Consider the following 45,799-nt stretch of genomic DNA (forward strand, 5'->3'; position numbering starts at 1 on the left):
CGCTGCGCGGTCTATACGCGAAAGTCGTCGGAGGAGGGGCTCGACATGGAGTTCAACTCGCTCGATGCCCAGCGCGAGGCTTGCGAGGCCTATGTGGCCAGTCAGCGTTCTGAGGGAGGGGTGCTGGTGCCTGACCACTACGACGATGGCGGCATCTCCGGCGCCACACTGGAGCGGCCCGGCCTGAAGCGGCTGCTGCGTGATGTAGATGCCGGTTTGGTCGATGTTGTTGTCGTCTACAAGATTGACCGGCTCTCGCGGGCGCTCACCGACTTTTCCCGGCTGGTCGAGCTGTTCGAGGCGAACAGCGTCACCTTCGTATCCATCACCCAGAGCTTCAACACGACGACCTCCATGGGCCGGCTGACGCTGAACATCCTGCTTTCCTTCGCCCAGTTCGAGCGCGAGGTCATCGGTGAGCGCATCAGGGACAAGTTCGCTGCATCGCGCAGGAAGGGCATGTGGATGGGTGGCAACGTGCCATTCGGCTACCGGGTCGAGAATCGGAAGCTCCTTATCCAAGATGAAGAGGCTGCCACTGTCCGCTCGATCTTCGAACGATTCCTGCAGGTAGGCTCCGCGACCATTTTGGCACGAACCCTCAATGCGGAGGGCCTCAGGCGCAAGAATGGGAAGGCCTTCGACAAAGGTGTGCTCTACAAGCTACTCAGCAACCGGGTGTATATCGGCGACGCCGTCCACAAGGGCACAAGCTATCCCGGCGAGCACCAGCCGATCGTCTCACAAGATCTCTGGGACAATGTCCGCTCGATCATCGCCGAGCCACTGCGCAAGCGGGCAGGGCACTGCCGCAGGCAGACGCCGGCATTGCTCAGAGGCCTGATCTACGCACCCAACGGTTATGCCATGACCCCGGCACACACGCGCAAGAAGGGCCGGCTGTACAGGTACTACGTCACGACGAGCGTGCAAAAGCTCGGGCCGGAGACATGCTCGGTACGGCGCTTGCCTGCCGGCGAGATCGAGGATGCAGTCATCGATCAGGTCCGCGCCCTGCTGCGCTCCCCAGAAATGATTGTGAAGACTTGGGCGGCCGCGCGCGACACCAGCGACGAGATCAGCGAGACCGAGGTGCGCGACGCACTGGTTCAGTTCGATAGCCTTTGGGAGGAACTCTTTCCCGCCGAGCAGGCGCGCATCATCCAGCTGCTGGTCGAGCGCATCGACGTCGATGTAGACGGCATCACCATCCGCCTTCGCACCGAGGGCATAGCCAGTGTCATCGCCGAGCTTCGGCAACGACCCAATATGCAGAAGGCAGCATGATGAACAACGGCGAAATCAGCCGCGAAGGCAGTTTGCTGACGGTCTCCATCCCGATGGCCATTCGCAAGCGTGGCGGTCGCAAAGTTGTCGTGTCCCCGGCTGGAGCAGAGGCTTGGGCACCGTCGCGACCGCGCATCGACAACACGCTGCTGAGAGCCCTCGTCCAGGCGTTCCACTGGCAGCATAAGCTGGAATCAGGGCAACACGCGACGATCAGCGAACTCGCTGAGGCATTGAAACTCGACCGATCGTTCGTCTCCCACATGCTTCGATTGACGCTCTTGGCGCCGGACCTGGTCGAGGCGGTCCTCGACGGGCGACAGCCTCCGACGATGCAATTGCAGCTGGTGCGCGGGTTTCCCGTTGAGTGGGAGCGCCAACGAAATACCTGCTGGTTGGGAAGGTCCGGCTTTGGGGACCTTCATGGTCCATGATGTGAATGGCAGCAACGCGCCTCAACGCGGCCATTGCGCTGACGGCGCTCCAGATCCTGTAAGCAGTCATTGTTCATTGCCGCCCTTGGAGGCCGCTCCGCGAACTGACGCAAACGGGGCACCTAGAGGGTGGTCCCCGCACAGGAGTGCAGCCTGACAAGGCTTCCCCCAGCCCGAAGTTCACGTATGCCCCGCTTTCTTGCCGTCTACACCATGAAGCCCGAAGACCTTGCCCGCTTTCGCAGCGACCATGAGTAGGAACGGCTCAGCCCATACCAAGACGCAAGAATTTAGGTTACCTTTCTGGGACTGAGCTGTCGCGACTTATGGTCGGGTCGCATCATGTGGGAGACCTTTCTCCAATCTCAAAGCCGCTTCCATGCGTCGATCGCTATTTCAGAAGTATTTTCTAGTCTTGTTCGCGGCGGCCATTTTTCCAATGGCTGCCGGTGGCATCAGCAACACGTGGTTCAGCTATGTCGACCAGCGTGCGATCCTCAGTGCCCTGCTGCGGTCCGAGGCAACATCGGCGGCCGACAAAATTGAGAGCTTTCTTGACGGCATCAAGGTTCCGCTCGGCTCCGCGATCCCCCAGGGCGGGTCGACCAAGGCCAGCGTGAATCATCTTCGGCTCCTTGTCGTACGAGCGATGCACCAGGTCCCGGGAATTCTCAGCATCAGTCTTGTTGACGGTACCGGCGCGGAGCGGCTGCACATCTCTCGCATTGGCTCAAACAGGACGGAAGGCGGGGCGGATCGCTCAGGCGATCCCGCTGTTGTGGGCGCCAGGACGGCGAAGGTCTGGTACGGCCCAGTCATTTATCGCCAGGGTTCCGAACCATCCATAACCATGGCGATGGCCAATTACGACGGTACAGGCGTCGTCAACTCGGTCATCGCCGAAATCAGTCTGAAGCCTATCTGGCTCATCGTTTCCGAAATCGGCGTGGGCCGCAGCGGCCGGGCATTTGTCGTCGACCAGACCGGCCGCCTCATCGCTCACCCCTCGATCAGCAAAGTGATGCAGGGCGCCGACGAGAAAGCAGCGTTGGCCCTGCGCGGATTGCGGGATGCGATCGCCGCCGCGGGCGGCACTGCGATTGCAAGCCGCAACGCCGAGAATGAACGCGTTGTGACCGCTGACGCGCCGGTTACCGCGGCCGGCTGGACGGTATTTGTCGAGCAGTCGCAGGCAGAGGCTTTTGCACCCCTATACGCTTCATTGTGGCGGACCGGCGGGTTGTTGCTCCCCGCCACAGTCCTTGCGGCGGTACTCGCATATTGGCTTGCCAGACGGATGAGCGGGCCCATCCGATTGCTGGAAGAAGGCGCCCTCAAGATTGGTGCCGGACAGTTCGATTACCGTATCAACATCGCTACTGGAGACGAACTTGAGCGACTGGCTGCGCGGTTCAACCAAATGGCGCAGGAACTCGCCACATTGCGGGACCGAGCAGAGCGAATGACGCGGTTGAAGCGCTTTCTTGCACCACAGGTGGCTGAACTCGTGGAAGAGGCTGGCGACGAGAGAATGCTCGCCGGACAGCGCGCAGAAGTGGTCGCCGTTTTTTGCGACTTGCGTGGCTTTACCTCATTTTCGGCACACGCTGAGCCTGAGAACCTCATGCAGCTCTTGCGTGAGTACTATGAGGCGCTTGGCGTGATCATTACCCGATATGAGGTAACGCTGACTAGTTTTTCGGCGGATGGATTGATGATCCTCGTCAACGCCCCGGTTCCACGTGAAGAGCCGGCGCTTCATGCCGTAAAAATGGCTGTCGACATGCAGGATTCCACACAAGAGCTCATATCTGGGTGGCGGCAGCGTGGTTATGAGATTGGCTTCGGCATGGGGCTCGCTATGGGGTGGGCAACGGTGGGTCGAATTGGCTATGAGGCCCGCGCTGACTACACCGCAATTGGCAATGTCGTGAACTTGGCATCGAGGCTGTGTTCGTCCGCTGAAGATGGACAAATCCTTATCGATTATTCCGCGGCGCGCCATTTGCCTAGCAACATGCCGATCGTTGACCTCGGTACTCGCCAGTTCAAAGGCCTCGAAGGGCACGTTCGCGTCTACAATGTTGAAACGCAAGGGATCGAGCGGCCGAATTTAGATCCTGCTGCGTATGACGCCACGGCAAAGAGCTAGGCTCCTCTGACATCGACGTCCGCTAACGTTCTTCCCTGCACCACAAGCGGACCTACTGCTCCCGGCCAAAACGCGACGTCCGAGTAGTGGCTTGGCGATGTCCGTAGTCGGCGCAAGCCGGACCTTAGCGCTCAGTTGTGGTCTTTTTTGACAGGCGAGCGAACCGCAAAACTGCCCGCAGCAATCTGGGGGAACCTCCATCCTCCACCTTAGCACCGCGGTCATACCTGCGTCGGCATGATCGCTATGCGATGGACTTCCATCATTTGGCCGATGCCCCTGAGGTTCTCGTAGTTGCGCGACACCGGACGTGATTGGACGATGTCAGCGACGCCCGGCACCTCCATCACCGCTGCACTGATGCAAACTTCGTTCACGTCGGCTAGGCCTTGCACTCGTGCCGCGATATTCACGTCGTGTCCGAAATAGTCGATGCGGTCGTTTAGCGTCACTGCAATCGCCCGCCCCCTGTGGACACCAACCTTGAGGCCGAGTGGACGCGAAGCGGTCCGGTTGAATTGCGACAGTTCTTCGATCATCTCGATGGAGGCGCGGACGGCGTCCTGGGGGCGCTCGAAACCGGCCATGACCGCGTCGCCGATCGTCTTGACGATGGTGCCGGATCGTTCCCGAATGATTTTGTTCAGTATCTCGAAGTGCTGGCGAACAAGGAAATATGCGTTCACGTCGCCCGCGGCTTCATACAAGGGAGTCGACTGCTTTAGATCGGTGAAAAGAAAAGTCACGTCGGAGACTTGAAGGCTCTCGCCTTCGTCCACAAGCTGCGCCTTGTAGAGTTCACTGAAGCTCGGGGTGAGCAGCAACCGCTTGCCGGTGAGAAGCGGTTCATACTCGACCAGATGAGGCTCGAAACCGAAGGGATACTGGACGAACCAGAAGCGACCGCGATCATCGGTCCGGTTCTCGATCTGGATCGTGTGCTTACCTGGACTGAGATCGGCTGTCTGCCGAAACGAGAATCTTCCGTCACCGAGAATCATGTCTCTTGGTGCTGTGGGCCGGTCAGGCAGGAGGAAGCGGCCCGACTCGAGCTGGACCGTTGTCCGTTGCGGATCCGCCGGCTCCCCGTCTGCGAAGAAGACCAGAAGGAGTTTGTGGCTCAGATCCAGTACCTCGAAACGGCCTGCTGTGACGTCGAAGTCGAAGCTTCGGTCCTCGTGGGGCTCTATATCGGCGAAACCCCGCGAGAGCACGGCGACCAATTGCTGGTGCGTCATCCCATGCGGCGCGATGAAGCCCTTGGAAAAGTTGTAGCGGAGGTAAAAATCCTCGACAGACAGCACTTCGGGATGTCGGAACCTGATGTCCCGCACGCCGCTCGAGATCGTAAAGGTGACCTGAATGTAGTCGTCCAGCGCGACATCGTTGATCGCGTTGCAAAACGCGCACTGAAAGCGCGGATGGACCTGGTCAAGTTCGCGAAAGCTCCCGGCGACTTGTGGGCAATATGCGCAGATGAGGAGCCAGTCCATCTCGAACAGGCCCACCTTGGCGGCACGCACGAACAACTCTATTGCGTCCGCCTCGGAAAGGTCGACAGCGCTGCCGTATTGGATTGGGTTGACGCGAAAGAGATCATAATCATCGGCAGTGCGGATGAAGCGTTCGAGCTCCGGTAGAACGTTTGGTACCCAGTCTCTTGCCGATCTGAGTGCGCCGAGGCGCTCGCTCAGGACACTATCGTTCACCGGAGACAGGACACTCATCTCATGCACCCTACCTGACGGACTGACTACGCTATCGGCCCCCGGCCGAAATCCGCGGCGGACGGTACCATCGCCTCGTCCGGGTCGATGGCCCCCAGGCTCTCGACGATCTCGAAACGGCCGTTCTGCGCCTGGGCGATATACATGTTCATACGGACGTGGTGCTGGCCAGGAACCATTTCTGCGGGACCGCCCGGCCCTTCGACGATCCTTGCGTGATCGAGGGCTGCGATGACGTCCTCCTGGCGGAGCGAGTTGGCCTCGTTCACGGCCGCCGCCCAAAGCTTCATCCCTCTGTAGAGGCCCGAGCAAGCGCTGCCGCCCGTGAACTGCTCGTTGCCGCGATAGCGCTCGTCGTACGCGCGAAGCAGCGTCTTGCTGAAGGGATCGCTGACGTTCTGGTAGTAGTCGAGGCAGCCGTAGAGGCCTTCCACATGCGGCGGCGGCAGCAGGCCGAGCAGATTCTCGTCGAAATACGTGCAGATTAGCCGCCCGCCGCGGTTCTGGAAGCCAGCGTCATGGAGTTGCGCGAAAAATGGCACGACCCCAGGCGGAACGATGGTATTGAACACCACCTCCGCTCCGCTGGACATGATCCTCTCAACCGTTTCGCCGTATTCCATGTGATCGAGCGGATAGTATTCCTCGCCGACGATGCTGCCACCTTCGGCGTTGACGAGCTGGCGGACCCTCTCGTTCATCACGTGCGGCCAGATGTAGTCTGCGGACGGGAGGTAGAATGTCTTGGCCCCGGTCTTGCGCATCAGCCAGGGAATGAGCGGGTCGAGCTGCTGCGCCGGCACTGGGCCGGTGCAGAAAATCAGTGGGTCGCATTCCTGGCCTTCGTATTGCTCGGGGTAGATGTAAAGCGTCCTGCCCTTCACGACGGCTGGGCCTTTGATGGCCTGCCGCGTGGAGCTGTAGATGCCGCCGAAGATCACATCCACCTTGTCCTGCGCCACAAGCTTGGCCGCCTTGGCCTCCGCGACAGTGTCGGTCGTTGCGCCGTCCTCGAGATAGAGCTCGATCTTCCGCCCCAGCAGTCCGCCGTCGGTGTTGATCTCGTCAACCACCATCCTTGCCACGTTGGCGTTGGCGCGGCCCATGAACGAAAGTGCTCCTGTCTCTTCCGCGATCATGCCGACTTTGATGGACGCTTGCGCCATAGCAGATACCTCTCATCCGCCCACATCGAAACTCATGAGCCGGCTGTAGCCGACCACACCGGCAGCGAGGATGGCGGTCAAACGACGCTGCACTGCCTCCTCCGTCATTTCGGGTGACCCCCTCTGATGGGTAACGGCCCTGTCTGGAGTCGAACTCGCACACAATAGCAGGGTCGGAGTTTGGAGCAATCGAGGGCTGGACATGGTTCATGCTGCCTTCGTCCGCGCCAACGGAGTTACGATGCGTATCCGGAAAACCGCTTTGGGTTCAGCATTTGCCCGTGCTCAGGCCCTAAGGAAGTCGGCAGGGTCGAGACGCGACATGCGCGGACATGACATAATTGGCAAGGTCCGGTCCTGGCGCAAGCCGGACCTAGGGAGCGATGGCATAGTTGTGGTCTTGTTTGGCAGGCGAGCGAACCGCAAAACTGCCCGCAGCATGGCCGGCGCTAAAGCATTGATATTGCTGTTGTCCAAAACCTGGGGATTTTTGGAGCCACTCCCCAGCTTCGGAGAATGATGGACATTCGGAGAGCAGTTTGGGGGAGAACGGTGTTTCCGCTCTCCCCGGCTTTTGGCCGTACATCCGGCAAACGTTGGGCTTCAGGGAAGCCATGAGGGGACCGGAGAATTGTTCGGAATTTGAGGGTGGTAGCGGGAGAGGGACTTGAACCCCCGACCCCAGGATTATGATTCCCGTGCTCTAACCAACTGAGCTACCCCGCCAGGGCGGCGAAAGGCTCGAAATCCGCCTTAAATTGCAAGGCATGTCGAGGCGTTCACCAAGGTCGCGCGGATATAAGGTTGGGAGGGCAAGCCTGTCAAGCTTCGAAGCGGCCTGCGTGCCGGCATAATCTCGCCATCGAAAAGCTTTGCCGGGCAGGCAATCGAAAAGGGGTGCGGGGTTGAGTTCGACCCGGCACGTCGCTATGTCTCGGCCACGATTTTTAGAGTTCGAAAACAATGAAGCCGCGCATTGCAGTCCTTGGTTGCGGATACTGGGGCAGCAACCACATCCGCACCCTCAAGGCGCTTGGCGCCTTGCACGCGGTTTCGGACGACAACCGCGCCCGCGCGGAAGGCTTTGCCAGCGAGCAGGATTGCCTGGCGATCGAGCCGGAGCAGTTGTTCGTTCGCGACGACATCGACGCCATCGTCATGGCGCTGCCGCCGCAGTTCCACGCCGACATGGCGGTGCGCGCCGTCGAGGGCGGCAAGGACGTGCTGGTGGAGAAGCCGATCGCGCTGACGGTGGACGATGCCGAGCGCGCGGTGCAGGCGGCCAAGGACAATGGCCGCGTCTTCATGGTCGGCCATGTGCTGCGTTTCCACCCGGCTTTCGAGACGCTGAAGGCGCTGATCGACAAGGGCGAACTCGGTGAAGTCCGCTACATCCACTCGCATCGCCTCGGGCTCGGTAAGTTCCATACCGAGAACGACGCGCTGTGGGATCTGGCGCCGCATGATCTGTCGATGATCCTGGCGATCACCGGCACCGAGCCGATCGAGGTCAGGGGCGAGGGTGCCGCACTCCTCGACAATCTCAGCGACTTCGCGCATCTGCACATGCGCTTCCCCAACGGCCTGCGCGGCCATCTCTTCGCCTCGCGGCTCAATCCCTATCGCGAGCGGCGGCTGACCGTGGTCGGCACCAAGGCGATGGCGGTGTTCGACGATGTCGAGCCATGGGAGCGCAAGCTTGCCGTCTATCGGCACGCGGTGTGGCAGGACAGCGGCCAGTGGGCCTTCACCGCCAACGAGCCGTCCTATGTGGCGGTCGGCGAAGGCATGCCGCTGACCCGGGAACTGGCGCATTTCATCCAGTGCATCGAGACGCGGGCCGAACCGCGCACCAGCGGCGAGGAAGCGATCAGGGTGCTGCGCATCCTGACGGCGGGCACCATCACCCACAGCAAATCCAGTTCCTGAGAGACCGTTTGGAAACTCTACTCTGGCGGTCACCGGATGGCGTTTTCTGCACTTCCGGTGCCCACGGACCCAAATGTCCGCTGCGCTCCGGTTCTCGAAACCACCTCCGTATGACGCGCCAGAGCGAGTTTCGAAACAGTCTCTGAAAAGCCGCCCTTATTCGGCGGGGATATGTGCCGGGCGGGCGGCAAGCCGGCTCAGCATGGCCTCGGCCTCGGCGCCGCGCTCGGAGCGCTCGATGAAGCCGCCGCCGAACACGCGGGCCTCGTTGCCGTCGTCAGAATAGAGCACGCAGGCCTGGCCGGGCGCGATGCCGGACTCGCCGTCGACCAGCTCCACCGAGGTAACGCCGTCGCGGTGATGCAGCACGGCCGGGCGCGGCGGACGCGTTGAGCGGACCTTGGCGAACAGCTCGAGGCCGCTGGCGGGCACGTCGGACAGCGGCCCATCGCCCAGCCAGTTCATGTTGCGCAGATAGATCTTGTGCGTCTCCAGCGCCTCGCGCGGGCCGACGACGACGCGCGCCCGGTCGGCATCGAGATGCACGACATAGAGCGGCTCGCCCGAGGCGATGCCGATGCCGCGGCGCTGGCCGATCGTGTAGCGCAAGATGCCTTCATGGCGGCCGAGCACGCGGCCGTCGATATGGACGATGTCGCCAGGGTTGGCGGCAGCCGGCTTCAACTTGGCGATGATGTCGGAATATTTGCCTTGCGGCACGAAGCAGATGTCCTGGCTGTCCTGCTTGGCGGCGACCGTCAGCCCCATCTCCTCGGCAATGGTGCGAACCTCGGGCTTGGAAAGCCCGCCGAGCGGGAAGCGCAGATAGTCGATCTGCGCCTGCGTGGTGGCGAACAGGAAGTAGCTCTGGTCGCGGTCGGCGTCGACGGGCCTGTAGAGCGCGCGGTGCGCGCCGTTGGTGCCGGAGCGGATGTAGTGGCCGGTGGCCAGCGCGTCGGCGCCAAGCTCCTTGGCGGTCGCCAAAAGGTCGGCGAACTTCACCGTCTGATTGCAGGAAACGCAAGGGATCGGAGTCTCGCCGGCGACATACGAGTCGGCGAAGGGGTCGATGACCGCCTTGCGGAAGCGCTCCTCGTAGTCGAGCACGTAGTGGGGAATGCCGAGCGTCTCGGAGACGCGGCGGGCATCGTCGATATCCTGGCCGGCGCAGCAGGAACCGGCCCGGTGTGTCGCGGCGCCATGGTCGTAGAGCTGCAGTGTGACGCCGACGACGTCATAGCCTTCGCGTTTCAACAGGCCGGCAACGACCGATGAATCGACGCCGCCCGACATGGCGACAACGACACGGGTGGCTTCGGGACGTCCTGGAAGGTCGAGGCTGTTCATGGTTCTTTCGTTCTGCGTGGCGCCTGAATGCCAATGGCCGGAATATAGGTCAAGCACCTGCGCGGCGCCAGCATCTCGCGCCCAAGCGATTTTTGCCTGCGAATCCAGCGTCCGATGGCCGATACCTCAAATGCCGACGAAAAGACTAACGCGGCGTTCATGATCCTTACCTAGCTATTAGGGTTCGCTTAGGCAATTTTTAAAGCTGTGGCGGTACTGTGGCGGGGATTGGGTCTTTGAGTTTTTTGTAGAGAGTACGATGACCGATCTAGTTAGACCGCGAGTCAAATATGTTATCGGGCCTGACGGCAGCCCTCTCACGATTGCCGATCTGCCGCCGACGAACACACGGCGCTGGGTTATTCGGCGCAAGGCGGAAGTGGTGGCTGCGGTACGCGGCGGCCTTTTGAGTCTTGAAGAGGCATGTCAGCGCTACAAGCTCACCACCGAGGAATTCCTGTCCTGGCAGGCGTCGATCGATGAATACGGCCTTGCCGGGCTGCGCACGACGCGCATCCAGCAATACCGGCACTAGACAAGGCCGGGTCAAGGATAGAGGGCGCGGCAATGCCGCGCCCTTTTGTTGCTGGAACGATCCCTGTACCTCAGACCGTCAGCACCACCTTGCCGATCGGCCTGGTGGCGAGAAAGGCATGGGCGGCACCGGCTTCTTCCAGCGGTCCCGTGGTGTAGTCGATGACCTCATCGGCGCCGAGCGAGCGGACGAAGTCGAGCTTTTCCGGGCTGGCCGTGGCGATGACATAGGCGCCGCGCGCCTTGGCGATCTGCACCGCCAGATGACCGACACCGCCGGCCGCCGCGTGGATCAGCACACGCTGGCCCTGTTTCAGGCGGCCATGGCGAATGAGGCCCTGCCATGCCGTCAGGCCGGCCAGCGGCAGCGCAGCGGCTTGAACGTGGTCGATGCCTTCAGGCTTCGGCGCGATTTCGTCCACTGGCGCGACCGCCAGTTCGGCACAGGCGGCCGCTTGCCTGGGAAAGCGCGGCATGCCGAACACCGCGTCGCCGATCTTGAGGCCGGTCACGTCAGGGCCTAGTGCCTCGATGGTTCCCGAGATGTCCCAGCCGAGGATGAAGGGCGGTTCGCCAAGCAGCGGGTAATAGCCGGCACGAACGGCGCCATCGACGGGGTTGATGCCTGCCGCCTTGACGCGGACAAGCACCTCGCCGGCCTTTGGCGAGGGGTCGGGCCGATCGGCGATGACGAGGACGTCGGGTCCGCCGACGGAGTTCTGGATAATGGCACGCATGGAAATCTCCTGCTGGTTGGTGCGCCACTATCATTTGGATAGTAATATTCTCTTGTATAGTATATACATTTTCTATATATAGGTACCTCATGGATAGTGAAGATAACTCTTCGTTCGGTTACGACGCCTTCCGGCGGACGTGCCCATCGCACACCGTGCTCGAGACGCTGGCCAACAAATGGGTGTATCTGGTCGTTTGCGCCTTGCGCCGTGGCCGGCTGCGCAATGGCGAACTGGCGCGCAAGCTCGAAGGCGTCACGCCGAAGATGCTGACGCAGACGCTGCGCATCCTCGAACGCGACGGCATCGTGCGGCGCGAGATCTTTCCAGTCATTCCGCCGCGGGTCGAATACGAGCTGACCGAACTCGGCCAGAACCTGGCGGGACTGCTCAATCAGATACGGTCCTGGTCGGAGCAGCATGTGCCTGACATCAAGGATGCCCGCGCGCGGGCATCGATGGAATCTCAAGAGGATTCTGTGGCGCGGGGCTGAGGCCGGCATCAGCCTGGTCAGGTTCCGGCTGCGGCAGCGTCGACGGCGTTCCGGGTACGCCGATTGACCAGTTTTCAGCCGATCATGGCGCTGCGGCCACCCAGTTCAGCATCGCGGATCTTGGTGTCGCGCGATTCGAGCATCTCCGCCTTGGAAAGCTCCGCTTCAGCTTCGCCGAGTAATGATTCGGCGATGCTTCGCTGCTGGGCGAGGTCGCTTTGAGAATTTCTGAGGTTGTCGCGGCGCAAGCGTGCCGCCTTGGCGAAGGTCGGATAGGCAAAATGGTTGATGTCGGTGATGCCGGCCTTCTTCTCTTCAGCGGTGATCTGAAGCTCCAGTTCGACAGCCATGCGTTCGAACTCGGCGATCATCATGTCGAGCTGCAGCAGCTGCCGCCGCTTCTCATTCACCTGAAACTGCTTCAGCCGAACGAGGTTTTCACGTGACTTCATGATTCGGTACTCCCGGAAACGCACACCCGCACATATCGTCCAAACCGCCTGGAAAGGCCCAGGCGTCACCCGTTTCCCCCGGCTTTCCCCGAACTATGGGAAACAAACTCCTAAAGTTTTTTGCCGGCGGTAACCATTCGTTTACGGGCATTGTTAATCATACGGGCGAGGACTTAAGGCCGGGTAAAAATTCCGGTTTTCGGCGGAAAGCCAACCGGCGAGTCCCTGGAGTCACTTAGGCTGACTTATTAATGTGGTGCATTAGCGGTTTTGGTCTGTGATTCGTTATTAGATTCAAGAGGGTGTAGAAAGGGGTTAAAAAATCTGGTATCGTCCTCGGCACGAAATTAGGTTTTGTTAACCATTCGGTGGCACCTTCTGTTCAGGCAATCACTGCTCCGGTCCGGGACGGGTCGTGACATGGACCGGCAGCAGAAAAGGGGAATGAAATGCGTGTTCTGCTGATTGAAGATGACAGTGCAACCGCACAAAGCATCGAATTGATGCTGAAATCCGAAAGTTTTAATGTTTACACGACCGATCTCGGCGAAGAGGGCGTCGATCTCGGAAAGCTCTACGACTACGACATCATCCTTCTCGATCTCAATCTACCCGACATGTCGGGTTACGAAGTCTTGAGAACACTTCGCCTCTCCAAGGTGAAGACACCGATCCTGATCCTGTCCGGCATGGCCGGCATCGAGGACAAGGTGCGCGGCCTCGGCTTCGGTGCCGACGACTATATGACCAAGCCTTTCCACAAGGACGAGCTGGTGGCGCGCATCCATGCCATCGTGCGGCGCTCCAAGGGCCATGCCCAGTCTGTCATCACCACAGGCGACCTGGTGGTCAATCTCGACGCGAAGACCGTCGAAGTCGGCGGCCAGCGCGTTCACCTGACCGGCAAGGAATATCAGATGCTGGAGCTGCTCTCGCTGCGCAAGGGCACCACGCTGACCAAGGAAATGTTCCTCAACCACCTCTATGGCGGCATGGACGAACCGGAACTGAAGATCATCGACGTCTTCATCTGCAAGCTGCGCAAGAAGCTTGACGCCGCGTCCGGTGGCCAAAATTACATCGAGACGGTCTGGGGCCGCGGCTATGTGCTGCGCGAACCGGAAGACATTCGCGTCAGCGCCTGAGCAAAGACCTTCGTTTGATTTCCAACAAAAAACCCGGCTTCGGCCGGGTTTTTGCATGCTGGGCGTTGAAGTCGCCCGCTATCCGATGCTGGCGAATCAGGCGGCGATTTTCAGGGCACGGAAACGCTCGAGCAATTGCGGCCGGTTGAACGGCTTCAGCAGATAACCCTGAGCGCCGGCGCGCTTTGCCTTCATGATCGAGGCGACGTCGACCTCGACCAGCGAAACCAGGATCTGCGGCTTGACCACGCTCTCCATGGCGCGGATGCGGCGGATGAGGTCCACGGCCTGCACATCCGGCAAGGCGCCGTCGATGACGATGACGTCGGGCATGTCGGCGGCGCACATCTCGATCGCGTCGAGCCCCGTGGCCGCTTCGATCACGGTCAAATCGGAGCCGCCAAGGATGCGCTTTGCAACCTTCCGGATGACGCTCGAATCGTCGACGAACAGGCAGCGTTTCATTTCCGGGTCCTCTCAGCCATCTGGCGAACCGGCAATCTGCGGGCAACCACGAGGCATACTAGAGCAATCTGGTAAAGAAGCCGAAAAGCCGTTAGGTAAAGTTTTTGCAAAGATACGCCGCGCGAGTCTTTTTCGTCGCGAATGCCGCGAGACCAAGCCGGCAAAACTTGCTCTGCCTGAATTATCGCCGAATCAACAAATATTAGCAGAAATAAATACTTTGGCTGTTCTTGCCGACTGGGCGAAGGGTTCAGGCCGCCGACAGCACGATCTCCTCGGCGGTCGCGTGGATCGAGATCGTCATGTTGGCCTCCCGCGCCAGCAGCAGCGTGTAATATGGCTGCACCGAATGGGCGTCGATCGGCTCCTCGGGCTTGTGGCCGGAATGAAGCTCCAGGAATTTCGGCGGCACGCGCAGCATCGGGCCGGCGGCCGACAGCGCAAAACGCGGCTCGGTGTCGAGATTCTCCAGCGTGACCACAAGCTTGCCGCCGCGCGGGATGGCAGCGTTGGCGACGAGAAGGAGGTTGAGCAGCAGTTTGACCTTGTTCTTGGGCAGCAGCGCGCGGGGCCCGTTCCAGGAGAGTTCCGGCTTTTCGTTCTTGAGGAAGGCGATGGCGACTGCTTCGGCATCTCCGGTATCGATCATCATGCCGGCCGAGCCTGCTGCGCCGAAGGCGATGCGGGCAAATTGCAGGCGGGCCGAAGCGTTCCTGGCGCTCTGGCGGATCAGCTTCATGGCGTCTTCGTCGGCGCCGCCCTCGTCGAGCAGTTCGAGGCCGTTGTTGATCGCGCCGACCGGCGAGATGATGTCATGACAGACCCGGCTGCATAGAAGCGCTGCAAGATCCGGTGCTGAAAGGGTGAACAGTTCGGCCATGGGCGAAGTCCCTGATAAAATCCACGTACTCATGGCCGAGCGATCATTGTCGCGCCTGCCCACACGAATCACGCTCTCTCCCCAGGTCATCTGAATACACAGCGCCCGTGCGTGCGGCAACAAATCCAAAATTGTCGTTTAGCGAAAATGGTGCGTTCACGCAGGATTCCCGGCCTGCGCAGGCGGTTCGAAGCCGGTGTGTGAGGAACTTCAGCCTTCGAACTGCCATCTTCATGTGGAAGCTTAATGGTTGAAAAAGGATTACGGCATAGTTTGCCTGTGACAGTTACCCCTAGCGGCCGCCAAGAGCCGCATGGGTGCGAGGCGTCGGCGAAAGTGCTCCCTGACGGAGATTGGAAGCATGTTTTCCCGATTCTACGACCGGAGTTTTTTCCGAGTCATCTCAATGACGATTGCCCTGATGGGCGTTCTCGTCTTTTCGACCTCCGCGCTGCGGGCCCAGGAATACACCGCTCAGGAGATCGTCGATTCCGGCCATAAATTCTTCGGCGCTACGTCGGGCGGCCTTGCCACCGTCGTCGAGAAGATTTTCGCTTCCTATGGCCTGCCCAACGGCTATCTGCTTGGCGAAGAGGGCTCCGGTGCGCTGATCGGCGGCCTGACCTATGGCGAGGGAACGCTCTACACCAAGAATGCCGGCGACCATAAGATGTTCTGGCAAGGTCCGTCGCTCGGCTGGGATTTTGGCGGCGAAGGCTCGCGCGTGATGATGCTGGTCTACAATCTCGACGATGTGAACAGCCTCTATAACCGCTTCGGCGGCGTCGCCGGTTCCGCCTATGTGGTGGCGGGCGTCGGCTTCAACGTGCTGCAGAACAACAGGGTGCTGCTGGTGCCGATCCGCACCGGCGTCGGCGCCAGGCTTGGCGTCAATCTCGGCTATCTAAAGCTCACGCAGCGGCCGACCTGGAACCCGTTCTGAGCGGGCATACTGATATTCAGGTGAGGCCGGCCTGGCCTGAATCTCAACATGCGTTCCGCTCGCGATCGTGCCATCGGGGGATTTTGTGAGGTCGCAGGCTGAACGTGGCCTGCGGCACACTCTTGCCGCGGCGCTGGATTTCCGTCATGCGAAGATGGCAAAGTCGAGCTTTGGCGGTTGTTGCCATCATAGCGGATAGTCACCTTGATCCAGTCGATCCTGTTTTTCGTCCTCGGCTTTCTCTGCGCCGGCTTTCTGGCGCTGCTGGTCGCTCCGGCCATCTGGCGGCGGGCCGTTGCGCTGACGCGCAAGCGGTTCGAGGCGTCCATGCCGTTGACGCCGGTCGAAATCCAGGCCGACAAGGACCGGATCAGGGCCGAGTTCGCGATGTCGGCGCGCCGGCTGGAGATGAGCGTCAAGGCATTGCGGGAGAAGGCGGCCGAACAGCTGGTCGAGATCGGTCGCGGGCGCGAGGCCCTGAAGGGGCTGGCGGTCGAGCGGAAGGACAAGCAGCAGGCGCTTTCCGAACTGGAGGCCAGGACCCAAGAGCTTCATCAGCGCGAGGAGCAGTTGCAGCACCTTTCGGACAAGCTCGCGCAGAGCGAGCGCATGTTGGAGAAGCGGGCGCTCGAGCTCGAAAAGCTGGAGCATATGTATGACGACGCCAGCTTCTCCTCCAGCAACCGCCAGATCGAACTGGTGGCGCGCGAATCCGAATTGGAGAGCCTTGCCAACGACATCGCCGTGCTGCGCAGCCAGCGCAAGGAGGCGGACAGGCGCAATCAGGAAACCGCGGCCGAAAGCAAGGCCGCGCGGGAGGCCTTGAAGGTGGAGAAGAAGAGAACCGTCGAGCTCGACAAGAAGGTCGAGCGCCTGCTCGCCACGCTCGCCGATCGTGAGGAGAAGCTCGACCGCCGCGAGAAGGAAATGGCGCGGCTGCGCGAACGATCGAAGGGCGAGGCCGAGGCAAACGCTCCGGCGGCGCTGCTTGCGGGCGGAGGCGACAGCCTGACTGCCGTCAGGAGCGACGACATCGAAAAGGCGATCGCCAAGCTCGATGGCGACCGTGAGCGGCTGGAGGCGCGGCTGACGACGCTGGCCCGCGAGAACAAGCGGTTGAAGGCGGATCTCGGCGCGCTGGCTGCGTCCAGCCCTACGAATGGCAGCGCCGCATTGCGCGAGCAGATGAATGAACTGGCGGCGGAGGTCGTCCACCTGACGGCCAAGCTCGAAGGGCCCGATTCGCCGATCGCCAAGGCATTGGCGGCACCCTCGGATACCAGATCCGGCCACCGCAGTCTTGCAGACCGCGTGCGGGCGCTGCAGAAGGCGGATTCACCGACCTGAAAGTTGGGGGCCGCGCGCCGAGCGAGACCGGCACGACGCGCGTTGTCGATGACGGGTTTATGCGATCAGCAACGCGAAAAATGATGCAGGGCGATGGCTGAGGCGGCGGCGACGTTCAGGCTGTCGAAGCCTTGCGCCATATCGATCCGCACCGTTTTCAGGCGGGTGAGCAGGCTTTCGGGCAAGCCTTCGCCTTCGGTGCCGAGATAGAGCGCCAGCCTGTCCGGCCTCCTTGCATCACGAATGTCGGCATCGCCGCGAGGAGACAGCGCGACCTGGCTGAAGCCCAGCCGGTCGAGCATGGCGATGAAGCCGCTGGTATCGTCGAAGGAGGCGAAGGGAACCTTCAGCGCCGCGCCGACCGAGACGCGGATTGCCTTGCGGTACAGCGGATCGCAACAGGTCGCATCGAGCAGCACTGCATCGGCGCCAAAGGCGGCGGCGTTGCGGAAGATCGAACCCATATTGTCGTGATTGGCGATGCCGACCAGGACGACGACCAGCGCATTGGCAGGCAGGGCCTCCAGCAAGGCCTCGGCCGGCTGCGAGGCGCCCCTGCTGCCGATCGCCAATATGCCGCGGTGCATGTGAAATCCGGCGATCCGGTCGATGATCTCGCCGCTGGCGACATAGACCGGGAGGTCCGCCGGCGCCTTGCGCAAGGTCTCGTCGAGACCGGCCAGCCGGTTCTCGAGAACCAGAACCGATTCGGCGGCAAAGCGGCCGGCCGACAGCAGGATTTCGAGCACCACCTTGCCTTCGGCAGCGAAACGGCCGTGCCGGCCAACAAGGTCGCGCTCGCGTATGTCGAGATAGGCAGCGACACGCGGGTCTTGCGGATCATCAATGTGTATCAGGTCCATGCATTGCCTCGGCCTGCTCGCATCGATCCGAATGTGGATTTTCGGAAAGCGATGCGCGGATATGACATGGAGAGCGGCGTGCGCCCAGATGGACGCACGCCGCTCGAAAAGTCGTCAGCGAGATAAGGAACGATCGGACCTGCCGGTCAAGCTCCGGCGCGGCGCAGGCGATGGGCCATCTGCGACAAGTCGCCGTCGCCGAAAATGCCGTCCAGCATGCGAAGCAACTCGCGCGCGGCTTCGGACTTGCAGGCATAGTAGATCATCTGCCGGTCGCGGCGGGTCTCGACAAGATCGAGCGCCCGAAGCTTGGCCAGATGCTGCGACAGGGCGGATTGGCTCAACTGGATCTTGTCGGCGATGGCGCCGACCGACATTTCACCGTCCATCAGGTAGCTCATGATCAGCAACCGTTTCTCGTTGCCCATAAGCGTGAGGAACGTGGCTGCTGATTCGGCGTTGGCGAGTAGCTTGCTCGAGATCATCGATGCCCCATGTTTTTGAGCTCATCCTGACGCTATGGGGGCAATAGCGTCAGATTCCATAAATTCACGTGTGGATGCACGCTGCTGAATCAGCGTCATGTGCGAGGGTAGAACATTTCTTCCAAATCTCAAGACTTGCTTTTGATTCAAGGCAATTAACTATCGATCTTGTGAATAGCCGGCTGCGCGTCCGGCCTTGGCCATATCGACCAGGACCGGCCGCAAATCGCGGGCCGTCTTCAGCGGTTCGGGGAAGAAGACCCGGCATATAGTGTCGCCCGAGGCCAGGTCCATGCCGTCGGCGTCGAAGCCGGTGGCAATCCAGCCATCGCCATCGGCCTTGGCATAGTGATGCGCATAGATGGCGATTGCGTCGAGGCGATCGGCATTCATGTGGTCGAGAGCCGATTGTTCGCCGGCAGCCAGTTCGTCGACGACCGGCCCGGTGGTGACCAGGTCGCTACGATCGAGCAGATAGGCCTTGCCGAAGCCGCCATTGAGGCTGGCGCGCTCGGGCTCGAGCCGGAAGATCGAGAAGTCACCAAGCCCGGCATAGAGCCGTGCCTTCGGATTGCGGTTGAGATAGCGCCGCTCTGCGCGGGCATGCTCGTCCGATCCACGCTCGAGCCGTCGTGCCTTGCAGATCAGGGTGACACGCGGATGCGCCAGCGGATCGCCCTTGCCGGGCTCGCCGACAAGCAGCGAGCAGCGCGGGTCGGCGAGGACGGCGCCGGTATGCGCCGACAGCATCGACACCAGGATTAGCGGCGCGCCGTCAACATCGGTGGCGACGCCAACCCTGCTCGCCAATGGCGATCCGGTCGCGGGTTCGATAACGGCCAGCGCGCCGAAACGGGCGCCGCGGATCAGCGTCCTTGCCAGCCGGATCGCTTCGGCGTCGGTCTCGCGGATGACGTCCTTGTTCCGATCAACCAAAAGTGTTCACCGTCATAAGTCGATTTTCCTTCTCCACTTATCAACCGATCACGCCTGATTTGACAAGGGCTTCGACCTCGCCTTGCGCAAAACCGAAACGCCTCAGCACCATCACCGGCTGGAGATCGTGTTCGTCCGGCATGGTGGCAAGCGTTGACGGCGTTTGCGAGAAGCGCGGCGCCGGGGCAGGGCGATCGAGCCTGCCTGCCTTCACAAAAGCGCTGCGGGCACGATTGTGCGGATGGTTTTTGGCTTCCTGCAGCGATAGCACCGGCGCGACGCAGGCGTCGGTATCCGCAAACAGGGCGGCCCAGTCGTCGCGCGTCTTCCGCTTGACCCGAGCGGCGATGGTGGCACGCATCTCCGGCCATAACGACTTGTCGAACTGGCCGCGCACAAAGTGCTCGTCGAGTGGCAGCAGCCTGGCGAATTCGGCGAAGAAGCGGGGTTCAAGGCAGCCAACGGCGACATGGCGTCCGTCTGCCGTCTCGTAAGTGTCGTAGAAGGGCGCGCCGGAATCGAGCAGGTTTACGCCGCGTGCATCCCGCCAAAGGCCGGCCGCCATCAGGGCATGGACTGGCGCCGCCAGCATCGAGGCGCCCTCGACCATGGCCGCGTCGATGACCTGGCCCTTGCCGGAGCGCGAGCGCTGGAACAGCGCGGCCAGCACGCCGGCAATCAGCATCATGGCACCGCCGCCATAGTCGGCGACGAGGTTGAGCGGCGGCACCGGTTGCCGCCCTCGCTGCCGATGGCGTGCAGCACGCCGGAATAGGCAAGATAGGTGATGTCGTGGCCGGCGCGACCGGCGAACGGCCCATCCTGGCCGAAACCGGTCATGCGGCCGTAGATCAGCGCCGGGTTGCGTGCCAGCACCGGATCAGGCCCGAGGCCGAGCCGTTCCATGACGCCGGGACGAAACCCTTCGATCAGCATGTCGGCCTTTTCGACAAGGCTGAGCAACAGTCCTGCACCTTCGGGGCGCTTCAGGTCGATGCGCAGGATGGACCGGCCATGGCGGTCGAGGTCGTAGTCTTCCGGCCGCGCCATCAGAGGCTGGCCGGAGCCCGCCCGTTCGATGCGCAGCACCTCGGTGCCCATCTCGGACAGCATCAGTCCAGCCAGCGGTACCGGGCCGAGGCCGGCCATCTCGATCACGACCAGACCGCTGAGCGGGCCGCTCCTGGCCGGGACGGGAGTGCTCATGGCTGGCTATTTCGGCGCCATGCGGATGGCGCCGTCGAGACGGATGGTCTCGCCGTTCAGCATCTGGTTCTCGACGATATGGAGCGCGAGTGCTGCATATTCGGAAGGCTCGCCCAGACGAGACGGGAAGGGCACGGCGGCACCCAGCGAATCCTGCACCTCCTGCGGCATGCCGGCCATCATCGGCGTCCTGAAGATGCCGGGTGCAATCGTGCTGACGCGGATGCCGGAACGCGCGAGGTCGCGGGCCACGGGCAGCGTCATGCCGACGACGCCGCCCTTGGATGCGGAATAGGCCGCCTGGCCGATCTGACCGTCATAGGCCGCGACGGAAGCGGTGTTGACGATGACGCCGCGCTCGCCGCCTGCCAGCGGCTCGAGCTTCGCCGCCCGGTCGGCGAACAGACGGATCATGTTGAAGGTGCCGATCAGGTTGATCTCGATCACCTTGCGGTATTGCTCGAGCGGATGCGGACCATCCTTGCCGATCGTCTTCACGCCGATGGCGATGCCGGCGCAATTGACCAGGATGCGCGGTTCACCGAGCCGCTCCGCCACTTCGGCGAAGGCGGCCACTCCGCTCTCGCTGCTGCTGACGTCGCACTGGACGGCAATGCCGCCAATATCGGCCGCCACCATCTTCGCACGGTCGATGCCGACATCGAGGATGGCGACGCGCGCGCCCTTGGCGGCAAGTGCTCGGGCTGTCGCCTCGCCGAGGCCGGAGCCGCCGCCGGTGACGATCGCAATTTGGCCATTGGGGTTCATGCCGGCGTCCTCCACAGATTTTGGATGATGCTACGAAGCTCGCAGCGCAGGCGCAACCGGCAGGATAGCCTCAAGCCATGACCGGGACGGGATCGGAAACCCGCGCCACGTCCGCATGGCAGACCTCGCCCGACAGCCGGGCCACGGCGCCTGGTACGATCTCGTGCGACAAAAGCCGGTCGAGGTCGACCGGGCGCGGCATGGAGATCTGCCCGCGCGGGATCCTCTTGAAGCCGAGCGGGCCGTAATAGGGCTCGTCGCCAACCAGCATCACCGCCGGCATACCGGCCTTGGTGGCGGCCTCCAGTGCGATTGCCACCAGCCGGCGGCCGATGCCGAGATTCTTGAAGGCAGGCCGCACCGCGAGCGGCCCGAGCATCAGCGCGCGGCCGACGCCGGCCGCGATGCGCGTCATCCGCACCGAGGCGACGACAATATCGCCATCGACGGCGACGAAGGACAAAGCGCGCTCATGCCCTCCGGATTCGCGGATCTTGTAGGCAGCGAGCACGAAACGGCCCGGCCCGAAGGCTTCGTCGTTGATGGCTTCGATTTCGGGATCGTGCGCCGGGGTTTCCGGCAGGTATTTCACGTCGGCAAGGCTCATGGTCTTTGCGTTCCGGTAGAGGAGGAAAGGTTTGCTGCAAGCGGCAGCGTTCGCCAGTCAGCGCTTCATCAAGCGCGGGCGCCCTTTCGTCGTCGGTCAAACCGGATCGTGGCAAAGTCGAACATGCGGATTGTCCGCTAGCATCAAATTCCGGCCGCTGCAATCGGCCGTTTTCGTCCGCCGTTTCGGCCGAGTGACGGTCTGTTCAGCACATGACGACTTCGGCAGGGCAACCTTGCGCCTACATGCACCATTAACACGCAAGGAGTTTTGCATGGGATTGCTGATCGAAGGCAGGTGGCAGGACCGCTGGTATGATACGGCGGACAACGGCGGCAGGTTCGTGCGGGCGCTGGCGCAATGGCGCGACTGGATCACCGTTGACGGGTCGCCGGCGGAGGGGCGAAGGCGCGGCTTCAGGGCCGAGCCCGGACGCTACCACCTCTACGTCTCGCTTGCCTGCCCGTGGGCACACCGGACGCTGATCCTGCGCGTGCTGAAGAAGCTGGAAGGCATCATCTCCGTCTCGGTCGTGCATCATTTCATGGGTGCGGACGGCTGGACGTTCCTGGCCGAGGACGGCGCCACCGGCGATACGCTTTACGGTCTCGATTTCCTGCACCAGATCTATGCCAAGGCCGATCCTGCCTATTCCGGCCGGGTGACGGTGCCGGTGCTGTGGGACAAAAAGGAACAGACGATCGTCTCCAACGAGTCCTCCGAGATTATCCGCATGCTCAATTCGGCATTCGACGAATGGGGCGATGCGAGCCTCGACTTCTATCCCGAGGACCTGCGCGGCGAGATCGACCGCATCAATGCGCTGGTCTATCCCGCAATCAACAACGGCGTCTACCGGGCCGGCTTCGCCACCACGCAACGCGCCTATGAAGAGGCGTTCGGCGAATTGTTCGCCGCGCTCGATACGCTGGAGCAGCGGCTGTCAAAGCGGCGCTATCTCGCCGGCGACCGCATCACCGAGGCCGACTGGCGGCTGTTCACCACGCTGGTGCGCTTCGACCCGGTCTATGTCGGCCATTTCAAGTGCAATCTGCGCCGCATCGCCGACTATCCGAACCTGTCGAACTATCTGCGCGATCTCTACCAGGTGCCCGGCGTCGCCGGCACGGTCAACCTGCACCACATCAAGGCGCACTATTACGGCAGCCACCGGACGATCAACCCGACCGGGATCGTGCCGGTCGGGCCGGAGCTGGATTATGCCGCGCCGCACGATCGCGGGCGGTTCGGGAAGGCTGCATGATCTACCAGTAGGGCGAGGGCTTCTCGCCGTGAAAAACCTCGGCGATCCGGCGCAGCGTCGCCGGGGTGGTTGCTTCCGGCAAGTTATCGAGCGGGAAGAAGGCGGCTTCGGCGATCTCGTGGTCCGGCAGCTTCGGCGCCGTCTGGCTAAAGCCTTCGATCAGATAGAGGCCGACATGGTCGCGCTTGCTGGACCGGCTGTTGAAATGCATCGACCTCAGCACCGGCGGAGCGATCAGCGCGATGTTGCCCTCCTCGGCAAGCTCGCGCGCCAACGCCTCGACCAGTGTCTCGCCGGTTTCGACGCCGCCGCCCGGCAGTTGCCAGCCCGGAACATAGGTGTGGCGGATCAGAAAGACGCTGTCGGAACCGCGGTCGTGAATGAGGCCGCGCACGCCGAGCGTCATCGGCCGCCGCAGCAGGAAATATAGATGGAACAGCCTTGATCTCAGGCCCGGCCAGCCGGTCTGGCGCAAGGCCAATTCCGGGTCTGACGTTGTCGTCATCCGTGAAACCATGAGTGGTAAGCGGGGGCCGCGTCGCTTATGAATGAGGGATGTTCAGGCTCGCGCATATTTCCGATATCCATCTGGGACCGCTCCCCGGTGTAACCTATCGCGAACTCGCCTCCAAGCGCGTGGTCGGCTACGTCAACTGGCAACGCAACCGCCGCCGCCATATGCACGACGCGGTCATCGACACGCTGCTTGCCGATATGAAGGCCAGCGCCCCCGATCACCTCGCGGTGACGGGGGATCTGGTCAATCTGGCGCTCGACGGCGAGATCGAAATGGCCAGGCACTGGCTGGAGACGCTGGGTTCGCCGCATGACGTGTCGGTCGTTCCGGGCAACCATGACGCCTATGTGCCGGGCGCTTTCGACAAGTCCTGCCGTTCCTGGGCGGCGTGGATGACCGGCGACGACGTCAACACACCGGTCGACCGCCATTCTTTTCCCTATTTGCGGGTACGCGACAACATCGCGCTGATCGGCGTTTCGACGGCGCGCGCCACCGCCCCATTCATGGCCAATGGCTTCTTCAGGGAGGGCCAAGCGCAGAGGCTCGGCCGAATGCTCGACGCGACGGCCGAGCGCGGCCTGTTCCGGGTCATCATGATCCACCATCCGCCGGTGCGCGGCGCCGTTTCGCAGTACAAGCGGCTGTTCGGCATTGCGCTCTTCCAGAAGATCGTTCGCCGGCATGGGGCCGAACTTATCCTGCACGGCCATTCGCACGATCCGAGCCTGTTCTTCATCGGTGGCCGTGGCGCCAAGATCCCGGCCGTCGGTGTCGCAGCCGCCGGACAGGGGCTTGGCGGCAGGCACCCGGCCGCGCAGTACAATCTGATCGATGTCGACGGCGACAAGGGCAACTGGCGGATCCGCTTGACGCGACGCGGCCTGACCGGGCCAGCTCTTCCGCCTTCGGAGCTGCAGGTGCTGGAACTTGGCGCCGATGCGGAAGCATCGCGCCAGCTGGTCAGAAGCTGATCTTCATCGCCACAAGGCGGTCCCAGAACAGCACGATCGACACAGCCAGCCCAACCAAAGCGCCGGCAAGGATCAGGCCGAGGCCGGACAGGAAGGCCGACCCGGCCTTGCCGCGCTGAGCAGCCCGCAATGGCGGCTCGGCTTCGGCCACCGCGACACGCGTCATGCCAGAGGCGGCGTGCTCGACCCCGCCCTCCATCATCCTTTGACGTTCGACGACACGCTCGGCAACATAGCGCGTCACCTGGTCGGCGACGATTTTCATGTCGGTCGATTCGGCGAGAACCACGCGGCCGATGCGGGTATCCCTGAGAAACCGGTAGGTGCGGCGATCCCGCCCCATGGCGACATGGCTGACCGCATCGATCCACAGACGCGGCTGCAGGCCGGACGATACCGCGAAGTCGAAATTGTCCATATCGGCGGGCACATCGGCAAAGACGGGAGCGAGCTCGGCGGCAAGCAATTCGAGCCGCATGCGGTGCGCTTCGCGCAAGTCGACGACCACATCGTCGCGGTCGGCAAAGGCGTTCTTCACGTCGCGAATGGCGTCGGACAGGTTTCGCGACGGATCGATCGGGGTGATTTTCTCGCCTGTGTCCTTCATCGGCGTTGCTTCGCGGTTGGTTAACAGCGAGTTAACATAGTCGTCGGCAAAATGCACCCGCGAGATGATGACTGCGGATCAGCTCGCCGCCGCGTCAAGACTCGGCTGAAGGCGTCTGCTGCCGCGGCGGTTCATGTTGCGACGCACCGCCGTGGCGACAAGGTCAGGCGCTTCCTCGGCCAGCATGTGGCCGGCCCCCAGAACATGGTGCAGATGAAAATGCACGGGCATATCGTCGGCCTGGCAAACCGGCAGCACGGCATCGTCCGTTCCCCAGACCACCATCACCGGCATTTTCAGCGTTTCGAGCTGTTCGCGCGGGATGGCACCCTGCCGGTCATCCCTGGTCATGGACGCGGCAAACTCGACAAGCTTTTGCAACTGACCCGGGCGTCGACGCATCTCGTCAAGCACATCCACGACGTGCTCCGGGGGTTGGCTCAGCGGCCCGGACATGGCGGCGAGACAGGTACGGATCTCACTTTTGCCGGTGGCGGCCGCATAGCGGCGCAAAAGAGGGCCGTTGATTTCCGGGCCAAAGCCGCCCGGTGCCAAAAGTGTCAGTGAGGCAACCCTTTCGGGCTCGGCCAATGCCATCAGCACAGCCACCGCGCCGCCCATCGAATGGCCGACCAGGTGCACCCTTTTCATGCCACGCGCGGCAAGGTCCGTCAGAGCGGCCCGAGCGGCCGTCCTGGCCGAACCACTGCCAGGGAAATCGAGAGAAAGCCCATGCCCGGGAAGGTCGTAGGCCAGCGTCCGCATGTCGGGCAAAAGCATCGACGTCACGTCGCGCCAGACCTCATGGCAGCCACCGAAGCCGTGCAGGAAGGCGACAGTCTTCGGACCGATACCGCGTTCGGCAGCGTGGAGGGATGAACTCATGAAAATTGATGATTGTTGCTGAACCGGACGGATAGCGAATTCCAGATTGTGGCTGGATTGCTCCCAGACCAGATCGATGGCCAGTAAAATTTTCGCGATCCAGCGCGCGCTTGGCGCACGTCAGCTGGCGTTGCCGAGCCCTGCCGCGCGCAACGCCCCGACCAGCCGGTCGGTCAGATCGGTGGGGTATTTCCTGTCGACGAAGGTCGAGCGCGGATTGGCGGCGAACTTCGGAAATTTGGCGACCAGCTCGTTGGTCAGCTGGCTCGCCAGCTGATCGCGGCCGGCTATCTTGGCGCCGATCAGGCGCGCCGCCAGATAGTGCGATTTGGTTGCCGTCGTGCGCAACGACTCGCTGGCGATGGCGGCCCTATTCGTGTCGCCCAGCATGAATGCGCCGACAAAAAGCCCGTAGTCCCACCAAGTCGGGTGGCCGCTGAAGGTTTCGACGGCGTGGGCCAGGATCGGGGTTCCTTCGCTGTATTTGCCGGCGAAAATCAGTCCATAGCCGTAAGCCGCCGCCATGCCGAGGTCGTAAGGGTTGAGCTCATGGGCCTTGCGCATCCAGCGGATTGATTCATCCATATTGCCGAGGCGCGAATTGAGATAGCCATAAGCGCGATGTGCGTAGGGGCTGGTCGGCCCCATCTGAACAGCGCGATGGGCAAACGACATCGCCTGTTCGATCGTCGCGCCGGGCGGATAGGAATAGTGATCGGTGACAGCCTCGAGATGCAGGGAGGCGAGTTCCGAATAGACCAGCGATGATTTCGCGCCCTGGCTGGCGAGATTTTCCAGGCAGCGATAGGCAGCTTCGTGAGTCTTGGCGCTCTGGTCGAGATAGTAGCTGTCATTGAGCACAAGACACCCCATCAGGCCGGTCTCGATGCCGCTCTGTTCAATGTAGGTGTAGATCGGTCCGTAGGCAGGGATGGTCGAGGTCAGTATGTTGGCGATACTGTCTTCGATCGCGCCCGGCGCGCTGTCGACGGCCGACAGGTTGCGTGACAACAGCACCCGGCCGGTCGCGACATTCTGCAGTTCGAGCGTCACGTCGCTCGCCGCGGGTCCCGGCAGGATATCGAATACGAAGCTGGTGGCGTCGCCGGCCGGATCGCGGGTGCCGTCGGCATCACGTCCGATGAAGTCTATCGTGTCGAACCCGGCGAGGCCGGCGCGCAGCGAAGCAGCCACACGGGCAGCCTCCGGGCCATTGGCCTTCACGGCGATGTAGACCAGCGGCAAGGTTTCCACCGGAGGTGACGCTACGCTGCTCGTCGCCACCGCGGTCTCTACGGCCGAGGCTGAACCACTGCTGCCGAGCAGGACATCGCTGCCCTGGCGAAGGATCAGCACCCCGAGCATGGCGATGACCACGACAATCGCGCCCCAGAAGAACTTCAGGTGCCGGGTGAGCGACGGCCCAGGTTCGGGCGCGGCAGCGGGCGACATCAGCGGGGCGGCGTGGACGATGTCGAGGTCGGGCAGTTCCGTGGGGGCGATCGTCGGCGCAGTGCCTTCCGCCGGCTCCAACTCGGCCGGCAGGCGAATTGCATTCAGTTCATAGGAAGGAACGTAGCCGCCGCGCGGAATGGCGATGCGCACCGGCTCGCCAACGCCTTCATTGGCGAAGTAGTTCTGCAGAAGCTCGCGCAGCCTGCCAGCCTGAACCCGAACGACGGCATCGGTAGACGGATCGAAATCGCCGTCCTTGCCGAAGACGTCCATGGCGATGGAAAAGCCCTTGAGCCGGTCAGCCTCGCCGGCCTGTTCGCGTTCGACCAGATAGCGCAGCAGTTTTCGCGCACGCTCGGACCGTCCGAACGTTTCGCTGGCTAGCAGTCGCTCCAATGTCTCGCGCACTGCGGGGGCGGCAGGCGTGGCATGCTGCAAGTGTCGATCCTCTCGAAGTCGGCACAGGTTGAGGCGCGATCATATAGCGCTGGCACTGCCGCACAAGCATGGTTGTATTATGCTATCGCGTAAGCCACCGGATAATTGCCCATGGTTAACGCGAGAGCCGGCTTGCAGGCAGGGCCCTGGAGCACCGCCGATGCGGCGCGCCAGGGGTTTGGAAAGATCAGCCGGCCTTGCGGCCGACGATGCGGTTGGCGGCCGAAACCACGGCTTCCAGCGAGGCGGCGACGATGTTGGTGTTGATGCCGGCGCCGAACAGCTTGCCGGCGGGATATTCCATCTCGACATAGGAAATCGCCGAGGCGTTCGAGCCACGCTGCATGGAATGCTCGGAATAGTCGAGCACCGACATCTCCACGCCGACATGGCGCGACAGCGCGTCGACAAAACCGTCGATCGGACCGGTGCCCGATCCGGTAATGGTCATTTCCTTGCCGTTGTCGAGGATGACGGCCTCGACAACGCGGCGGCCCTTGGTCTCGGTGTCCGGATAGGTGTGGTGGTCGAGGAACGTCAGCCGCGCGCCGGGCTGGTCGACATAGGTTTCGAGGAATTCCTCGTGGATGCGCCTGGCGGCCACTTCCTTGCCTTCGGCGTCGGTGATCGCCTGGATGTGCTGGCTGAACTCGATCTGCAGATTGCGCGGCAAATTGAGTCCGTAGTCGGCCTGCAGCACATAGGCGATGCCACCCTTGCCGGACTGCGAGTTGATGCGGATGATCGCCTCGTAGTTGCGGCCGACATCGGCCGGGTCGATCGGCAGATAGGGCACTTCCCAGTGCGGCGTGTTGGCCTTGCGCAGCGCCTTCATGCCCTTGTTGATGGCGTCCTGGTGCGAGCCGGAAAAGGCGGTGTAGACGAGTTCGCCGACGTAAGGGTGGCGTTCCGGGATCTTCAGCTGGTTCGAGTACTCGTAGACGTCCTTCATCCGGTTGATGTCGGAGCAGTCGAGTTCGGGATCGACGCCTTGCGTGTACATGTTGAGCGCCAGCGTGACGATGTCGACATTGCCGGTGCGCTCGCCATTGCCGAACAGCGTGCCTTCGACACGGTCCGCACCGGCCATCAGGCCGAGTTCGGTGGTGGCGATGCCGGTGCCGCGATCATTGTGCGGATGCAGCGAAATCAACAGGTTCTCGCGGTTGTCGAGGTTGCGGCACATCCATTCGATACGGTCGGCATAGATGTTGGGCGTCGACATCTCGACCGTCGACGGCAGGTTGATGATCAGCTTGTTGTTCGGCGTCGGCTTGACGATCTCGGTGACCGCGTTGCAGATCTCCAGCGCCACTTCGAGTTCGGTGCCGGTGAAGCTTTCCGGCGAATATTCGAAGCGATAGCCGCCGCCCGCATTGGCCGCCATGTCGGTGATCATCTTGGCCGCGTCGGTGGCGATGCGCTTGATGCCGGCGACGTCCTTCTCGAAGACGACGCGGCGCTGCAGTTCGCTGGTCGAGTTGTAGAAGTGCACGATCGGATTGGTGGCGCCCTTCAGCGCCTCGAAGGTGCGGGTGATGAGTTCGGGACGGCACTGCACCAGCACCTGCAGCGAGACATCGGCGGGCACATTGCCGTCCTCGATGCACCAGCGAGCGAAATCGAAATCCGTCTGCGAGGCCGACGGGAAACCGATCTCGATCTCCTTGAAGCCCATGTCCAGCAGCAGGCCGAACATGCGCGCCTTGCGCTCATGGCCCATCGGGTCGATCAGCGCCTGATTGCCGTCACGCAGGTCGACCGAGCACCAGATCGGCGCCTTGTCGATGATTTTCGAGGGCCAGGTGCGGTCGGTGAGGCCGACGGTCGGATAGGGTTGATATTTGCGAGGGGCGTCCGGCATGCCCCGGGCTGACTCTGTCATGCCCCTTACTGCGTTGCCGTCATTTGGACGGATGTCTTCTCGTGCGTTCATCGTCGTATCTCCCGGCGGCTCGCGGGTCCACCTGCAGGCGGATTTGGTGCCGAGCGGCGCCTTTACCAAAGTTTCGTTCGCTTGATGTGACTTGCCAATTTGGCCAAGGAGCGTGCGCGTAAGCGGCGGTTCGACCGCCGGGCGCTCCTTCAGCGAACCCGGCGATCGCCGATAAGGCCGAGAAGAAGCAGGGTCGAAGCAAGCGCGCGCACGGTCTCGCCGGAGAAGCCGGTCGGACGGGAAGCGACGGAAGAGGCGCGCGTGTTCATGGCGGTTCTCATACAGGAGCAGGCTGTGGGAGGCAAGTGGGACCGCCTCCCTGGCAAGATGCGCAAGCTCTTCCCCATAGGGAGCAAATACGCCAAACTCGCCTCGACTTGACAGCGACGCCGGGGGAGGCCGTCCATGAATTTCGTTTTCTTCTCGCCGCATTTTCCGGCCAACGGCGCCGATTTCTGCGACCGGCTGAAGAAGGCCGGCGCCACGGTGCTCGGCATCGGCGATGCGCCCTATGAGGCGCTGAACGGAAAACTGAAGACGGCCCTGTCGGAGTATTACCGCGTCGCCGACATGGAGGACTACGAGCCGGTGTTCCGGGCGATGGGCCATTTCATCCACAAATGGGGCCGCATCGACCGTTTCGAGTCGCTCAACGAACATTGGCTGGAACTCGAGGCCAACATCCGCACCGACTTCAACATCTTCGGCACCAAGCTCGATTTCGTGAAGAATCTGAAGCGCAAGAGCCGCATGCGCGCCTTCTTCCGCAAGAGTGGCGTCGAGACCATTCCGCAGCGCAAATGCTCCGACCGCGCCGGCGCCATGACATTCATCCGCCGCGTCGGCTATCCGGTGGTGGTGAAACCGGATTCCGGCTCCGGCGCCTCGAACACCTTCAAGATCTCCAACTCGAAGGAGCTCGACCAGTTCTTCAGGGACAAGCCCGAAGATGTCAGCTTTGTCATGGAGCAGTTCATCGAAGGGCTGGTGGTGACCTTCGACGGGCTGGTCAACCGCGACGGCGAGGTGGTGCTGGCGGCCAGTCACCGCTACGACCAGAGCGTCATGGAGGTGGTCAACCGCGATCGCCACATGAGCTACACCTGCTTTCCCGAGATCAGCCCGGCGGTAGCGGAGGCGGGCCGAAAAATCCTGAAGGCGTTCGACGTGCGCGAGCGCTTCTTCCACATCGAATTGTTCGAGACCAAGGACAACCGCGTCATCGCGCTCGAGGTCAACATGCGCCCGCCCGGCGCCTGGATGACCGATGCGATCAACTACACGTTCGACATCGACGTCTATGCGGCCTGGGCCGAGATGGTGGTCAAGGACGCCGCCGGCGGGCCTTATGAAGGCAAGTACTTCACCGCCTATGCCAGCCGCAAACGCCACCTCGCCTATTTGCACAGCCATGCGGACGTGCTAGCCGCCCACGGCGACAAGATCGTCCACCATCAGGCCATCGAAGAGGTTTTCAGCCGCGCCATGGGACATTACGCCTATCAGATGCGCTCGAGGGATCCGAAGGCGCTGCGCCAGGCGGTCGACTACATCCACGCGGAAAAGGTGTGAGGCGATGGACGTTTCCTATCACAAGGGTTTCGCCCGCAATCTCGGCCGCGACATGGAATACAAGCGCTACGGCCACGCCGGCCGGCCGGTGGTGGTGTTCCCGACCTCGCAGGGACGGTTTTACCAGTTCGAGGATTCCGGCGGGGTCGGCGCGCTTTCGGAATTCATTGACACCGGCCGCATCCAGCTGTTCACGCTCGACGGCATCGATTCGGAATCCTTCTTCGACAAGCATGCCGACCCGGCCGACCGTATCGGCCGCCACGAAGCCTATTTCCGCTATGTGCGCGAAGAGGCGCTGCCGGAACTGCTGGCGACCGCGGCAAAAGCCAATGGCGGGCGCGAACTGAGGCCGCTGTTTTCAGGCTGTTCGATGGGCGGCTACCACGCGTCGAATTTCGTCTTCCGCTTTCCGGAACTGGCCAGCGGCGTCATCGCGCTGTCGGGCGTCTACTCGACCCGCGATTTCTTCGGCGGCGCGCTCGACGGCAATATCTTCTTCAACTCGCCGCTCGACTATCTGCCTGGGATCGTCGACCAGAAACTGCTTGGTCGGCTGAAGGCGCTCAGGCTGATCTTCTGCTGCGGTCAGGGCGCCTGGGAAGAGCGGATGCTCACCGAGACGCGGGCGCTGGAGCAGGTGCTGCGCGACAAATCCATCCCCGCCTGGGTCGACTATTGGGGCGGCGACGTCAGTCATGACTGGCCGTGGTGGCACAAGCAGCTGGTCTACTTCTTCGGCCGCTGGCTGGATGACGATTTGATGCACCGGCTGGACTGATGGTTGCCAGTTTCCGGTTACTGGTGATCGTCTAGGAACCGCGTTGCATTCTTGAGGTTCAATCGCTCAAGAAAATATGACCTCTTTCATCATGTTTCTATGGAAACGGCGCCGCCGCTGTGGCATGCCGGTGATGGCTGCGCCTTGGGCGGCGTCGCTTCAACCGGTATTCGAAAGGCTGCACCCATGGAGCAACTGAGCGCGCAAACCCGGATCGTCGATGGTGCCATCCGGCCCGTCATGGACAGGCTGCGCGCCGAGCACGGCGAAACCGAGATCGACACCGGCATTGCCGACCAGTGGGAATTCCGCATGCATTACGGCTCGTTGAACGCCACGCTCGACGACGGCAGCGTGCTGATCCGGGTCGCGGCGGAGGACGAGACCTGCCTGTCCTACATGAAGATGACGGTCGCCGGCCATTTTTCGGAACATCTTGGCACGACGAACGGTATTCGCTGGCAAGGCGATGGCAGCGATGCAGGCACGCCGGTCTTTTTTCGCGAGATCAGGGTTGTGTCGGCAACGCGGATTTCTCCGCATATGCAGCGCGTTCGTTTCTCAGGCAGCGATCTCGGCCGGTTTGCGCATGGCGGCCTGCATGTGCGGCTCTTGCTGCCGCCGCGCGGCCGGCAGCCGGTCTGGCCGTCGATGGGCGCCGACGGCCTGCTGGTGTGGCCCTCGGGCGAGGATGCGCTGGTCGTTCGGGTCTACACGATCCGGGCGCTTGATGCCGCCGGCGGCTGGCTCGATGTCGACTTCGTGCTGCATCCCGGCCAGGACACGCCGGCCGCCACCTTCGCCGAGAACGCGCAAGCCGGCGATATTATCGGCATGATCGGACCTGGCGGAGGCGGAACGCCCGATGCGGAGACGCTGCTTCTGGTCGGCGACGATACGGCGCTTCCCGCCATCGGCAGGATCCTCGAGGAGCTTGCGCCCTCGACCCGCGCCGAGGTGCTTATCGAAGTCGATGGCCCCGAGGACCGGATGTCGCTGGCCGAGGGCGAGAACATCGCCGTCACCTGGCTTTACCGGCAAGGCGTTGAGCCCGGCACCGCCGCACTGTTGCCGGCGGCGCTGCGGGCACGTGATCAAGCTGCGTTCCCCGACGGGCTCTATGTCTGGGCGGCGTGCGAATTCGCCGATTTCCGCGAAATCCGCAAGATTGTACGCAAGGAGTGGGGCCTGCCGCGCGGCCGGCATCTGGTCACCGCCTATTGGCGACGGGGCGCCGAGAGCGATGACGAGGGCGAGGAATAGCACCGCGCCGCCGCGCCTGGCGGCAGCGCGGATAGCGCCGCCTCAGAAGCGGTAGCGCAGGCTGGCGAACAGCGAACGGCCTTCGTCGCGGTAGCAATAGCCGGCCGAGCAGATGGTCTTCTGGGTGTCGAACAGGTTCTTGGCGTTGACCTGCAGCTTCACGCCTTCAAGCTTCGTATTGCGGTAGCCGAAATCGTAGGAGAGCGAGGCGTCGACGAAAGCGCGCGCCTCGTTCTTGAAGGTGTTGGTGTCGTCGCCATAGCTAGAGCCGGCGACCCGCACGCCCGTTCCCAGCCCCAACCCCTCCAGCGTGCCGTTCTCGAACTGGTAGTGGCCCCAAAGCGACAGGATATGGTTAGGCGTCGCCGACAGTTCCTTGCCGGCGGTGAATTCGGCGCCGCGCTCGATCTTGACCCGCAGATAGGTGTAGGAGGCGATGAAGCTGAAGCCGTTGTCCAAAGAGGCATTGGCTTCCAGTTCGATGCCGCGCGAGTTGAGGTCGAGCTGGCGCTGCTTGTTGATGCCAGTCGAGGCGTCGAAGACGACGCCGTCCTTCTGGTCGATGTCGAACAGCGCGGCGCTGACGGTCGCGTTGTAATCCGGGATCTCGTATTTGAGGCCAATCTCCTTCTGCGTCGCGATGGTCGGGCGGGCGACCCGGCCGACGGTGCTGGTGACGTCGTCAAAGACGAAGCCGATGTTGGGCGAGAACGAGGTGGAATAGTTGATATAGGGCGTGATGCCCCATTCGGTCTGATAGGACAGGCCGAGCCGGCCGGAGAAGGCGCTGTCCTTCTGCTTGGAGCTGCTGAAGTCGGCAGCGGTCGAGGTGGTGTCGACCCAGTCGTAGCGGCCGCTGGTAAAGAGGATGAAATCGTTCCACTCCATCTGGTCGTGCAGGTAGACGCCGAGCTGGTTCATCTCCTGCCCGCCATAGTGCGGAACCGAGGCCGACTTGATGTCGTCGACCGAGACATAAGAGATCCCGCTGCCGGCATCATAATCCGACCGGGCGTAGTCGATGCCGCCGACCGCGGTATGCCTGACCGGGCCGGTGTCGAACTCGAACTGCGCCATGTTGTCGACGACGAAGTTCTTCATGGTCTCGGTGTAGTGGCCCCAGTAGCGCTGCAGCGGCTGGTCGGCGCCGATCGAATAGTGGCCGCTGTATTCGATGTCGCTGTCTACGGCGTTGTAGCGCAGGTTCTGGCGCACCGTCAGCACATCGTTGAAACGATGCTCGAACTCGTAGCCGATGCGGCCTTGCGTCTGGTCGAAATCGTTCCACGCCGGATCGCCCTCATAGACGTTGGACAGCACGCCATAGGCCGAGTTGTAGAAGGCGGCGGTGCCACCGGTGACGGATTTCGAGTACTCGCCGAGGATGGTGAGCTTGGTGTCCTCATCCGGTTTGAAGGTGACCGCCGGTGCCAGATAGAGCTTGTCGTCGGGATAGCCAGGTAGATCTGTTTCACTCAGGCGGCCGAGGCTGGTGAAGCGGTAGAGGATGCTCCCGTCGGCGTTGACCGGACCGGAAGCGTCGAGGCCGGCTTGGAAACGGTTATGCTCGCCGGCCAGCAATTCGATCTCGTGGAAAGGTTCGTCCTTGGGACGCTTGGTGACGACGTTGACGATGCCGCCCGGGCCGCTGATGCCGTAGAGCGAGGATGCCGGGCCTTTCAGGATGGTGACGCCCTCGATGCCGTAGGGCTCGGTCTTGAACCAGGCAGAGGGGCCGTTGTACTGGCGCAGCCCATCGCGGAACATGCCGTTGTAGAAGGCCTGGAAGCCGCGTAGGAAGAAGGCGTCGTAGCGGGTATCGAAGCCGAAGCTGTTGGGATTGGCGCTGGCCGTGTAGCCAAGCGATTCGTTCAGCGTGCGCGGCTTCTGATCCTCGATCTGCTTTTGCGTGACGACCGAAACGGCCTGCGGGATCTTGGCGATCGGCGTGTCGAGCTTGGTGCCGATGCGATCCTTCTTGGCGACATAGCCGTCCTGGACCAGGATCTCATCGCTCTCTGCGCTGACTTCGATCTTGCCGAGGACGGTGGCGTCCCTACTCTCCTGTGCGCCGGCCGGCAGGGCGTGGCCGAGCAGGGCGGTGCCGGCCAACAACGATAGTCTCCAGTACCATATTGCCGTCCGCGTCCGCATCAACTCGTCTCCACTGTCTCATGTCTGATTGCGATCCCGCGCTCTCAAATATGACTGTGATAGTCAAGTATTTTCTCGTGTTTGCGCAACGACTTGTCCGGACTGTTGTCCGGCAGCAAAAAATCACCCGGTTCTGGTGAATCCGGGGTCAGGTCAAGGGCGGAAAATGCTTATGGTTTCACGCTTCTTGCCACCAGGCGCGCGACGCTCGGTCCGATCAAGAGCACGACGAGGAAGCGGGCCGATTGCAGCGCCATGACGAAGGACATGTCGACGTTCTGCGCCGCGGCGGCGATGATGGCGACGCTGTCCATGCCGCCCGGACTGGTCGCCAGATAGGCGGTCAGCGGATCGATGCCGAGCAGATGGCTGATCAGGAAGGCGAGGCCGCCGCAAAAGGCGATCAGTGCGACGATCGAGCCGATGATCTGCGGCAGGGCGCGCGCCGCGTGGCGCAGGATCGGACGGGTGAAATTCAGCCCGATCGACCAGCCAATCAAGGCATAGCTGACCGCGAGCAGCCATTGCGGCAACTGCATCGGCACACTGAGGCCGAGATGGATGATGGAGCCGAAGATGAAAGTGCCGAGGAAGAAGGGCGAAGGCAGCCGGCATAACTTGCCGAGCAGGCCGCCGACGAGCGCGATGCCGATGGTGGCGGCGAAGGCCTGCGGATCGATCGGCGGAAACCAGACGATGGCCGGGACTTCGATGCCTGATGTGTCGACCCACATCCTGGCGATCAGCGCTGCCGTCATCGAGACGAAGATGACGCGCAGATACTGCATGAAGGCGACGAGGCGCTGGTCGGCCCCAAAGGCGCCTGCCATCAGCACCATGGCAGTAGCGGCCCCCGGTGACGAACCCCAGACTGCCGTGGTGCCGGGCAGGATGCGCCAGCGGCTGATCAGCCAGCCGAGCAGACTCGAAGCCGCGACGGTCGCCACCACGACGCCGAGGAATAGCGGCCACTCCTGGTAGAAGACGGGAAAGATATCGGTGGAGATCGATGCGGCGACGAGGCACCCGACGACCGCCTGTGCCGAACCGAACAGCGGCTTCGGTATGCGCACCGTGGCGCCGTTGGTGCCGGCGAGGATCGCCGCCAGCATCGGGCCGATCAGCAGCGCCGCGGGCAGTGCGGCAATTTCGAGCGCGCCGGCGAACAGGAGCGAGAAAACCAGCAGGACCAGCCATTGCCAGCGCCTGTGCAACTGCGCCATGCGCTCGACGGGGGGCTGATCTGGCGAGGAGTCCATAACCCGCGTCTTAGACCGGACGAGCCAAAATGCGAACCCCTGTCTGTCGCAGAAAATCAGCCGCTGGCCTGAGGCGTCAGCCGGGCTCGGCCTTCGGCAACCCGAAGCCGCCGACCGGCTGGGTTTCGACCTGGAACTCGAAGCCGGCGATGAAAGGGCGCGCCTTGGCGATCGCCGCCTGGACTTCGGGCAGTTGCAGCGACGCCTTGTGGCTTGCCTGATCGGTCCACACTTCGGTGACCCAGATTGCGTCGGCGTCGACCGGGTCGATGGCGATGACGTAGCTCAGGCAGCCGGGCAGGGCGCCTGTGGTCTCACGCAGCACGTCCATGACCGCGTCGCGCTTGCCGCGCGCCGCCCGCATCTTGCCGATCAGTCCGTACATTCCCTTGTCTCCCTTCAGGGTTGCGCGAACGGAGTATGCAGGTCTCGGCTCACGGCATCAACTGGCCGCCATTCACCTCGATCACCTGGCCGGTGATGTAGCCGCTCAAAAGGTCGGAGGAGAGGAACAGATAGGCGCCGACGCAATCCTCGGCGGTGCCGGCGCGGCCTTGCGGAATGGTGGCGACCATGCCCTTCATCTGCTCTTCGGTCGAATAGCGTTCATGGAAAGGTGTACGAATAGTGCCCGGCGCCACGGCGTTGACGCGGACGCCGAAGCCGATCAGTTCCTTGGCCATGCCGCGCGTCACATTGGAGACGAAGGCCTTGGCCGAGCCGTAGAGACCGGCGCCGCCGCCGGCGCCGTTGCGGGCGGCGATCGAGGAGGTGTTGACGATGAAACCGCCCTGGCGCTTCAGCCAGGGCATTGCCTTGCGCGAGGCGGTGAGCACGGAACGCGCGTTGAGATCCATCACCGCGTCGTAATGCGCTTCGGTCTGTTCGGCATAAGGCACGCGGCCGAGCATGCCGCCGGCATTGTTGACCAGGCCATCGAGCCGGCCGAATTTTTCCGCGCTCTCCTCGACGACGCGCTCGACATCGGCCGGCACGGAGAAATCGCCCTGCGTGAGGAAGACCTCGCCGCCGCCATCGCGAATGGTCCCGGTCAGTTTCTCGGCCGCATCGCGGCTTGAATTGTAGTGCAGCGCAACGCGGCATTTCTGCGCGGCATAGGCCAGCGCCAGCGCTGCGCCGATGCCGGTCGAGGCGCCGGTGACCAGCACCGCCTTGCCGGCGAGATCTGGGATGACAAGGGTGGGGGCGGTCATGGGCACTTTCCTCCGGGATGTACGGCTCTCCCTTCGTAGGCTCTCACCACCCTCACGTTCAAGTCCGTGGCGGCTCAGGGCCTGAGATAGGCATAGCCTTGCCGCTGCAGTTCGGCGAGCTTGACGACGCCACCCTCGTCGACGGCATGGAAGCCGTCGAGCAGGTCGGCGAGCGTGATCTCCATGCCTTGCATGGTGTTGCCGCAGGCATGTGGACTGAGGCCCTGCTGGACAAGGCCGGCGAAGCGGCCGGAAATCGCCGCCGATATGCCTTTCGACTTGAAGGCGGCAAGGGCCGGACCGTGCACGACCAGCGCAATGTCGACATTGCCGCCGGTGCCTTCATAGTGGTTCTTGATGTTGCCGAGCACGAAATTGACCTTGTCGACGTCGCTCAGATGATAGGCGACCTTCAGCCTTTCCTCGGCGGCCGCGGCCTTGACCTGGCGCAGCCCGAAAAGGCCGGCGGCCCCGGCAAGACCGGCGCGGAACATATCGCGGCGTCGCATCGCGTCCTCCTCATCCGCCAGTTTGCATGGCCCCGGCTTCGCTCCTAGACTAGCATAAATCGCGGGCACGTCCTGTCGGTGCGAGGAGGGATCACATGACGTCGAGGACCATGGTCGGCGCTGGACATGGTGCCGTCTTGCTTGCGGCGCTTGCCGGCGCGGCTTTTGCCGACGACACACCCAAACTCACCGAACTCAGTCCGAACGGTGCCGATGCCTGTTTCGGGCGCGTCTACGATGCAGCCCATCTCAAGGCGCATCCGAAGCAGAAGGTGGCGCGGATCTTCTTCTACTATGGCCACGACCCGGTCAGCCGGCCGAACGAGGAGCCGAGTGTAGGGGCCGACAGCTCTTACAACTCTTTCATCGCCACCACCGTGCGCGGCGCCAAGGCGCCGGAATGGGCCGGCGGCTGGTGCAATCACGAGTCCGAGGATGGCAAGAGCGGGCCGATCCATTGCGGCATGGACTGCGACCGCACCCTGGCCTCACTGAAGGTCGATGAAAAAGGCCGGCTGATCGTCACGGACGTGCAGCCCGACCTTTATCTCGATGCAGGGGCGGAAGACGAGCTTGGCAAGGCTGAATATGACAGACAGGCGCTTGGCAAGGAGGATGACAATTTCCGGCTCGACCCGATGCCTGCGGCGACCTGCAAGGCGGAATTCGCGCGCATCGATCCGATCAATCCGGCACTCGGTCCGCCGCTGCGCGAGCGGCTGAAGCCGGAACAGCCTTTCTGCTATGGGCGCGACTATAACGCCGCGCATCTCGGCTCGCACCCGGACCAGGTAACGCAATCGATTCGCGTCTTCCGCGGATCGGTGGAACTGGCGTCGTTTGCTGCCGGCGGCGACGCGGCCAACTGGCCCGATGGCGCCGATATCGCCATTTCCGTCACGACGCGGCAGAAGTCGGGCAAGGTCACGCAGACCTATTCCTGCCAGGGAGAGGCCGACCAGTGGCGCTGTGCGGCGAGCGCGAAGATGAGCGACTTTTCCTGCGACATCACCCAGAAGGAGATCTTCCTGCGCCGCGGCGTGAACGGCACGATGATGCTGGCCAATCCGAACAGCAGCCTGCCGATCATCGACCTCTGCTCGAAGGCTGCCGAGGGCAAGACCACGTCTGACGACAAGGTCTATCGGCTGAATTCCATGCCGCAATCGGCCTGCGCGCCGTAATTTAGAAGGGAACTAGGCGAAAGGCACCGCCGTGGTGCCCTTCGGCAGTTTTGCCTCATCATCCGGTTCGACGTGGATAGTGACGCGAACCGAGGGGATTTCCGCCTTCAGCGCGTCCTCGATGCGGTCGCAGATGACGTGGCTGTCGCCCACCGTCATGTCGGCATCGACGACCATATGGAACTCGATGAAGGTGGCGCGGCCGGCGATGCGCGTCTTGAGGTCGTGGACTTCCAGCGCGCCCTTCGAATTGGCCGAGATGATGTCGCGGATGCGCATGTGCTCCTGCGTGTCCACGGCACGGTCCATGAGGCCGCTCAGCGATTCTCCGGTGAGCTTCCAGCCCTGGTAGAGAATGTTCAGCGCCACGAGCAGCGCAAGCAGCGGGTCGAGAATATGCCAGCCGGTCATCACCGCGCCGACAAGGCCAACGATGACACCAACGGACGTCAAGACGTCGGTCATGATGTGCTGGCCGTCGGCGATCAGTGCCGGCGATCGTTCGGCGCGTCCGTTGCGGATCAGCACCAAGGCCCATACCGCGTTGACGACAGCCGCGCCGGCATTGATCATCAAACCCTGCCAGGGCTGCTCGAGCACTGGTGGGTTCTGCAGCGACTGCCACACTTTGGCGATGATCAGAATCGCCGCCACGACGATCAGCACGCCCTCGAGGACCGCGGAAAAGTACTCAGCCTTGTGGTGACCGAACGGATGGTCGCTGTCGGCTGGTTTGTGGCTGATGCGGATCGCCCACAGCGCTGCGGCCGCGGTGATGACGTTGACGATGGATTCCAGGGCGTCGGAATAGAGGGCGACAGAGCCGGTGATGCGCCAGGCCACAAACTTCAGCCCCATCACCAGGAAGGCGATGACGATCGACCAGAAGGCGAGGCTGGCAATCCTGCGCTTGGCAGCGGCTTTTGCCGCGACCGTCGTCATGTCTTCCGTTGCGGCCATCGTTGCTAGGCAGCCTTTTCCTTGGCCTTGCGCGGCAAATGCGCAACGATGTTCTCGATGATGCGCATGCCGGCATTGTGGCCGAGCGTCATGATCGACTCCGGGTGGAACTGCACGGCGGCGATCGGCTCCTTGCGGTGCTCGAAGGCCATGATGACGCCGTCCTCGGTCTCGGCGGTGACGATGAAATCGTCGGGCAGCCGCACCGGATCGGCGAAGATCGAGTGGTAGCGGCCGACGGTCACTTCCTTGGGCAGGCCGGAGAAGATGATGCCAGGCTTCGAGACGCGGATGCGCGACGGCTTGCCGTGCATCGGGATGTGCAACTGCCGCAGTTCGCCGCCATAGGCCTCGGCCAGCGCCTGCAGGCCGAGGCAGACGCCGAAGATCGGCAACTCGCGGGCTCGCGCCTTCTTGATGGTGGCGGCGCAATCAAAATCCTTCGGTGTGCCGGGGCCGGGCGAGAGCACGACAAGGTCGGGCTTCAGCCGCTCGAAGACCTCCTCCGGCACCGGGGTGCGCACGGTGGAGACATTGGCGCCGGTCTGGCGGAAGTAATTGGCCAACGTATGGACGAAGGAGTCCTCGTGGTCGACCAGCAGAATGTTGACGCCGTCGCCGACGCGCGCGGTGGTGCGTTCGGCACCGGCTGCGTTGCCGGTCTTGGCGTCGCGAATGGCGGAGAGCATGGCGGATGCCTTCAATTCGGTTTCGGCTTCTTCTTCCTCGGGAATGCTGTCGAAGAGCAGCGTGGCGCCGGCGCGCACCTCGGCAATGCCGTCCTTGATGCGGATGGTACGCAGCGTCAGGCCGGTGTTCATGTCGCCGTTGAAATTGACCATGCCGATCGCGCCGCCATACCAGGCGCGCGGGCTCTTCTCGTTCTGCTCGATGAAGCGCATGGCCCACAATTTCGGTGCGCCGGTGACGGTGACCGCCCAGGCATGCGAGAGGAAGGCGTCGAAGGCATCCATGCCTTCACGCAGCCGGCCTTCGATATGATCCACCGTGTGGATCAGGCGCGAATACATCTCGATCTGGCGACGGCCGATGACGCGCACCGAGCCCGGCTCGCAGACGCGCGACTTGTCGTTGCGGTCGACGTCCGAGCACATGGTGAGCTCGGATTCATCTTTCTTGGAATTGAGCAGCTTCAGGATCTGCTCCGAGTCGGAAATGGCATCGTCGCCGCGCTTGATGGTGCCGGAGATCGGGCAGGTCTCGACGCGGCGGCCATTGACGCGCACGAACATTTCGGGCGAGGCGCCGATCAGGTATTCGCCTTCGCCGAGATTGATGAAGAAGGAATAGGGCGAGGGGTTGATCGACTTCAGCTTGCGCGAAATGTCGGAGGGCGGCGTCTCGCAGCGCTCATAAAACATCTGGCCGGGCACGACCTCGAACAGGTCGCCGCGCTTGAAGCTCTCCATCGCCCGGCGCACCAGGTTCGCATATTCGCCCGGCTCATGGTCGCCGCGCGGCGGGATACGGTCTGCGCTCTTGAACGGCTCGACGGCGGCGTCGCGCGACAGTCCTTCGGTCGAGAACCCGTCGCCGGAATAATCGTAGCGGTCCGTCCAGGCCTTGGTCGAATAGTGGTCGACGACCAGAATCTCGTCGGGCAGGAACAGCACGAGATCGCGCTGGCTTTGCTTGCGCTCGAGCTTGTAGTCGACCGGATCGAACTGGAAGGCGAGGTCGTAGCCGAAGGCGCCGTAAAGGCCGAGATTGGCATCTTCCTCGGTCTTGAACAGAGCGGTGATAGCGCGCAGGACCGTAAACACCGAAGGAACGCGGCTGCGCTCCTCTTCGGTGAAGACACGGCCGGGCGTGGCCACGTCGAGGCGGATGAGCTTTTTCGATGCCTCGGCGATGGTGATCTCGGCAAGGTCGGCCAGTGCCTTGCCGATCACCGGCAGCAGCACCTCGCCGCGGCTGTTCAGCGCCTCGATGCGGACAGTGCGGCCACGCGCCGAGATGACCAGCGGCGGATCGATGATGGCGGTGTCCCAGCGCGTATAGCGGCCCGGATATTCGTAATTCGAGGAAAACACCGCACCGCGCCGCGAATTCAGCCCGTCGACATAGGCGTCGATAGCGCCTTCATAAGGCTGCTCGTGGCGCTCGCGGGTGATGGTCACGCCACCGGCGGTGACGAAGCGCTCCGCCCCGGTTTCCAGAATGATCGTCGTCATTGCCGTCTCCATCTTGGGCAACGGACCCGGGAATGGCTTGAAAAAACAAATGGCCGCCCGGACATTCCGTTGCGGCCACCCTCTCTATTCACGCGCACGCGTTCGAACAGGCCGCTGTCAGCGAGCCCACCACCAAATGGTCTTGTTCGAGCGCATGTTCATGGCAGATTCCCATAGCGGCGATTGAACGGCCGCGCAACTGGATTCAATGAAGGTGGTAAAACCGGAACCCTCAGTCCTCTAGCGTTCCCGACCTTGCATCGGCGCTCTTCCTGTCGCCGACCAGCTTTAGAAGATCCTCGCCGGCGCGGATGATGCGCCGCGAACGCCGGGTCAGGATGAAACCGGCCTGCGGCGCGAACACCTCGGTGCGGCCATCGGCTTCGCCCGGCGCGTGGACGATTGTTGCCAGACGTTCGCCCTTGGCGACGCGATCGCCGGGCTTGACGTCATAGAGGATTGCGCCAGCCCGGGGCGCCGGCATCATGTCGATGTTTTCCAGCGGTGCGACAGTACCGGTGAACGCGCCGGGTGCGGGCAGGGCCGGATCGGCAATCACGCCACGCGCCACGAACAGCCGGTAGAGACCTTCGGCATCGGAGCTGGCGAAAGCGCCATCGACATCGAGTATGCCGCGATATTCGACCGTTGTGGCGACGCGCCGGTCGAAGCGTGCGACATCGGCGGGAACGTTCTGGTAGGGCATGATCGAAGCCCCCTCGAACGTGCCGTCGCTATCCTCGCTCCACAGCACCACCGCATCGACACCCATCGCCGCCGCGCAATCGGCCATCGCCGGCCACAGGCTGGTGTGGATGTAGAGATAGGCAAGGCCTTCGTCGTCGCAATGCAGGTCGAGCACGATGTCGTGGCCGAGCGAGAGTTGCAGCAGCCGCGTCTTCAACTGCTGGTCGGGCGTGCCATGCGTTGGCAAGAGCGCGGTGTCGGGCGCCGCCAGCAGCGGAAAGCCACGGTTGAAGTTGGTGCGCGTGCCCAGATGGAAGCGCCCCTGGTGCTCGCCGAAATGATATTGCGCGCGGCCGATCGGGTTGGCCCAGGGCACGACGGTGATCGCGCCCTTGAGGCGGCCTTCCGCCTCGGCCTTGGTCAGCATCGGCATCAGCGCGTCGATGGCGACGACGCCCGGCAATTCGCCGGCATGAAGCGCTGCCTGCAGATAGGCTGAAGGCGCCGCCTGATCCGTTCCCTCGAAGCGGAAGACCGGGAATTCGTAGGAAATGCCGTCGGTGTCGCCAGCGATGCGTTCGATCGATTTCTGCATGGGAGGCCTCCAGGAAAGAGGCGGAACACATGCACTTTTGCGACTGGGCTGTCGATTGGTCCAGCTTGCGCCGCTATGGGCGCAATGAGGCTATTCGGCGGGAGCCTGAAGGGCGACGGTCGGTGCCCGACGGTCGAGTGCCTGCGACATCACGGCAACGGCGACCGCCAGCAAGGCCAGCGCCGCGCCGACCAATGGCAGGTTTGCATAGGACACGCCGAGCGAAAGCGCCAGGCCGCCGATCCAGGCGCCGCTGGCGTTGCCGACATTGAAGGCGCCCTGATTGAGCGTCGCGGCGAGGTTCGGCCCCTCGGAGGCCGCCTCGACGACGCGGATCTGCAGCGGCGGCACGACGATGAAGACGAGCAGGCCCCAGACAAAGACGATGCCGATGGCCACGCTTCCAATGGCACCGTAACGGGCAAAGCCGACGAACAAAGCGGCCAGCAGCAACAGGGTGCCGATCACGGTCGGCATCAGCTTCCAGTCGGCCAGCCTGCCGCCGACGATGTTGCCGATGGTCATGCCGCCGCCAAACAGCAGCAGCACCCAGGTCACCGTCGAGGTCGACAGGCCGGACACTTCGATGAGGTAGGGTTTGATATAGGTGAAGACGGCAAACAGGCTGGCCGAGGCCAGGGATGCGATCAGCATCGAGAGCCAGACCTGCAGCTTGCCGAGCACGCGCACCTCGCCGAGCAGGCCGCCGCCGCTCGGCTGGCTCACCTCGGCGGGCACCAGCCAGGCAATCGCCGCGACGGAGATGAGGCCGATGCCGACAACAGCGAGGAAAGTGGCACGCCAGCCGAAAGCCTCGCCAAGCGCCGTGCCGGCTGGAACGCCGAGGATGTTGGAGAGTGTCAATCCGGCGAACATCAGTGCAATCGCACTTGCCCGCTTGTTGCGCGGCACCAGGCTGGCGGCAACGACCGAACCGATGCCGAAGAAGGCGCCGTGGCCGAAGGCGGTGAAGACGCGCGCCGCCATCAGCAGCCAGTAGTTGGGCGCGACGGCGCAGAACAGATTGCCGATGACGAACAGCGCTGCCAGCCCGACCAGCACCGGCTTGCGCGGCAAATGCGCCGTCGCCATCGCAACGACAGGCGCGCCGAAGACGACGCCAAGCGCGTAGCCGGTGACCAGAAGGCCGGCGGAGGGGATCGAGACGCCGAGGTCGGCGGCGACCTCGGGCAGCAGGCCCATGATGACGAATTCGGTGGTGCCGATGCAGAAGGACGCAATGGCAAGCGCGAGGATCGGCAGGGGCATGGGGTGTCCGGACTGAATCGGTTCAAAAACCGAGACTGTCGGCAGACAAGCCCGGCGCGCAAGCAACATTGTTGCAATGCAGCATTGCAGAAAACGGAGGGCAGCCGCGACCCCTAGGCTGAATCGACATTCATCGCATCCATAACATGGCGCAGGCGAGTTGGATGAAGCTGAGGA

General features: G+C 62.7%; 41 protein-coding genes, 1 tRNA gene and 1 pseudogene (1 of these 43 only partly in view). 15 read left to right on the plus strand and 28 right to left on the minus strand.

Annotated elements, in window-relative coordinates; all coding sequences use genetic code 11:
* The 3 genes from DH08_RS03890 to DH08_RS03900 form a co-directional block, all read left to right on the plus strand.
* Positions 1-1,287, plus strand: the 3' portion of a protein-coding gene (locus DH08_RS03890; protein ID WP_192177980.1) for a recombinase family protein. 45 nt of this gene lie to the left of the window's left edge; the window shows 1,287 of its 1,332 coding nt (coding positions 46-1,332); its start codon lies off the left edge, out of view; the stop codon is at positions 1,285-1,287.
* A complete protein-coding gene (locus tag DH08_RS03895) occupies positions 1,287-1,721 on the plus strand; it encodes a hypothetical protein (protein ID WP_192177981.1) in 435 nt (144 codons plus the stop codon). The genes DH08_RS03890 and DH08_RS03895 overlap by 1 nt, the downstream gene beginning before the upstream one ends.
* A 379-nt stretch (positions 1,722-2,100) precedes the next feature.
* Complete coding sequence (locus DH08_RS03900; RefSeq protein ID WP_192177982.1) at positions 2,101-3,873, plus strand: adenylate/guanylate cyclase domain-containing protein; 1,773 nt, start codon at positions 2,101-2,103, stop codon at positions 3,871-3,873.
* A gap of 221 nt (positions 3,874-4,094) precedes the next feature.
* Here DH08_RS03900 and DH08_RS03905 read toward each other — a convergent pair whose 3' ends face one another.
* The 3 genes from DH08_RS03905 to DH08_RS03915 all read right to left on the minus strand — a co-directional run bounded on the left by DH08_RS03905 (position 4,095) and on the right by DH08_RS03915 (position 7,492).
* Positions 4,095-5,600 carry an adenylate/guanylate cyclase domain-containing protein gene (locus tag DH08_RS03905; RefSeq protein ID WP_192177983.1) on the minus strand — a complete coding sequence of 502 codons (1,506 nt, stop codon included), beginning with the start codon at positions 5,598-5,600 and terminating at the stop codon, positions 4,095-4,097.
* A gap of 26 nt (positions 5,601-5,626) precedes the next feature.
* Positions 5,627-6,766 carry a substrate-binding protein gene (locus DH08_RS03910; RefSeq protein ID WP_192177984.1) on the minus strand — a complete coding sequence of 380 codons (1,140 nt, stop codon included), beginning with the start codon at positions 6,764-6,766 and terminating at the stop codon, positions 5,627-5,629.
* 649 nt (positions 6,767-7,415) lie between these two features.
* A tRNA-Met gene (locus tag DH08_RS03915) sits at positions 7,416-7,492 on the minus strand.
* A gap of 237 nt (positions 7,493-7,729) precedes the next feature.
* On the opposite strand from DH08_RS03915, the gene DH08_RS03920 reads away from it, so the two are divergent.
* Positions 7,730-8,695, plus strand: coding sequence for a Gfo/Idh/MocA family protein (locus tag DH08_RS03920; RefSeq protein ID WP_192177985.1), 966 nt, complete (start codon positions 7,730-7,732; stop codon positions 8,693-8,695).
* Positions 8,696-8,851: 156 nt separating this feature from the next.
* Here DH08_RS03920 and mnmA read toward each other — a convergent pair whose 3' ends face one another.
* Positions 8,852-10,042 carry a tRNA 2-thiouridine(34) synthase MnmA gene (gene mnmA, locus DH08_RS03925; protein ID WP_192177986.1) on the minus strand — a complete coding sequence of 397 codons (1,191 nt, stop codon included), beginning with the start codon at positions 10,040-10,042 and terminating at the stop codon, positions 8,852-8,854.
* A 259-nt stretch (positions 10,043-10,301) separates the two neighbouring features.
* Between mnmA and sciP the strand changes: the two genes are divergently transcribed.
* Positions 10,302-10,577 (plus strand): CtrA inhibitor SciP, encoded by a 276-nt coding sequence (gene sciP, locus DH08_RS03930; protein WP_006203587.1) that lies wholly within the window; start codon positions 10,302-10,304, stop codon positions 10,575-10,577.
* A 70-nt stretch (positions 10,578-10,647) separates the two neighbouring features.
* Here sciP and DH08_RS03935 read toward each other — a convergent pair whose 3' ends face one another.
* Positions 10,648-11,313: an NADP-dependent oxidoreductase gene (locus DH08_RS03935; RefSeq protein WP_192177987.1), complete on the minus strand. Its 666-nt coding sequence runs from the start codon at positions 11,311-11,313 to the stop codon at positions 10,648-10,650.
* A gap of 89 nt (positions 11,314-11,402) precedes the next feature.
* Between DH08_RS03935 and DH08_RS03940 the strand changes: the two genes are divergently transcribed.
* Positions 11,403-11,807 carry a winged helix-turn-helix transcriptional regulator gene (locus DH08_RS03940; protein WP_192177988.1) on the plus strand — a complete coding sequence of 135 codons (405 nt, stop codon included), beginning with the start codon at positions 11,403-11,405 and terminating at the stop codon, positions 11,805-11,807.
* A gap of 74 nt (positions 11,808-11,881) precedes the next feature.
* Here the strand turns inward: DH08_RS03940 and DH08_RS03945 are convergent, their stop codons facing one another.
* Complete coding sequence (locus DH08_RS03945; RefSeq protein ID WP_120014776.1) at positions 11,882-12,259, minus strand: flagellar export protein FliJ; 378 nt, start codon at positions 12,257-12,259, stop codon at positions 11,882-11,884.
* 449 nt (positions 12,260-12,708) lie between these two features.
* Between DH08_RS03945 and ctrA the strand changes: the two genes are divergently transcribed.
* On the plus strand, positions 12,709-13,404 hold the full coding sequence (gene ctrA, locus DH08_RS03950; RefSeq protein WP_006203583.1) for a response regulator transcription factor CtrA: 696 nt from the start codon (positions 12,709-12,711) through the stop codon (positions 13,402-13,404).
* 96 nt (positions 13,405-13,500) lie between these two features.
* Here the strand turns inward: ctrA and DH08_RS03955 are convergent, their stop codons facing one another.
* Both DH08_RS03955 and chpT read right to left on the minus strand, forming a co-directional pair.
* The gene (locus tag DH08_RS03955; RefSeq protein WP_006203582.1) at positions 13,501-13,869 is read right to left on the minus strand and encodes a response regulator; all 369 of its coding nucleotides are present in this window, start codon (positions 13,867-13,869) and stop codon (positions 13,501-13,503) included.
* Positions 13,870-14,119: 250 nt separating this feature from the next.
* The gene (gene chpT, locus DH08_RS03960) at positions 14,120-14,749 is read right to left on the minus strand and encodes a histidine phosphotransferase ChpT (protein ID WP_120014775.1); all 630 of its coding nucleotides are present in this window, start codon (positions 14,747-14,749) and stop codon (positions 14,120-14,122) included.
* A 361-nt stretch (positions 14,750-15,110) separates the two neighbouring features.
* Between chpT and DH08_RS03965 the strand changes: the two genes are divergently transcribed.
* Positions 15,111-15,692: a DUF1134 domain-containing protein gene (locus tag DH08_RS03965; RefSeq protein WP_192177989.1), complete on the plus strand. Its 582-nt coding sequence runs from the start codon at positions 15,111-15,113 to the stop codon at positions 15,690-15,692.
* A gap of 204 nt (positions 15,693-15,896) precedes the next feature.
* Positions 15,897-17,039 (plus strand): coiled-coil domain-containing protein, encoded by a 1,143-nt coding sequence (locus tag DH08_RS03970; protein ID WP_192177990.1) that lies wholly within the window; start codon positions 15,897-15,899, stop codon positions 17,037-17,039.
* Between the two features lie 65 nt (positions 17,040-17,104).
* On the opposite strand, the gene DH08_RS03975 is transcribed toward DH08_RS03970, so the two are convergent.
* The 6 genes and pseudogenes from DH08_RS03975 to DH08_RS04000 form a co-directional block, all read right to left on the minus strand.
* On the minus strand, positions 17,105-17,902 hold the full coding sequence (locus DH08_RS03975; RefSeq protein ID WP_192177991.1) for a TrmH family RNA methyltransferase: 798 nt from the start codon (positions 17,900-17,902) through the stop codon (positions 17,105-17,107).
* Positions 17,903-18,048: 146 nt separating this feature from the next.
* Positions 18,049-18,387 carry an ArsR/SmtB family transcription factor gene (locus DH08_RS03980; protein WP_192177992.1) on the minus strand — a complete coding sequence of 113 codons (339 nt, stop codon included), beginning with the start codon at positions 18,385-18,387 and terminating at the stop codon, positions 18,049-18,051.
* A gap of 159 nt (positions 18,388-18,546) precedes the next feature.
* Positions 18,547-19,323, minus strand: a complete 777-nt coding sequence (locus tag DH08_RS03985; protein WP_192177993.1) for a HugZ family pyridoxamine 5'-phosphate oxidase — start codon at positions 19,321-19,323, stop codon at positions 18,547-18,549.
* A 40-nt stretch (positions 19,324-19,363) separates the two neighbouring features.
* Positions 19,364-20,529 (minus strand): annotated as a pseudogene (locus tag DH08_RS37300) (CaiB/BaiF CoA transferase family protein).
* 6 nt (positions 20,530-20,535) lie between these two features.
* On the minus strand, positions 20,536-21,297 hold the full coding sequence (locus tag DH08_RS03995; protein ID WP_192177994.1) for a 3-hydroxyacyl-CoA dehydrogenase: 762 nt from the start codon (positions 21,295-21,297) through the stop codon (positions 20,536-20,538).
* Between the two features lie 70 nt (positions 21,298-21,367).
* Entirely contained in the window at positions 21,368-21,904 is a 537-nt protein-coding gene (locus tag DH08_RS04000) for a GNAT family N-acetyltransferase (RefSeq protein WP_192177995.1), read from the minus strand.
* Positions 21,905-22,178: 274 nt separating this feature from the next.
* On the opposite strand from DH08_RS04000, the gene DH08_RS04005 reads away from it, so the two are divergent.
* Entirely contained in the window at positions 22,179-23,168 is a 990-nt protein-coding gene (locus tag DH08_RS04005; RefSeq protein WP_192177996.1) for a glutathione S-transferase family protein, read from the plus strand.
* A 1-nt stretch (position 23,169) separates the two neighbouring features.
* Here the strand turns inward: DH08_RS04005 and DH08_RS04010 are convergent, their stop codons facing one another.
* Positions 23,170-23,673 (minus strand): NUDIX domain-containing protein, encoded by a 504-nt coding sequence (locus DH08_RS04010; protein ID WP_192177997.1) that lies wholly within the window; start codon positions 23,671-23,673, stop codon positions 23,170-23,172.
* Positions 23,674-23,723: 50 nt separating this feature from the next.
* Here DH08_RS04010 and DH08_RS04015 point away from each other — a divergent pair, with 50 nt between their 5' ends.
* A complete protein-coding gene (locus DH08_RS04015) occupies positions 23,724-24,659 on the plus strand; it encodes a metallophosphoesterase family protein (protein WP_192177998.1) in 936 nt (311 codons plus the stop codon).
* Here the strand turns inward: DH08_RS04015 and DH08_RS04020 are convergent.
* The 4 genes from DH08_RS04020 to leuA form a co-directional block, all read right to left on the minus strand.
* Positions 24,649-25,266 carry a hypothetical protein gene (locus DH08_RS04020; RefSeq protein ID WP_192177999.1) on the minus strand — a complete coding sequence of 206 codons (618 nt, stop codon included), beginning with the start codon at positions 25,264-25,266 and terminating at the stop codon, positions 24,649-24,651. The two genes, DH08_RS04015 and DH08_RS04020, sit on opposite strands and share 11 nt — an antisense overlap.
* A gap of 78 nt (positions 25,267-25,344) precedes the next feature.
* A complete protein-coding gene (locus DH08_RS04025; protein WP_192178000.1) occupies positions 25,345-26,151 on the minus strand; it encodes an alpha/beta fold hydrolase in 807 nt (268 codons plus the stop codon).
* A gap of 120 nt (positions 26,152-26,271) precedes the next feature.
* Positions 26,272-28,044, minus strand: a complete 1,773-nt coding sequence (locus tag DH08_RS04030) for a tetratricopeptide repeat protein (RefSeq protein WP_192178001.1) — start codon at positions 28,042-28,044, stop codon at positions 26,272-26,274.
* A gap of 187 nt (positions 28,045-28,231) precedes the next feature.
* Complete coding sequence (gene leuA, locus DH08_RS04035) at positions 28,232-29,980, minus strand: 2-isopropylmalate synthase (RefSeq protein WP_246800670.1); 1,749 nt, start codon at positions 29,978-29,980, stop codon at positions 28,232-28,234.
* Positions 29,981-30,385: 405 nt separating this feature from the next.
* Between leuA and DH08_RS04040 the strand changes: the two genes are divergently transcribed.
* The 3 genes from DH08_RS04040 (at position 30,386) to DH08_RS04050 (ending at position 33,596) form a co-directional block, all read left to right on the plus strand.
* Positions 30,386-31,552 carry an ATP-grasp domain-containing protein gene (locus tag DH08_RS04040; protein WP_192178002.1) on the plus strand — a complete coding sequence of 389 codons (1,167 nt, stop codon included), beginning with the start codon at positions 30,386-30,388 and terminating at the stop codon, positions 31,550-31,552.
* Positions 31,553-31,556: 4 nt separating this feature from the next.
* Positions 31,557-32,333 (plus strand): esterase family protein, encoded by a 777-nt coding sequence (locus tag DH08_RS04045; protein WP_192178003.1) that lies wholly within the window; start codon positions 31,557-31,559, stop codon positions 32,331-32,333.
* 186 nt (positions 32,334-32,519) lie between these two features.
* The gene (locus tag DH08_RS04050) at positions 32,520-33,596 is read left to right on the plus strand and encodes a siderophore-interacting protein (protein WP_192178004.1); all 1,077 of its coding nucleotides are present in this window, start codon (positions 32,520-32,522) and stop codon (positions 33,594-33,596) included.
* A 42-nt stretch (positions 33,597-33,638) separates the two neighbouring features.
* Here DH08_RS04050 and DH08_RS04055 read toward each other — a convergent pair whose 3' ends face one another.
* The 5 genes from DH08_RS04055 to DH08_RS04075 form a co-directional block, all read right to left on the minus strand.
* Complete coding sequence (locus DH08_RS04055) at positions 33,639-35,708, minus strand: TonB-dependent siderophore receptor (RefSeq protein ID WP_246800671.1); 2,070 nt, start codon at positions 35,706-35,708, stop codon at positions 33,639-33,641.
* Positions 35,709-35,920: 212 nt separating this feature from the next.
* Positions 35,921-37,009, minus strand: coding sequence for an AbrB family transcriptional regulator (locus DH08_RS04060; RefSeq protein ID WP_192178006.1), 1,089 nt, complete (start codon positions 37,007-37,009; stop codon positions 35,921-35,923).
* 76 nt (positions 37,010-37,085) lie between these two features.
* Positions 37,086-37,394 (minus strand): putative quinol monooxygenase, encoded by a 309-nt coding sequence (locus tag DH08_RS04065; protein ID WP_192178007.1) that lies wholly within the window; start codon positions 37,392-37,394, stop codon positions 37,086-37,088.
* 49 nt (positions 37,395-37,443) lie between these two features.
* On the minus strand, positions 37,444-38,223 hold the full coding sequence (locus tag DH08_RS04070) for an SDR family NAD(P)-dependent oxidoreductase (RefSeq protein WP_192178008.1): 780 nt from the start codon (positions 38,221-38,223) through the stop codon (positions 37,444-37,446).
* 74 nt (positions 38,224-38,297) lie between these two features.
* Positions 38,298-38,732, minus strand: coding sequence for a DsrE family protein (locus DH08_RS04075; RefSeq protein WP_192178009.1), 435 nt, complete (start codon positions 38,730-38,732; stop codon positions 38,298-38,300).
* A gap of 95 nt (positions 38,733-38,827) precedes the next feature.
* Here DH08_RS04075 and DH08_RS04080 point away from each other — a divergent pair, with 95 nt between their 5' ends.
* Positions 38,828-39,916 carry a hypothetical protein gene (locus tag DH08_RS04080; protein WP_192178010.1) on the plus strand — a complete coding sequence of 363 codons (1,089 nt, stop codon included), beginning with the start codon at positions 38,828-38,830 and terminating at the stop codon, positions 39,914-39,916.
* A 12-nt stretch (positions 39,917-39,928) separates the two neighbouring features.
* Here the strand turns inward: DH08_RS04080 and DH08_RS04085 are convergent, their stop codons facing one another.
* The 4 genes from DH08_RS04085 to DH08_RS04100 form a co-directional block, all read right to left on the minus strand.
* The gene (locus DH08_RS04085; RefSeq protein WP_192178027.1) at positions 39,929-40,858 is read right to left on the minus strand and encodes a cation diffusion facilitator family transporter; all 930 of its coding nucleotides are present in this window, start codon (positions 40,856-40,858) and stop codon (positions 39,929-39,931) included.
* A gap of 23 nt (positions 40,859-40,881) precedes the next feature.
* Positions 40,882-43,071 carry an anthranilate synthase gene (locus tag DH08_RS04090; protein WP_192178011.1) on the minus strand — a complete coding sequence of 730 codons (2,190 nt, stop codon included), beginning with the start codon at positions 43,069-43,071 and terminating at the stop codon, positions 40,882-40,884.
* 232 nt (positions 43,072-43,303) lie between these two features.
* Positions 43,304-44,353, minus strand: a complete 1,050-nt coding sequence (locus tag DH08_RS04095; RefSeq protein ID WP_192178012.1) for a M14 family metallopeptidase — start codon at positions 44,351-44,353, stop codon at positions 43,304-43,306.
* A gap of 90 nt (positions 44,354-44,443) precedes the next feature.
* Positions 44,444-45,622: an MFS transporter gene (locus DH08_RS04100; protein WP_192178013.1), complete on the minus strand. Its 1,179-nt coding sequence runs from the start codon at positions 45,620-45,622 to the stop codon at positions 44,444-44,446.
* Positions 45,623-45,799 lie beyond the last annotated feature (177 nt).

Origin of the sequence: Mesorhizobium amorphae, assembly GCF_014843845.1 — a bacterium.
Classification (GTDB): Bacteria; Pseudomonadota; Alphaproteobacteria; order Rhizobiales; family Rhizobiaceae; genus Mesorhizobium; species Mesorhizobium amorphae_A.

Bases quoted from the DNA above. Each gene is read 5' to 3' on its own strand.
- leuA (WP_246800670.1), bottom strand. From the start codon at position 29,980: ATGAACGCACGAGAAGACATCCGTCCAAATGACGGCAACGCAGTAAGG.
- DH08_RS04020 (WP_192177999.1), bottom strand. From the start codon at position 25,266: ATGAAGGACACAGGCGAGAAAATCACCCCGATCGATCCGTCGCGAAAC.
- DH08_RS03975 (WP_192177991.1), bottom strand. From the start codon at position 17,902: ATGGACCTGATACACATTGATGATCCGCAAGACCCGCGTGTCGCTGCC.
- DH08_RS03905 (WP_192177983.1), bottom strand. From the start codon at position 5,600: ATGAGTGTCCTGTCTCCGGTGAACGATAGTGTCCTGAGCGAGCGCCTC.
- DH08_RS04095 (WP_192178012.1), bottom strand. From the start codon at position 44,353: ATGCAGAAATCGATCGAACGCATCGCTGGCGACACCGACGGCATTTCC.
- DH08_RS03900 (WP_192177982.1), top strand. From the start codon at position 2,101: ATGCGTCGATCGCTATTTCAGAAGTATTTTCTAGTCTTGTTCGCGGCG.
- DH08_RS04100 (WP_192178013.1), bottom strand. From the start codon at position 45,622: ATGCCCCTGCCGATCCTCGCGCTTGCCATTGCGTCCTTCTGCATCGGC.
- DH08_RS03940 (WP_192177988.1), top strand. From the start codon at position 11,403: ATGGATAGTGAAGATAACTCTTCGTTCGGTTACGACGCCTTCCGGCGG.
- mnmA (WP_192177986.1), bottom strand. From the start codon at position 10,042: ATGAACAGCCTCGACCTTCCAGGACGTCCCGAAGCCACCCGTGTCGTT.
- DH08_RS04005 (WP_192177996.1), top strand. From the start codon at position 22,179: ATGGGATTGCTGATCGAAGGCAGGTGGCAGGACCGCTGGTATGATACG.
- chpT (WP_120014775.1), bottom strand. From the start codon at position 14,749: ATGGCCGAACTGTTCACCCTTTCAGCACCGGATCTTGCAGCGCTTCTA.
- DH08_RS04090 (WP_192178011.1), bottom strand. From the start codon at position 43,071: ATGACGACGATCATTCTGGAAACCGGGGCGGAGCGCTTCGTCACCGCC.
- DH08_RS03965 (WP_192177989.1), top strand. From the start codon at position 15,111: ATGTTTTCCCGATTCTACGACCGGAGTTTTTTCCGAGTCATCTCAATG.
- DH08_RS04075 (WP_192178009.1), bottom strand. From the start codon at position 38,732: ATGCGACGCCGCGATATGTTCCGCGCCGGTCTTGCCGGGGCCGCCGGC.
- DH08_RS03895 (WP_192177981.1), top strand. From the start codon at position 1,287: ATGAACAACGGCGAAATCAGCCGCGAAGGCAGTTTGCTGACGGTCTCC.
- DH08_RS03995 (WP_192177994.1), bottom strand. From the start codon at position 21,297: ATGAACCCCAATGGCCAAATTGCGATCGTCACCGGCGGCGGCTCCGGC.
- DH08_RS04070 (WP_192178008.1), bottom strand. From the start codon at position 38,223: ATGACCGCCCCCACCCTTGTCATCCCAGATCTCGCCGGCAAGGCGGTG.
- DH08_RS04010 (WP_192177997.1), bottom strand. From the start codon at position 23,673: ATGACGACAACGTCAGACCCGGAATTGGCCTTGCGCCAGACCGGCTGG.
- DH08_RS04045 (WP_192178003.1), top strand. From the start codon at position 31,557: ATGGACGTTTCCTATCACAAGGGTTTCGCCCGCAATCTCGGCCGCGAC.
- DH08_RS03920 (WP_192177985.1), top strand. From the start codon at position 7,730: ATGAAGCCGCGCATTGCAGTCCTTGGTTGCGGATACTGGGGCAGCAAC.
- DH08_RS04060 (WP_192178006.1), bottom strand. From the start codon at position 37,009: ATGGACTCCTCGCCAGATCAGCCCCCCGTCGAGCGCATGGCGCAGTTG.
- DH08_RS03945 (WP_120014776.1), bottom strand. From the start codon at position 12,259: ATGAAGTCACGTGAAAACCTCGTTCGGCTGAAGCAGTTTCAGGTGAAT.
- ctrA (WP_006203583.1), top strand. From the start codon at position 12,709: ATGCGTGTTCTGCTGATTGAAGATGACAGTGCAACCGCACAAAGCATC.
- DH08_RS04080 (WP_192178010.1), top strand. From the start codon at position 38,828: ATGACGTCGAGGACCATGGTCGGCGCTGGACATGGTGCCGTCTTGCTT.
- DH08_RS03910 (WP_192177984.1), bottom strand. From the start codon at position 6,766: ATGGCGCAAGCGTCCATCAAAGTCGGCATGATCGCGGAAGAGACAGGA.
- DH08_RS03955 (WP_006203582.1), bottom strand. From the start codon at position 13,869: ATGAAACGCTGCCTGTTCGTCGACGATTCGAGCGTCATCCGGAAGGTT.
- DH08_RS04000 (WP_192177995.1), bottom strand. From the start codon at position 21,904: ATGAGCCTTGCCGACGTGAAATACCTGCCGGAAACCCCGGCGCACGAT.
- DH08_RS04050 (WP_192178004.1), top strand. From the start codon at position 32,520: ATGGAGCAACTGAGCGCGCAAACCCGGATCGTCGATGGTGCCATCCGG.
- DH08_RS03980 (WP_192177992.1), bottom strand. From the start codon at position 18,387: ATGATCTCGAGCAAGCTACTCGCCAACGCCGAATCAGCAGCCACGTTC.
- DH08_RS03935 (WP_192177987.1), bottom strand. From the start codon at position 11,313: ATGCGTGCCATTATCCAGAACTCCGTCGGCGGACCCGACGTCCTCGTC.
- DH08_RS04085 (WP_192178027.1), bottom strand. From the start codon at position 40,858: ATGACGACGGTCGCGGCAAAAGCCGCTGCCAAGCGCAGGATTGCCAGC.
- sciP (WP_006203587.1), top strand. From the start codon at position 10,302: ATGACCGATCTAGTTAGACCGCGAGTCAAATATGTTATCGGGCCTGAC.
- DH08_RS04040 (WP_192178002.1), top strand. From the start codon at position 30,386: ATGAATTTCGTTTTCTTCTCGCCGCATTTTCCGGCCAACGGCGCCGAT.
- DH08_RS04025 (WP_192178000.1), bottom strand. From the start codon at position 26,151: ATGAGTTCATCCCTCCACGCTGCCGAACGCGGTATCGGTCCGAAGACT.
- DH08_RS04065 (WP_192178007.1), bottom strand. From the start codon at position 37,394: ATGTACGGACTGATCGGCAAGATGCGGGCGGCGCGCGGCAAGCGCGAC.
- DH08_RS04015 (WP_192177998.1), top strand. From the start codon at position 23,724: ATGTTCAGGCTCGCGCATATTTCCGATATCCATCTGGGACCGCTCCCC.